Annotated in this window: 50 protein-coding genes, 3 tRNA genes and 2 pseudogenes (2 of these 55 only partly in view); 18 read left to right on the plus strand and 37 right to left on the minus strand. The window is 72.3% G+C overall.

Annotated features, from left to right (window positions below):
- The 8 genes from ACT17Q_RS14820 to ACT17Q_RS14855 form a co-directional block, all read right to left on the minus strand.
- On the minus strand, positions 1 to 721 hold the start of the coding sequence (locus ACT17Q_RS14820) for a lantibiotic dehydratase (protein WP_444663373.1). It extends 1,994 nt beyond the left edge of the window; the window shows 721 of its 2,715 coding nt (coding positions 1-721); the start codon lies at positions 719 to 721; its stop codon lies off the left edge, out of view.
- A gap of 5 nt (positions 722 to 726) precedes the next feature.
- Positions 727 to 2,307 carry a nitroreductase family protein gene (locus ACT17Q_RS14825; protein ID WP_444663375.1) on the minus strand — a complete coding sequence of 527 codons (1,581 nt, stop codon included), beginning with the start codon at positions 2,305 to 2,307 and terminating at the stop codon, positions 727 to 729.
- A gap of 29 nt (positions 2,308 to 2,336) precedes the next feature.
- On the minus strand, positions 2,337 to 4,160 hold the full coding sequence (locus ACT17Q_RS14830; RefSeq protein WP_444663377.1) for a TOMM precursor leader peptide-binding protein: 1,824 nt from the start codon (positions 4,158 to 4,160) through the stop codon (positions 2,337 to 2,339).
- On the minus strand, positions 4,157 to 6,262 hold the full coding sequence (locus ACT17Q_RS14835) for a TOMM precursor leader peptide-binding protein (RefSeq protein WP_444663379.1): 2,106 nt from the start codon (positions 6,260 to 6,262) through the stop codon (positions 4,157 to 4,159). Before ACT17Q_RS14835 ends, ACT17Q_RS14830 begins: the two co-directional genes overlap by 4 nt.
- Positions 6,263 to 6,269: 7 nt before the next feature.
- Positions 6,270 to 8,006: a BTAD domain-containing putative transcriptional regulator gene (locus tag ACT17Q_RS14840; protein WP_444663381.1), complete on the minus strand. Its 1,737-nt coding sequence runs from the start codon at positions 8,004 to 8,006 to the stop codon at positions 6,270 to 6,272.
- A 10-nt stretch (positions 8,007 to 8,016) separates the two neighbouring features.
- Positions 8,017 to 8,226, minus strand: a complete 210-nt coding sequence (locus tag ACT17Q_RS14845) for a hypothetical protein (RefSeq protein ID WP_141322319.1) — start codon at positions 8,224 to 8,226, stop codon at positions 8,017 to 8,019.
- Positions 8,227 to 8,267: 41 nt separating this feature from the next.
- Complete coding sequence (locus tag ACT17Q_RS14850; RefSeq protein ID WP_444663383.1) at positions 8,268 to 8,453, minus strand: hypothetical protein; 186 nt, start codon at positions 8,451 to 8,453, stop codon at positions 8,268 to 8,270.
- A 465-nt stretch (positions 8,454 to 8,918) separates the two neighbouring features.
- Positions 8,919 to 8,991 (minus strand) — tRNA-Arg (locus ACT17Q_RS14855).
- A gap of 175 nt (positions 8,992 to 9,166) precedes the next feature.
- On the opposite strand from ACT17Q_RS14855, the gene ACT17Q_RS14860 reads away from it, so the two are divergent.
- Positions 9,167 to 9,625 carry a GatB/YqeY domain-containing protein gene (locus tag ACT17Q_RS14860; protein WP_094181675.1) on the plus strand — a complete coding sequence of 153 codons (459 nt, stop codon included), beginning with the start codon at positions 9,167 to 9,169 and terminating at the stop codon, positions 9,623 to 9,625.
- Between the two features lie 81 nt (positions 9,626 to 9,706).
- Here the strand turns inward: ACT17Q_RS14860 and ACT17Q_RS14865 are convergent, their stop codons facing one another.
- Genes ACT17Q_RS14865 through ACT17Q_RS14875 form a run of 3 tightly spaced genes read right to left on the minus strand, consistent with a single transcriptional unit; the run spans position 9,707 to position 12,402 of the window.
- Entirely contained in the window at positions 9,707 to 10,756 is a 1,050-nt protein-coding gene (locus tag ACT17Q_RS14865) for an LLM class flavin-dependent oxidoreductase (RefSeq protein WP_444663386.1), read from the minus strand.
- Positions 10,753 to 11,535 (minus strand): class I SAM-dependent methyltransferase, encoded by a 783-nt coding sequence (locus ACT17Q_RS14870; protein ID WP_444663388.1) that lies wholly within the window; start codon positions 11,533 to 11,535, stop codon positions 10,753 to 10,755. The genes ACT17Q_RS14865 and ACT17Q_RS14870 overlap by 4 nt, the downstream gene beginning before the upstream one ends.
- Before the next feature lie 54 nt (positions 11,536 to 11,589).
- A complete protein-coding gene (locus ACT17Q_RS14875) occupies positions 11,590 to 12,402 on the minus strand; it encodes a hypothetical protein (protein WP_444663390.1) in 813 nt (270 codons plus the stop codon).
- 429 nt (positions 12,403 to 12,831) lie between these two features.
- On the opposite strand from ACT17Q_RS14875, the gene ACT17Q_RS14880 reads away from it, so the two are divergent.
- From ACT17Q_RS14880 to ACT17Q_RS14890, 3 genes are all read left to right on the plus strand, one after another.
- Positions 12,832 to 14,021, plus strand: a protein-coding gene (locus tag ACT17Q_RS14880; RefSeq protein ID WP_094180236.1) for an IS3 family transposase whose coding sequence is annotated in 2 segments (ribosomal slippage) — positions 12,832 to 13,110 and positions 13,113 to 14,021 — 1,188 coding nt in all. Because the reading frame shifts where the segments join, the coding sequence is not laid out codon by codon here.
- Between the two features lie 50 nt (positions 14,022 to 14,071).
- Positions 14,072 to 14,770 (plus strand): hypothetical protein, encoded by a 699-nt coding sequence (locus tag ACT17Q_RS14885; RefSeq protein ID WP_444663392.1) that lies wholly within the window; start codon positions 14,072 to 14,074, stop codon positions 14,768 to 14,770.
- Positions 14,758 to 15,108, plus strand: coding sequence for a hypothetical protein (locus tag ACT17Q_RS14890; RefSeq protein WP_444663394.1), 351 nt, complete (start codon positions 14,758 to 14,760; stop codon positions 15,106 to 15,108). Before ACT17Q_RS14885 ends, ACT17Q_RS14890 begins: the two co-directional genes overlap by 13 nt.
- 148 nt (positions 15,109 to 15,256) lie before the next feature.
- Here ACT17Q_RS14890 and ACT17Q_RS14895 read toward each other — a convergent pair whose 3' ends face one another.
- The 6 genes from ACT17Q_RS14895 to ACT17Q_RS14920 all read right to left on the minus strand — a co-directional run bounded on the left by ACT17Q_RS14895 (position 15,257) and on the right by ACT17Q_RS14920 (position 23,761).
- Positions 15,257 to 15,640: a hypothetical protein gene (locus ACT17Q_RS14895; protein ID WP_444663396.1), complete on the minus strand. Its 384-nt coding sequence runs from the start codon at positions 15,638 to 15,640 to the stop codon at positions 15,257 to 15,259.
- Positions 15,641 to 15,787: 147 nt separating this feature from the next.
- Positions 15,788 to 16,996 (minus strand): hypothetical protein, encoded by a 1,209-nt coding sequence (locus tag ACT17Q_RS14900; protein WP_444663398.1) that lies wholly within the window; start codon positions 16,994 to 16,996, stop codon positions 15,788 to 15,790.
- A 130-nt stretch (positions 16,997 to 17,126) separates the two neighbouring features.
- The gene (locus ACT17Q_RS14905) at positions 17,127 to 18,080 is read right to left on the minus strand and encodes a toll/interleukin-1 receptor domain-containing protein (protein ID WP_444663400.1); all 954 of its coding nucleotides are present in this window, start codon (positions 18,078 to 18,080) and stop codon (positions 17,127 to 17,129) included.
- Positions 18,073 to 19,554: an N-6 DNA methylase gene (locus ACT17Q_RS14910; protein WP_444663402.1), complete on the minus strand. Its 1,482-nt coding sequence runs from the start codon at positions 19,552 to 19,554 to the stop codon at positions 18,073 to 18,075. The genes ACT17Q_RS14905 and ACT17Q_RS14910 overlap by 8 nt, the downstream gene beginning before the upstream one ends.
- Positions 19,551 to 20,933 (minus strand): restriction endonuclease subunit S, encoded by a 1,383-nt coding sequence (locus ACT17Q_RS14915; protein WP_444663404.1) that lies wholly within the window; start codon positions 20,931 to 20,933, stop codon positions 19,551 to 19,553. The genes ACT17Q_RS14910 and ACT17Q_RS14915 overlap by 4 nt, the downstream gene beginning before the upstream one ends.
- Positions 20,930 to 23,761, minus strand: a complete 2,832-nt coding sequence (locus ACT17Q_RS14920) for a type I restriction endonuclease subunit R (protein ID WP_444663406.1) — start codon at positions 23,759 to 23,761, stop codon at positions 20,930 to 20,932. The genes ACT17Q_RS14915 and ACT17Q_RS14920 overlap by 4 nt, the downstream gene beginning before the upstream one ends.
- A 423-nt stretch (positions 23,762 to 24,184) precedes the next feature.
- Here ACT17Q_RS14920 and ACT17Q_RS14925 point away from each other — a divergent pair, with 423 nt between their 5' ends.
- From ACT17Q_RS14925 to ACT17Q_RS14940, 4 genes are all read left to right on the plus strand, one after another.
- Positions 24,185 to 24,787, plus strand: coding sequence for a hypothetical protein (locus tag ACT17Q_RS14925; protein WP_444663408.1), 603 nt, complete (start codon positions 24,185 to 24,187; stop codon positions 24,785 to 24,787).
- Between the two features lie 33 nt (positions 24,788 to 24,820).
- Entirely contained in the window at positions 24,821 to 25,054 is a 234-nt protein-coding gene (locus ACT17Q_RS14930) for a DUF2188 domain-containing protein (protein WP_444663410.1), read from the plus strand.
- Positions 25,055 to 25,170: 116 nt separating this feature from the next.
- On the plus strand, positions 25,171 to 26,892 hold the full coding sequence (locus ACT17Q_RS14935; RefSeq protein WP_444663412.1) for a hypothetical protein: 1,722 nt from the start codon (positions 25,171 to 25,173) through the stop codon (positions 26,890 to 26,892).
- A gap of 71 nt (positions 26,893 to 26,963) precedes the next feature.
- The gene (locus ACT17Q_RS14940; protein ID WP_444663414.1) at positions 26,964 to 28,598 is read left to right on the plus strand and encodes a hypothetical protein; all 1,635 of its coding nucleotides are present in this window, start codon (positions 26,964 to 26,966) and stop codon (positions 28,596 to 28,598) included.
- A gap of 252 nt (positions 28,599 to 28,850) precedes the next feature.
- On the opposite strand, the gene ACT17Q_RS14945 is transcribed toward ACT17Q_RS14940, so the two are convergent.
- The 6 genes from ACT17Q_RS14945 to ACT17Q_RS14970 form a co-directional block, all read right to left on the minus strand.
- Positions 28,851 to 28,943 (minus strand) — tRNA-Ser (locus ACT17Q_RS14945).
- A gap of 62 nt (positions 28,944 to 29,005) precedes the next feature.
- Positions 29,006 to 30,298 carry a threonine/serine ThrE exporter family protein gene (locus tag ACT17Q_RS14950; RefSeq protein WP_444663416.1) on the minus strand — a complete coding sequence of 431 codons (1,293 nt, stop codon included), beginning with the start codon at positions 30,296 to 30,298 and terminating at the stop codon, positions 29,006 to 29,008.
- 4 nt (positions 30,299 to 30,302) lie between these two features.
- A complete protein-coding gene (locus tag ACT17Q_RS14955; RefSeq protein ID WP_444663418.1) occupies positions 30,303 to 30,734 on the minus strand; it encodes a YchJ family protein in 432 nt (143 codons plus the stop codon).
- 370 nt (positions 30,735 to 31,104) lie between these two features.
- Positions 31,105 to 32,589, minus strand: coding sequence for an RNB domain-containing ribonuclease (locus tag ACT17Q_RS14960; RefSeq protein WP_444663420.1), 1,485 nt, complete (start codon positions 32,587 to 32,589; stop codon positions 31,105 to 31,107).
- 147 nt (positions 32,590 to 32,736) lie between these two features.
- Positions 32,737 to 33,471, minus strand: a complete 735-nt coding sequence (locus ACT17Q_RS14965; protein ID WP_444663422.1) for an LppM family (lipo)protein — start codon at positions 33,469 to 33,471, stop codon at positions 32,737 to 32,739.
- A 69-nt stretch (positions 33,472 to 33,540) separates the two neighbouring features.
- Positions 33,541 to 34,161, minus strand: a complete 621-nt coding sequence (locus ACT17Q_RS14970; protein WP_094181664.1) for a polysaccharide deacetylase family protein — start codon at positions 34,159 to 34,161, stop codon at positions 33,541 to 33,543.
- Between the two features lie 169 nt (positions 34,162 to 34,330).
- Between ACT17Q_RS14970 and ACT17Q_RS14975 the strand changes: the two genes are divergently transcribed.
- From ACT17Q_RS14975 to ACT17Q_RS14995, 5 genes and pseudogenes are all read left to right on the plus strand, one after another.
- Complete coding sequence (locus ACT17Q_RS14975) at positions 34,331 to 34,804, plus strand: hypothetical protein (RefSeq protein ID WP_094181663.1); 474 nt, start codon at positions 34,331 to 34,333, stop codon at positions 34,802 to 34,804.
- A gap of 54 nt (positions 34,805 to 34,858) precedes the next feature.
- Positions 34,859 to 35,248, plus strand: a pseudogene (locus tag ACT17Q_RS14980) (ATP-binding cassette domain-containing protein); the annotation flags it as partial.
- 21 nt (positions 35,249 to 35,269) lie between these two features.
- Positions 35,270 to 35,554 (plus strand): annotated as a pseudogene (locus tag ACT17Q_RS14985) (AAA family ATPase); the annotation flags it as partial.
- On the plus strand, positions 35,551 to 36,795 hold the full coding sequence (locus tag ACT17Q_RS14990) for a hypothetical protein (RefSeq protein ID WP_094181661.1): 1,245 nt from the start codon (positions 35,551 to 35,553) through the stop codon (positions 36,793 to 36,795). The pseudogene ACT17Q_RS14985 and the gene ACT17Q_RS14990, both read left to right, overlap by 4 nt.
- A 44-nt stretch (positions 36,796 to 36,839) precedes the next feature.
- The gene (locus tag ACT17Q_RS14995) at positions 36,840 to 37,370 is read left to right on the plus strand and encodes a hypothetical protein (RefSeq protein ID WP_444663425.1); all 531 of its coding nucleotides are present in this window, start codon (positions 36,840 to 36,842) and stop codon (positions 37,368 to 37,370) included.
- A 280-nt stretch (positions 37,371 to 37,650) separates the two neighbouring features.
- On the opposite strand, the gene ACT17Q_RS15000 is transcribed toward ACT17Q_RS14995, so the two are convergent.
- Positions 37,651 to 37,741 (minus strand) — tRNA-Ser (locus ACT17Q_RS15000).
- Positions 37,742 to 38,273: 532 nt separating this feature from the next.
- Here ACT17Q_RS15000 and ACT17Q_RS15005 point away from each other — a divergent pair.
- Positions 38,274 to 38,492 (plus strand): hypothetical protein, encoded by a 219-nt coding sequence (locus ACT17Q_RS15005; RefSeq protein ID WP_444663427.1) that lies wholly within the window; start codon positions 38,274 to 38,276, stop codon positions 38,490 to 38,492.
- A 111-nt stretch (positions 38,493 to 38,603) separates the two neighbouring features.
- Here the strand turns inward: ACT17Q_RS15005 and ACT17Q_RS15010 are convergent, their stop codons facing one another.
- The 5 genes from ACT17Q_RS15010 to ACT17Q_RS15030 all read right to left on the minus strand — a co-directional run bounded on the left by ACT17Q_RS15010 (position 38,604) and on the right by ACT17Q_RS15030 (position 45,541).
- A complete protein-coding gene (locus ACT17Q_RS15010) occupies positions 38,604 to 39,062 on the minus strand; it encodes a hypothetical protein (protein ID WP_444663429.1) in 459 nt (152 codons plus the stop codon).
- 119 nt (positions 39,063 to 39,181) lie between these two features.
- Complete coding sequence (locus ACT17Q_RS15015) at positions 39,182 to 39,793, minus strand: GTP-binding protein (protein WP_094181657.1); 612 nt, start codon at positions 39,791 to 39,793, stop codon at positions 39,182 to 39,184.
- A complete protein-coding gene (locus tag ACT17Q_RS15020; RefSeq protein WP_094181656.1) occupies positions 39,774 to 40,151 on the minus strand; it encodes a DUF742 domain-containing protein in 378 nt (125 codons plus the stop codon). Before ACT17Q_RS15020 ends, ACT17Q_RS15015 begins: the two co-directional genes overlap by 20 nt.
- Before the next feature lie 13 nt (positions 40,152 to 40,164).
- Complete coding sequence (locus ACT17Q_RS15025) at positions 40,165 to 40,614, minus strand: roadblock/LC7 domain-containing protein (RefSeq protein ID WP_094181655.1); 450 nt, start codon at positions 40,612 to 40,614, stop codon at positions 40,165 to 40,167.
- A gap of 82 nt (positions 40,615 to 40,696) precedes the next feature.
- Positions 40,697 to 45,541: an ATP-binding protein gene (locus ACT17Q_RS15030; protein WP_444663432.1), complete on the minus strand. Its 4,845-nt coding sequence runs from the start codon at positions 45,539 to 45,541 to the stop codon at positions 40,697 to 40,699.
- A gap of 244 nt (positions 45,542 to 45,785) precedes the next feature.
- On the opposite strand from ACT17Q_RS15030, the gene ACT17Q_RS15035 reads away from it, so the two are divergent.
- Both ACT17Q_RS15035 and ACT17Q_RS15040 read left to right on the plus strand, forming a co-directional pair.
- Positions 45,786 to 46,823 carry a zinc-binding dehydrogenase gene (locus ACT17Q_RS15035; RefSeq protein ID WP_444663434.1) on the plus strand — a complete coding sequence of 346 codons (1,038 nt, stop codon included), beginning with the start codon at positions 45,786 to 45,788 and terminating at the stop codon, positions 46,821 to 46,823.
- A gap of 84 nt (positions 46,824 to 46,907) precedes the next feature.
- Positions 46,908 to 47,471 carry a bacterial proteasome activator family protein gene (locus ACT17Q_RS15040; protein ID WP_444663436.1) on the plus strand — a complete coding sequence of 188 codons (564 nt, stop codon included), beginning with the start codon at positions 46,908 to 46,910 and terminating at the stop codon, positions 47,469 to 47,471.
- A 12-nt stretch (positions 47,472 to 47,483) separates the two neighbouring features.
- Here the strand turns inward: ACT17Q_RS15040 and ACT17Q_RS15045 are convergent, their stop codons facing one another.
- From ACT17Q_RS15045 to serS, 6 genes are all read right to left on the minus strand, one after another.
- Complete coding sequence (locus ACT17Q_RS15045; protein WP_141320907.1) at positions 47,484 to 48,347, minus strand: EamA family transporter; 864 nt, start codon at positions 48,345 to 48,347, stop codon at positions 47,484 to 47,486.
- A gap of 53 nt (positions 48,348 to 48,400) precedes the next feature.
- Positions 48,401 to 49,324 (minus strand): carbohydrate ABC transporter permease, encoded by a 924-nt coding sequence (locus tag ACT17Q_RS15050; protein ID WP_094181650.1) that lies wholly within the window; start codon positions 49,322 to 49,324, stop codon positions 48,401 to 48,403.
- Entirely contained in the window at positions 49,321 to 50,298 is a 978-nt protein-coding gene (locus ACT17Q_RS15055) for a carbohydrate ABC transporter permease (RefSeq protein WP_444663439.1), read from the minus strand. Before ACT17Q_RS15055 ends, ACT17Q_RS15050 begins: the two co-directional genes overlap by 4 nt.
- Positions 50,299 to 50,388: 90 nt before the next feature.
- Entirely contained in the window at positions 50,389 to 51,768 is a 1,380-nt protein-coding gene (locus ACT17Q_RS15060) for an ABC transporter substrate-binding protein (protein ID WP_094181648.1), read from the minus strand.
- A gap of 212 nt (positions 51,769 to 51,980) precedes the next feature.
- Positions 51,981 to 52,778, minus strand: coding sequence for an HAD family hydrolase (locus ACT17Q_RS15065; RefSeq protein WP_094181647.1), 798 nt, complete (start codon positions 52,776 to 52,778; stop codon positions 51,981 to 51,983).
- The gene (gene serS, locus ACT17Q_RS15070; protein WP_094181646.1) at positions 52,775 to 54,055 is read right to left on the minus strand and encodes a serine--tRNA ligase; all 1,281 of its coding nucleotides are present in this window, start codon (positions 54,053 to 54,055) and stop codon (positions 52,775 to 52,777) included. Before serS ends, ACT17Q_RS15065 begins: the two co-directional genes overlap by 4 nt.
- Positions 54,056 to 54,340: 285 nt before the next feature.
- Between serS and ACT17Q_RS15075 the strand changes: the two genes are divergently transcribed.
- Both ACT17Q_RS15075 and ACT17Q_RS15080 read left to right on the plus strand, forming a co-directional pair.
- Positions 54,341 to 55,474 (plus strand): diacylglycerol/lipid kinase family protein, encoded by a 1,134-nt coding sequence (locus ACT17Q_RS15075; protein ID WP_444663441.1) that lies wholly within the window; start codon positions 54,341 to 54,343, stop codon positions 55,472 to 55,474.
- A gap of 93 nt (positions 55,475 to 55,567) precedes the next feature.
- A complete protein-coding gene (locus ACT17Q_RS15080) occupies positions 55,568 to 56,254 on the plus strand; it encodes a GntR family transcriptional regulator (protein ID WP_141320915.1) in 687 nt (228 codons plus the stop codon).
- Positions 56,255 to 56,257: 3 nt separating this feature from the next.
- Here ACT17Q_RS15080 and pheA read toward each other — a convergent pair whose 3' ends face one another.
- A complete protein-coding gene (gene pheA, locus ACT17Q_RS15085) occupies positions 56,258 to 57,223 on the minus strand; it encodes a prephenate dehydratase (RefSeq protein WP_094182431.1) in 966 nt (321 codons plus the stop codon).
- Positions 57,210 to 57,510 carry the 3' portion of a hypothetical protein gene (locus tag ACT17Q_RS15090; RefSeq protein WP_444663444.1) on the minus strand. 4,130 nt of this gene lie beyond the right edge of the window, so 301 of the gene's 4,431 nt are visible here — the last part of the coding sequence; its start codon lies off the right edge, out of view; the stop codon is at positions 57,210 to 57,212. The genes pheA and ACT17Q_RS15090 overlap by 14 nt, the downstream gene beginning before the upstream one ends.

Below are 57,510 nucleotides of genomic sequence, written 5' to 3' on the forward strand. Positions count from 1 at the left end.
CGTTGATGCGCACGTGGCTGCTCGCCGGTCCGGGGACGTCCCGCACGGGCTCGGCCCACTCGCTCAGCTCGGCCGCCGCGACGCCCGTCATCGTCGAGAACGGGCTGGTCTTGCACGCCGTGCGCGCCACGTAGGACAGCAGCGACCGCTCGACCTTGCGCAGCCGCTTCGCCGCCGGCCGCGCCGCACCCGGCGCGGTCATCGAGACGAGCTGCTGGTCCAGCGCCGGTGACGCGAGCTGGATACCGCGCCGCAGCGTGGGGTCGTCGGCCAGCTCGAACAGCCGCACGCGGGCCGCGTCGGTGTCCGCCGCGAGCACTGCCGCCCCGTCGTCGACCCTCCGCCCGAGCGTGCCACGGCGGTCCGCCCACGCGGCCAGTCGCGCCGCCAGCTGCGGGCTCAGGTCCGCGAGCGCCGCCAGGACGCCGTCCAGGTCCTGCGGCAGCACGTCCTTGAACACCTGGCGCCGGACCGCGAGCAGCCGGCGGCGCAGGCCGTCGTCGTCGAGCCCGCCGATCACCTCGTGCAGCAGGTCCGCGAGCTGCGCGGACTCGGCGGACAGGTCGTCCTGCGCGTCCAGCACCTCGTGCGCCCAGCGGGTGGCGGCGAGCGTGCGCAGCCCGTCCGTCACGTCCCACGGCAGGCCCGCGACCCGCAGGCCGACGTGCTCGCGCAGGGTCCAGCGGGTCCCCAGACCCGTCACCTCGGTCGTCGTCGTCACGTCGGTCACCCCAGCTCGTAGCGGTAGTCGCCGCCGCCGGCCCGTTCGTGGCCGAGCAGCATGATCAGCAGGGGCGCCTCGTCCGTGACCGTGGTCCCCAGACGCTCGGCGTAGGAGATGTTGTCGAAGCCGAGCGCCACCCCGGCGCCCAGCCCCAGGGCCGCCGCCGCCGTGTAGAAGTTCTGCGAGACCGCGCCGATGGCCGCGTTCACGACGTTGTAGCCACGGGCCCCGACGGCGTCGAGCACCGCGTGCGTGCGGACCGTCGGGACGATCACCACGGCCGTCTGCTCGAGGTTGTAGTTCGCCAGGAAGTAGCTCTGCTGGAGGAACTCACCCGGCTCGTCAGTGCTGACGAGCCGCAGCGCGTTGGCCTCGGGTGCGTACTCGTACACGCCCGCCGGCACGTCCGTGACGTGGTTGACGAACACGTACAACTTGACCAGGGTGCCGTCGTCCGGACCGTCGATCTCGCTCGGGACCCGCGCCGCGACCGACGCGGCCAGGGCCGCCGCGAGCTCGGCCGCGCTGATGGGCCGGCCCTCGAACCGGCCGAAGCTGGACCGGCGGCGGCGCAGCGCCGTGACGAGCGGCATCGTGAGGCCGGCCGGCTCGGGCAGCTCGATCACCGCGCCGTCCGCGCGAGGCACGGCACCCACGCCCGCGAGCGAGCCGACCGCCGGGCGGTCCGCCGCGGCCGCGGCCGTGGTGCGGTGGATCGTCGTGAGGGTCGGGAACTCGATGACGACCTTCGAGCGCTCACGGTCGGAGCGCACGACGCGGCCCTTGCCGGGCTCCCGCCCGCTGGCGGGTGCCTGAGCACCCTCCCACGCGATCGGCACGACCGCGAACAGGCCCTCGGCGTCCGGCTCGAGGCCCAGCAGGTCGGACAGGTCGCCCTGGTCGAACCACAGCACCGGGTTGATCAGCCGGCCGTGCGCGCCCGCCCACGTCCGCCAGGTCTGCAGGGTCGTGCCGACATCCATCGACACCGCGTGGTAGGAGAAGCTGTTGTACTTGAACGCGTTCTGCCAGTACTTGACGCCCACCACCAGGAACTGGGAGGCGTCGTCCGCCGCCGGCCCGACGATGCGGCGCAGACGCTCCACCACGTCCCCCGCGACGAGGCGCTGCATCCCGTGCTGCGCCGGGCTGTAGTAGTAGACGCCGGGGCTGACCTCCGCCCCGGGACCCGCGACCCAGTACGTGCTGCACGGGTACAGCCCCCCGCCGGACGCCGTACCCCGGTACCAGTTCGCGTACTGGTAGGCCGGGAGCGAGACGAGGTCGGTGTTCGCGGTCGGCGCCAGCCGACGGCCCTGCAGCGCGTACGAGAACTGCAGCATCGCCGACAGCGACGGCAGGTCGAACGGCTCGTCGCCGCCGGCCGCCGCGAACCCGTCGGCCACCGTCGGCGCGTCGTCGTCCGCCGTGATCGCGACGTCGGGCAGCGGGAAGGTGACCGCCCCCGGGTACAGCTTGTGCCGGCGCGGGGCGTCACCCCAGTTCGGGACGAAGTCCTCGGGGGGCATCGGGATCCTGCCGCGATGCATGATCGCTGTCGCGTAGTCGTGCGCGTAACCCATCGGAGGGTCCTTTCCTCAGTGGCTCACGGTCAGGGGAAGGGGTGCGGTGCGGGGTTGATCTCGTCGTCGCGCAGGTCCCGGTCCATCAGGCCGGCCTCGCGCAGCGCGGTGCGCACGCGGCTCGAGTGCGGCGCCCGCTGGCGCAGCCACCCGAAGTCGATGGGCACGAGCCCCGGCACCGTGACGCTCACGGTGTGCAGCCCGAGTGCCTCCTGCTCGGGCGTCGTCTGGTCGACGACCACCACGTCGAAGCCGCGCGCGGCGACCTGCTCGACGCAGTGCGCGAGGTCGGTGCGCAGGTCGTCCGCCAAGGGCGGTGCGGGCCGGTCGGCCCCGAACGTCTCGGCCACGCTGCGCGGCTCGTCGCGTCCGTCGAGGAGGAACGCCGCGTGCCCGCGCATCTGCGGCAGGCCGTACACGTGCGGGTGGTCGTGCAGCCCGTACATCTCCGTGAAGTCCGCCGCCATCGCCTCGTAGCGCTCGCGGTCCCAGCCCACGCGCATCGGCGCCATCAGGCAGTCGGTGCCGATCTCGCACAGCGCCGCCGCGATCGCCGCCTCGGGGTCGAGGCCGGCGCCCGCGCCGAACGCCAGGGTGCCGAGGCCGCCGTCGCGCCGGACCGCGACACCCACCACCACGGGGATGTCGAACGACAGGCGGGCGTCGAAGAACCGCGCCTCGTACCCGTACATGTCGAGGCGGTCGACCATGCACCGGGTGCTCGCGAGGGCACTGGTGCGCGGGTCGATCTCCGGCAGCGACCGCCGGGCGAACCACGCGACCAGGAACGCGTCCCGCTCCACGAGCTCCATGAGCCCGTGGTAGGTCGCCTCGGTCAGGGACGACCCGGACGCGCAGCCGTTCGACGTCTCCTGCACGAACCGCTCCGTGACCGGGCCCGCGTGGTAGTACGCCAGGTTCTCGGGGACCAGGACCGCGCGGTCGTCGCGCAGCGACCAGCCCCACACCCACGGGATCGGCCGCTGCGGGTCGAACCGCCGGATGTGCGGGTTCTTCTCGTAGAACTCGTCCCGGTAGAGCCCCCCGACCCGCGGGTCGACCGCGACGTCGCCGAGCTCCGCCAGGCTCGCGTGCACGGCGGTGCGCCGGCCCCGCGGCCGCAGACCCGCCGCACGCTCGAGCCCTTCCAGGACCGCCACCTGCGTGCTCACGCGGACCGAGTCCGCGTGACCGCCGTACAGCGTCTCGCGCAGGTACTCCCCTGCGCGCAGGCCGAACGTGCCGTACGCCGGCGCCGTCGAGCGCGAGGTCATCTCGAACCACATCGACGTGCCGAGCGCGCCGCTCACCGGGTTGGCGTACGCGTCGGTCTCGAGGCCGTAGTCGTCGAGGTGACGCGAGCGGAAGACGGTCGGGGCGGGCTTCGGCGCGAGCGTCAGCTCGGGCCGCAGCGGCACGTCGTCGCGGACCGTCCCGCAGCGCGGGCACTCGGCGTCCGGGACGAACGGCACCCGGCGCACCTCGAGCGACTCCAGGTCGACGCGGTAGACGCTCGCGTACGGACCCGCACCCGCCGCGGCCTGCTCGGCCGCCGCCAGGACGGCCTCCACCGCGTCCCGCTGGAACGCCAGGAGGAACGGGCTCTCGGCGACCGGCACGGACGGCCCGCCGAGCTCCAGCGCATCCCGCAGCGACTTGTCGCGGGCCGCCTGCCAGCGCCGCGCCAGGCACGTGCCGCACGACGCCCCCGAGTCGCCCGCGCCCGGGAACGGCCCGACCAGCCCGTGCGAGCCGGCGACCAGCACCCGCGTCGCGACGTCCTGCGCGTCGGCGGCGAGCTCGTCGTGCAGCCCCAGGCGGTGCGCCTCGAACCGCGGGGCCACGGTGGTCACCGGCGCACCGCCGTCAGCAGCACCCGCACGGCCACGAAGCCGCCCGCCGCGACGTCCACGCCGCCGACCTGCACGGCGAACGCGTCCTGCCCGGCGGTCTCGAGCGCGGCCCGCACCTCGCGCCACGTGGTGGCGCGGTCCAGGGGCGCGTCGGTCGTGGTCGCCGCGACGAACGTGCCCGCGTCGAGCTCGGGCAGCACCGGGTCGGCACCGTCGACCAGGCCCGCACCGGTGACCTGCACCCTGCCGACGAGGTCGCGCAGCGCGGCCACCGCGGCGTCCCGCCAGGACACGTCGGCGGCGACCGCCCAGACCGGGCGGCCGGGGGCCGTCGTGCGGGCCACCACGACCGGGACCGGCGCGTGCGCCGACAGGTCCAGCACCTCGACGTCCACGTCCAGGTTGCGGGCCGAGCGCAGCAGGAACTCCAGCTCGACGTCCGTGCGGAGGCTGTCGAGCGCGACGCCCTGCACCGCCCCACCGCGGATGGTGGCCTGCAGGGCCGCGTACGCGAGCGCGCCGGCGAGGCCCGCACGCACCGCCGCACCCGCCGTGTCACCCGCGCCGCCGCCCGCGGGCGTCGGCTCGAAGCCGTGCGTCGCGTTGGCCGCACCGAGCGGCTCGGCCGCGGCCAGCGGGACGGCCACCTGGTCGCCGCTCAGGAGCGACGTCGCCGTGACCCACGGGCCCTCCTCGACGAGCTCCGGCCGCACCGCGGTCACCAGGCGCTCGGCCACGCGCTCCATCTCGGCTCCTGCCGGGGCCGTCACGGCGTCCCGCGCGGTGACGCCGACGACCGCCGCGGCCAGCGCACGCTGCCGCGCCCCCGCCACGTGGTGCAGGTCGAACGCGGGGACGGAGCGCCGCGCACCGGTCGCGGACGCGACCTCGACGACACCCACCTTGATCGGGGTCTGCAGCAGCGTGTCGTCCGCGTAGCCCGCGAAGACCCCCACGTGCGGCTGCAGGAGCGGCTGACGCGCGTTGAGCGCGGCCACGACCTCCTCGTCGGACAGGTCCGGGACGACGGCCGGCTCGACCCACGCCGTGACGTCCAGCTCCTGCGGCGCCGCCGAGCAGAACGGGCAGCGCGGGTGCACGAGCAGCGGCTCGGCGATCACGTCGAGCGACTCGATGTTCTGCACGACGACCTTGCCCTCGGTCTCGCCGGGCAGTGCGCCGGTGATCACGCGGAACGCCTCGTAGGCCAGCAGGTTGCCGACCATCGACGCGAGCGGACGACCGAGCGGACGCGCCGGGCGCGGGGCCGGCCCGGGCAGCGTGACGCCCGCCCACAGCGGCGCGGCCGCGGCCGCGTCGTGGGTGCTCGTCAAACGCAGCACCGCGCACACCCAGCACCCCGCGCCGCCACGTCGCATCGTCGGGCCGACGACCGCGCGCTCGCCGTACGTCCACGTCGGGATGAGGAGCGCACCGTCGGGCACGCCCGCGGCGAGCAGCGCGTACGTCTGACGGGCCGCGGTGTCACCACCGGCGACGAGCACCACGTCGGCGTCGGACAGGTCCGCCCAGGTCACCTCTCCGGTCACGGCACCGAGCTCGACGACCTCCGCACCGTCGCCCGCCTCGGCCTTCGCCGCGAGCGCCACGGGGCCGGGCGTCACCAGGACTCGCGCCGCGCCGTTGCGGACCAGGCCCTTCGCGGACGCGACCGCCACGGCGTCGTCGCCGAGCACCGCGACCGTCGTCGCGCGGAACCGGGCGAACCGTGCCGGGGCGTCGTCGACGTAGTGGTCGATGTACGCGATCTGCGCCGCGAAGCGCTCGGCGTCGCCCGCGTCCATCACGTCGGGCCCCGCCTCGGGCGTGTCCCGCGCGAAGCCCCGCTCGTACAGCGTGCGGATCAGCTCGCCGATCATCGCCTTCTGCGCGTCCGGCAGCGAGCCGCACAGGTCGGCGACACGGTTCGTGCCGTCGAGGTAGGGGACCAGCAGGGTGGCCAGGCGGTAGCCCGACGCCGTGGTCAGCCGGAACCCGCTCGACGTGTTGTGGAACAGGACCCCGTCGGGGGTCTTCGTGAAGATGACGTCACGGCGGATCCGGGGCCGTGTGGGGGCGATCTGCTCGTACGACGTGCTCATGGCGGTGTCAGCCCTTCGAGGTGGGTGCGGTGTCACGGACGGCTCGAGCGCTGTCCCGCGCGCACAGACGCACGAGGTCGCTCAGGGTGTAGCTGCGGGGTGGGACGGGTTCGACGAGGCACGCGTCGACGAGCTCGTCGAGGTAGCGCTCCGCGGTGCGCGACGGCACGCCGAGCAGCACGGCGCAGTCGTCGAGGGACAGGACGGCGGGCCCGGCGTCCGCGAGCCGCGACAGCCCGGCCGCGAGCGGGTCCGTGAGGTGGGCCACGGCGTCGCCGAAGCGCCGCAGCACCGACATGGTCGGGTCGCCGGGCAGGGAGAGCCGCCCGAGCGGGTCCTCGGCGAGCCGGTCGTACGCGTCGGCGAGGGTCTGCGTCGGCTGGGTGAGGATGCGGGCCGCGGCGATCCGCAGCGCCAGCGGGACACGCCCGCAGAGCTCGGCGATCCGGCCCAGGTGGTGGCGGTCCGCCGTCGCCGCCCGGTCCGGGCCGAGCGCCGTGGACAGCAGCGTCGACGTCTCATCCTCCGGGAGCGGGCCGAGCCGGTGCAGCCACCCGCCCTCCCGGGCGAGGAACCCGGCGAGGCTCGTGCGGCTCGTCAGGACCACACCGTCGTCGCCCGACACCATCGAGACCGCCTCGTGCGCCTGGTCGACGTCCGCGACGTCGTCCAGCACGACGAGTCGGCGCCCGGCCGCGGACGGCCCGACCAGCAGGTCCTGCAGCGCGTCGCCGCGCCGCACCGCACCGGACCGGTCCCGCATCTCGACGAACGTGGTGCCGCCCGTGTACCGCGCGGCCATCAGCTCGGCGACGTGCCGCGCGAGAGCCGTCTTCCCGATGCCGAACGGCCCGGTGAGGACGATCGGCGAGGCCGGGTACTCGGCGAGCCGCTCGCACATGAAGCGGATCGCGTCCGCCCGGCCGACGAGCGGCCACCTCTCGGCGCGCACGCGGCCGGCCTCGACGCGGTGCCGCTCGGGCCGCACCCCACCCGGCTGGTCGCCGCGCAGGATCGCGAGCTCGAGGCGCTGCAGCGCCGCGCCCGGGTCGATCCCGAGCTCGTCGTCGAGGTGCCGACGGATCCGGTGGAACTCCACCAGCGCCTCGGCCTGCCGGCCCGTACGGTGCAGCGCCTCGATCAGCAGCTCCGCGACGTGCTCGTGCGCGGGGTACCGGCGGGCCGCGTCCCACAGCGCGGGGAGCGCGTCCCGCGCCATGCCCTGGGCGAGCTTGAGTTCCCACACGCGCTCCGCGACGCGCAGCCGCTCGTCGAGGAGGCCCGGCAGGAGGTCACGCTGGACCATCACCGACGGGACGTTCGCGAGCGGCGTGCCCTCCCACAGGTCGAGCGCCAGCTCGAGCTGGCGCAGCTCGAGCTCCGCGCTCCCCTGGGCCGCAGCCGTCGCGACGGCGCCGCGGAACCGCGCCAGGTCGAGGCACTCCGGCGGGACCGTCATCCGGTACCCGCCGGGCACGGTCTCGACGGTTCGGCCGGGGACGTCGTGCGCCTCGAGCGTGCGGCGCAGCCGCATCATGCTCGTGTGCAGCGCCTGCTTGGCGGCCGAGGGCGGCTCGTCGTCCCACAGCGCCCGCTGCAACGTGCTGCGCGAGACGGCCGCGCCGGCGTCGAGCAGCAGCATGGCGAGCAGGACGGCGGGCTTGCCCGGTGCGAGCACGGCTCCTCGTGAGCCGGACCCGACCGCGACCGGGCCGAGCACGCGGAACGCGGCGGACGTCGTCATCGTCGCCTCCTCACGCTCGCGCTGACCGGGGAAGGGTGTCGGCGTCGCGCCGGGACATCGAGAGCCACAGCCCCTTCGCCCAGGCCCGCTCGGTGCGGCCCGGGAGCGCGGAGGGGGCGGGCACGTCGTCGGCAGCGCTCGGGCGCTCGTGCGGCCCCTCGTCGGGCCGCCCCGCGACCTCGCGTGCGTCCTGGGCGTCCGCCCCGTCGTGCTCCGTCATGGCGCTCTCCTCGCTCGGTGCCGTCGCCTGGGTCGGGTCTGTCACCAGTCCCAGTGGCGGCCGGCGGTCGGGACGTTCGGGGCCGGAGGGGCGGTCGGGGTCGCCGTCGGCGTCGTCGTCCCCGTCGGCTCCTGCGTGCCGTCGTCGGCCTGCGCGGCGACGCCGGCGACACCGACGGCACAGGCGGTCAGGAGCAGGGCGGCGACGGTGCGGCGGATGTTCGACATGACGTCTCCTGGTGAGCTCGTGGTCGGCGGTCGTGGTGCGCCCCGTCCGGGGTGCGACATGACCAGGCTCGACGGCTCTCACAGGGGTCCACAACGCCAGGTTGAGGCCATGGCCGGATGGTGCCGCGGGGTGCGTGGGCACTCCCCTGCCACCCGGGCCCCACGGGCGGAACTTCCGCATGATCACGCGGATCTACGCCCTCGACGGGCCGTCGCCGCACCCCCGACGACCGGTCGGCAGGAGGTGGCCAAGGCACGATCCTGACGCCCCGTCACCACCCGCGGACGACCCCCGCGCCGCCCTCTGGACCGTCGACCGCGCGCGTCGCGGACCGAGTGCTGACGTCCTGCGTGCGCGGTCGCGCACGAGCGTCAGCAGTCGGCGCTCGGGGGTGGGCCGGGCCGGGTGGGGTGGGGCCGGGGACGAGGAAGGCCCCGGCGGTGATCGCCGGGGCCTTCACGATGCGCGCCCGAAGGGACTCGAACCCCCAACCTTCTGATCCGTAGTCAGATGCTCTATCCATTGAGCTACGGGCGCACTGACCCTTGCGGGCCGGGGTAGACGATACAGGCCAGCACCCGTCCCGCCCAAACCGGATCGGGGTGACGCTGCGCACGACGAACGCGCGAGGGCGCCGTGCGGGCCTCTCGTGCGGGCCTCTCGTGCGGGTATGCGGTGGCCCGCGCGACGACGAGCGCGAGACCATGGCTCCATGAGCACCCCGACCCTCGACCGACTGACCGCCGACCTGACGACCGCCATGAAGGCCCGTGACACCGAGCGCACGAGCGTGCTGCGCCAGGTGATCGGTGCCGTCCGGGCCGAGGAGAAGGCCGGGCCCGCGGTCAAGGAGCTCACCGAGGACGACGTGCTCGCGGTGCTGAACCGCGAGGTGAAGAAGCGCCGCGAGAGCGCGCAGATCTACACCGACGCGGGCGCCGCGGACCGCGCCGCGACCGAGACGGCCGAGGCCGACGCGATCGAGACGTACCTGCCGGCGCGCCTGTCCGACGACGAGCTCGCGGCGCTGGTCGGGGCGGTCGTCGCGGACCTGGGCGCGAGCAGCATGAAGGACATGGGCGCGGTGATGAAGGAGGCCACGGCCCGCGCGGGCCTGGCCGCCGACGGCAAGAAGCTCTCGGCCCTGGTCCGCTCGGCCCTGTCCGCCTGACCCCCGGCTCCTCCCGCCCGCTCCGGGTGGACGTCGTCCGGTGCGACCGGACGGCGTCCACCCGTCGTCGGGGTCAGGAGGTCAGGAGGTCAGGAGGGCGCGGACTCGCGGGGCGACCTCGGTGCCGTAGAGCTCGACCGCGCGCAGCAGGTGCTCGTGCGGCAGCGGGCCGTGCGCGTACTTCAGGTCGAACCGCTGCACGCCCAGCGTGCGCACCACGTCGGCGATGCGCCGGGCCACCGTCTGCGGCGACCCGACGAACAGCGCGCCCGAGGCGGCCTCGGCCTCGAAGTCGTCGCGGGTCATCGGCGGCCAGCCGCGCTCGGCGCCGATGCGGTCACGGTTCGCCTTGAAGTGCGGGAACAGCAGGTCCCGCGCGGCCTCGTCGGAGTCCGCCACGAACCCGGGCGAGTGCACACCCACGGGCGGCACCACGGCGTCGTCGCCGTGCAGCTGCCGCACGGCACGGCCGTACAGCTCGACGAACGGCCCGAACCGCGCGGGCGCCCCACCGATGATCGCGAGCATGAGCGGCAGCCCGTGCCGCGCCGCGCGCACCACCGACTCCGGCGTCCCGCCGACCCCGACCCACACGGGCAGCGCACCGCGCTCGGTCGTCGGCCAGGCGCGGGCGGCGTCGAGGGGTGCGCGCGTGCGGCCGGTCCAACTGACCGGGCCCTCGGACCGCAGGCGCACCAGCAGGTCGAGCTTCTCCTCGAACAGGTCGTCGTAGTCGGCCAGGTCGTACCCGAACAGCGGGAACGACTCGACGAACGAGCCGCGCCCCACCTGGATCTCCGCGCGCCCGCCCGAGATGCCGTCGAGCGTCGCGAACCGCTCGTACACGCGCACGGGGTCGTCCGACGAGAGCACGGTGACCGCCGAGCCGAGCGTGACCCGCCGCGTGCGGGCGGCGATCGCGGCGAGCACCACGTCGGGCGCGGACACCGCGAAGTCGTCGCGGTGGTGCTCCCCCACCGAGAAGTGGTCGACGCCGGCGTCGTCGGCCGCCACGCCCTGCTCGACCACGTCGCGCAGCACCTGGTGCTGCGGCACAGGCTCGCCGTCGGTCGTCGTCGTGACGTCCCCGAACGTGTCCAGCCCGAACGTCACCCGCTGCTCGTCGCTCACGCCTGGGAGAACGACGCGCGACCCCGGCCGATTCCGCCGTGCCGGACCGGGTGCAGCGCGACCAGCCAGGACAGGTAGTGCTCGGTCACGACGCCGCCGAGGTCGCGGACCGCACGCGCGACGGCCTCGACCTCGTCGGGCGTCCAGTCGCTGAACGTCGTGAACAGGCGGCGCACCTGGTCCTCGTCGAGGTCGACCGACCAGCGGAAGGTGCGCACCGGGTCGGCGCGGAACAGCCCCGAGCGCTTGAGCGCGGCGACGGTCGCCGCGGCGTCCTCCGCGTCCGGGCCAGGGCGCGCGGGTCGGGTGCGCCGCGCGACGACCTCCTCGACGCGGGCCCGGAAGGGCGTGCGGACCGCGCGGTCCCCGAACACGTTGCGCCACACCAGGAACGCCCCGCCCGGCCGCAGCGCCCGGTGCACGGCGGGCAGCACCACGTCGAGGTCGAGCCAGTGCACCGACGTCGCCGCCACCGCGAGGTCGTACGTGTCCTCGCCGTGGTCGACGTCCTCCGCACGGGCGACGACGACGGTCGCGGCCGGGTGCGCGGCACGCAGCCGCTCGGCGAGGCGGGGGCCCGGCTCCACGGCGGTGACGCCGAGCCCGGCCGCGAGCAGCGGACCGGTCGCCAGGCCCGTCCCCGCGCCGAGCTCGAGCACGCGCCGGCCGGGCGTCAGGTACCCCGCGCGGAGCAGCTCGTCCCACAGTGCATCGGGGTACGGCGGGCGCGCGCCCGCGTACACGGCGGCGTGCCGCTCGAAGTGCCCGGGATCGACCACCCGGCGAGGGTACGACGAGGCCCCGACAGCAGGCCCTGAGAGCAGGCCCCGCGGTCAGAACGTGTAGGTGACCGCCCAGGTCAGGTCCTCGCCGGGGGCGAGGCTGCGCTCCAGGAACGGCTCGGGCGAGACCGTGTGGTGGTTGCCCCACACCGCGAACCGGCCGGGCACGTACGTGGTGACCATGGCGACGGCGCCCAGCAGGTCGTGCCGGTGCTCGAGGCGCAGCGGTCCGTCGGCGGCGTGCTCGAGCTCGAGGTACGGGCCGATGTGCCCCTCGGGCAGCCGGCGGCGGCGCAGGGCCGTGCCGTCGACGACCTCGAAGCCGTCGTTCTCCGGTGCGCGCAGCGCCGTGCTCGCGCGGAACAGCGCGTCGTCGGCGGGCTGCGGGAAGAACGGGTGCGGGAACCACACGACGGGCAGCGCACGCTCGTCGGACCCCTGCCGCAGCGTCGTCGTCGACGACAGCACCCGCCCGACGAGCGTGAGGCGACGCTCGAGCGTGCACGCGACACCCTCGAACGCGTGCGACGTGCGGAACGTCAGCATCCCGGGCTCCTGCGTCACGTCCCACGTGCACGGGTCGACGACCGTGCGCGCCGCGAGGTCGCACACCCCCACGCCCAGCACGAGCGCGTGCGGCTCGACACCGTGCACCGGGGCCAGAGCGAACGCGTCCGGGATGCCCTGCCCGTCGAACCAGTTGAAGTCGTCGGGGTACGTGGGCCCGGACATGAGCGGACCCAGGCGCTCGTCGTGCACCTGGAAGACGTACCCGCCCGTGCAGTACCGCACGCCGGTCAGCGCGCGGTCCGCGACCGGGTCGAGCACCTGCACCCGCAGCTCGTCCGTGAGCAGCTCGAACATTCCCCCACCCGCTGATCGACCGACCGCACCGTACCGCGGCCCCGGACATGACGAGAGGCCGGACCCAGCCGGGCCGGCCTCTCGTGGTGCGTCGCTGGTGCACCTGGCGGGGTGTTGACGAAAGTCGGACGCCGCAGGTCAGGAGGCGTGCCCGACGAGGCCTACCGGCGCCATGCACACGCAAACCGGGCAGGCTTGCACACAGTCCAGACCGCGCCGAGCGACGGAGGTAGCGGTAGGACCCGACGAGCTCTTCGGCGTCGCGGTCGAAGTCGTGCAACGGGTTGTTGCACGACCGCGGGCGCCGACCCACTTGCACTTTGAAGCGGGCCCACAGCGCACTGACCGGCGCCTACGCTTCCGGGTCTGCCCCGAGTTTGGTTGACACCTGACCTGTGAGGATCTGGTCCTCGCTGGAAGGATGTCCCCGTGGCGAAGCCGTATCCCAAGGAGTTCCGTGATGACGTCGTGGCCGTGGCCCGCAAGGGGCAGGTGCCGCTGACGCAGATCGCGAAGGACTTCGGTATCTCCGAAGGGTCGTTGTCGAACTGGATGAAGCAGGCCGATGTCGAGGACGGTCGCCGGTCCGGGCCGACGCAGGCCGAGCGCGCCGAGTTGCGTGAGGCGCGCAGGCGGATCCGGGTGTTGGAGCAGGAGAACGAGGTCCTGCGTCGCGCGGCCGCCTACCTGGCGCAGGCGGGTCTGCCGGGAAAATAGTCTTCCCGCTCGTCCGTGAGATGGCCGCGGCCGGCGCCCGAGTGCGGGTGCCGGTCGCGGTGGCGTGCCGGGTCCTGGGCCTGTCGACCCAGGGGTACTACAAGTGGCTCAAGGACCCCGTGTCTCGGCGGGATTGGGACGACGCGCACGTCCTGGACGCGATCTACGAGATCCATGGCGACGACGCGACGCTCGGCTACCGGTTCATCACCGACGAACTGGCCGACGAGCACGCGATCAGCGTCGGGGAGAACCGGGTGCACCGGCTGTGCCGGCTCGCCGGCATCACCGCGAGCCACCACAAGAGACGGTCCAAGGCCGGATCGAGCGGTCCCGCGCCGCACGACGACCTGCTCGCCGTGGTCGACGAGCATGGCGTGGTCCGTCACGAGTTCGTCGCGGACGCCCCGGACAAGGTGTGGCTGTGGGACATCTCGGAACACCCCACCGCCGAGGGCAAGCTCTACATCTGCGCGATCAAGGACGTCTACTCGAACAAGATCGTCGGGTACTCCATCGACTCGCGCATGAAGTCGTCCCTGGCGCGGGCGGCGATGCGCAACGCGATCGCGCTGCGCTCACCGGCCGGCACGGTGTGTCATTCGGACCGAGGCGGCCAGTTCCGTGCGAAGGCGACCCAGCGGCTGCTGGCGAACAACGGCCTGGTCGGGTCGATGGGCCGCTCCTACGGCGCGGGCGACAACGCGAGCATGGAGAGCTTCTTCTCCCTGCTGCAGAAGAACGTCCTGAACACCCGCCGCTGGCACACCCGCGACGACCTGCGCCTGGCGATCGTGACCTGGATCGAGACCAAGTACAACCGCCGACGACGCCAACGCGCCCTCGGCAAGCTCACGCCCGTCGAGTTTGAGATGATCTACACGGCCGCAGACGCGGCCTGACTACCGCAAACCCCGAGTGTCAACCAGACCGGGGGCAGACCCTCCCAATCGTGGTCGTACAACTCACCCCAGGGCAGCGCGAGGTGCTGCGGCACATCGCAGCGGGACTCGGGCCAGAGGCGACGAACACGCAGCGTGCGGCTGCCCGAGTGCTCTCGGCCCGCGACCTGGCCACGGTCAAGGGCCGCGGCGCCACGTGGTCGTCGGCTGTCACCGTCGCCGGACTTCACGTGCTGGAGCACGACGAGTACCCACCCCGTCATCCGCGCCGCGTCGCTGCAGACAAGGTTGCAGCGAAGCGTGCTCGGGAGGTGGCGGCGCAGCAGGCTCAAGAGGCGGCGGCGGCGCAGCAGGCCGCCGCCGCAGTCACGCCGCCAACGGTTCGCGCGGCCACTCCGGCGACGCCCAAGCCGAGTCGACGCCGAGCATCTGCTACGCCCACGCCCGAACCACCGGCAATCGCGTCGCCGGCTGAGGTGCGCCGGCGCGGACGGCGACCCGCTGGCGACGAACTCTTCGACGTCCGCAACCCGGACCCGTACGACGAAAAGGTACTCATCACCGTGAAGGAGGCAGCCTGGATGCTGAGCCTGCCCGAGGGCGCGATCCGGCAGGCCGTCGCCGACCAGGACCTGCAGCGAGTCTTCATCGGGGCGGGGGCCAAGAACTACCGCATCGTCTACGGCTCGCTGCTCGCGTGGGTCAGCGCGATGCCGACTGAAGCGAGCCGGCGCCGGTGGTGGTGGTGACGACCCGCCCAGAACACTGGGAACCCCCTGACCCCCAGAAGTTGCTGATCTCGGCCCGTCGCGTCGCCGAGGAACTCGACGTGACACCGGGCAAGGCCAACGAGCTCTGCTGGGCGCTGGACCGCCGGTTCTACGCGCCGGGCCAGATCCACTACCGGGTGACCAAACGCTCCTTCAACGACCTCAAGCGGCTCGTCGAACTCGGGCTGCGATCGGGTGAGGCCCGAGACATTGTCGGCCACTTCAAGGGCCAGCAGCGACCGGTACCGGACGATCTCGACCTCGACGCAGCCAGGGAACTCCTCTTCACGCTGCGCTGGCGCCGACGACGACGCTGACGTAGGGGCTTGTCAGGCGGCCTCAGTCTGCGGCGGTCGGACCTGACCGCCGCCTCGGCCGAGTCGTACACCGGCTTGCTGTACGACTGCCCGAGTCGGACGGATGTCAACCCGCACTGTCGGCCGGACCTCCACGCCGAAGGTCACCTCAGGGCACGCCGGTGCCAGTCTCGGAGAGCAGCGCGACGAGCGCTGCAACGTCGATCACCGGGAACCCGCGCTCAACCTCGGCCCGACCGGCGCGGCCGGGTCGCACGAGGTACGGCGTTCCGCGCACAATCCCGGCGGCGGCGCTCTGGGCGAGGAAGCTGACGCCTCTGTCAGGCTCGTCTTCGTGGTATTCGGGCCACGAGAACGGCGGCCAGCCGTCAGGGGCCTCGGGTAGCACGAGCCAGGTCCGAGCGCCACTGTCGGAGGCAAGCTCACGCAGGTCATCATCGGACAGGTCGCCCCAGCCGACCTTGTACCCGACCATGCCACGCACGACGTACCAGCGTGCGTTCTTCAGCGCACGCTTCTCGCGTGATCGCATCTGACCGATCCGGAGCCCGGCCGCCAGGGCTGTGTCTGGAACTCGCACCCGCCGAGCGTCGCATCAAGGACTGACAACGCCGTCGCAGCCTGCATGACGAGATCGGCCAACAGGCTGTTGGCCGAATCGAGCGCGCCGCGAGCGTCCCTAGGCAGATTTCTTGCCCGGTTCGATTGCCTTCGCCGTCTCGATGCTCTTCGAGAGCAGATCGATGATCTCGGACAGCTGTTGGTTGGCAATCTGGCCGTGCCGCGACGCATCACGCGAGGTGAACCGTGAGAGCACATTGCGAACGAAGACCGTGTCGCCTACTGCGGTGCGCGCTGCCTCCCGGACCGAGCCGTCGGCGCTCGCGTAGAACGGCTCGATCGTGGTCAGCGCTGTGGCCACCTCCTCAGCGCTATCTGCCTCATGTAGGTGCCGACGGGACTCGGCGGCGAGGTAGGTGCCGACACCGGCGATGGATGCGACGATCGCCGCGCGAAGGATCCCGTCGCCAAGCGTCAGCGTGAAGCCGTCCATCAGCGCGCGCCACGCGATCGCGCCGCCGACGAGCACGGCGCCCGCGAAGGCGACCAGCGCCCCGAGGCGAAGGCGCGTCCCGTTGGTTCGCTCACGCTCAGCGCGCCTGGTCCAGTCGAGGGCCGTGTGACGGCCCGCAGCGTGTTCGACCAGGCGTTGGCCGACCTGCGCCGCGGCGGTCAGCAGGCCGAGGTGCGTGGCCATCTGGTCGTCAAGTTCCTTGTCGCGGCGCTCACGGTCGGTCTCCCAAGCGGTGAGCTTGTTGCTCCACGCGGTCTCGAGCTGTGTCGCTGCGGCCTCAGCGGTGCTGGTGATGACCGCGTTGGACGACTCGACGCTCTGCGCCGCTCGCTTCGCCTGGTCGGTCAGCTTCGCGAGTGTCGTGCGCAGCTGATCGATCTCATCGGTGAGCCGGCCGACCTCCTCGCGGAGCCCAGCAAGCTCCTCCTGCCGCGCGCTCGCTGCGTCGTCGAGGACAGCTACGTACTTGTCGGCCAACTCGCGGGCAGGAGGCCCAGGCAACTGACGGGTGTGCATGGCGAGGCTGTTGACTTCTCCTCGTGGCACGTAGCTGTTGATGAAGCTGTGCTCGTCGGCCGGGATCGCGTTGATCGCGTTCTGGATCGTGTCCAGGAGGTCGTCGTACACGGCGGGGACAGCGTGCCTTCGCGACCGAGCGGCGTATTCCAGGATCGCGATCAGACGCTTCCGCTCGACCTCGGCGTTCGGCGTGCCGTAGACCTTGGTCCTGAGGGACTCGATCTGCAGGTCGATCCGATCCCAGACCTCGTGTGCGCGGTAGCGCTCCGCGCTTGTCGTGCCGTCACCGGCCACCGTGGCCCTCCTCCGTGTGCGCGGCGTCAAGCGCCATCACCCTGACCGTGCGGCTCAACGATGGCAGCAAGGCCTGACACGTCATGGGGGACCACGCCTCGAAGGACGCACGCGAGCGGCGCGGGGGCCATCACGGCGCCTTCGGCGGGGGGAATGAGCGCCGGTGCTGCTGGTAGCACGGCTTGAGAACGCGCGTGGGCAGCACCCCGCCGTGCACCTGGTCGTTCGCGTGGTACGCCTCGGCGAGCAGGTCCCACGTCTCGTCGTCGAGGTCATCGAGGGCCACGATGCGCTTTGCGGCGGCCTCGGCGTCGAAGTAGTTCCCGGCCTCGCGGAGCTCCCCGATCAGACCCTGGACGAGCGGCTTGCGCAGCGCCCCGCTGCGGTCGAGCCACCGCGCGATGTTCACCGCGACGGCCTTCGCGTCGCGGTTCACGAGGGAAGGCCACTGCGTCGAACTGACGAAGCCGACTGGGTCGGCACCCAGCCTGACGAAGTAGCTGGGGACGTCGCGGCCCCGCGCCCAGCCGATCTCCTGCTGGCACCAGGCGCTCTGGTTGACCGGCGCGTGCACCAACGCGACGAACGCCTCGCACGTGCGCAGCGCTGCCTCGATCTGGTCCTGCCAGCTCTTCTCGATCTCCATCGACTCGTGTGCAACGAACCCCACGACGCCGAAGACGGCGAGCTCCGTGCTCACCTCGGCGGCGAACGCCTTCTCGACGGCGCTGTGCGAGATGAACACCCGAACGTAGTCCGCGGGCTTCCAGATCCCCGACGCGTCGGTCGTACGCAGCGCGGACCGTGCCGCCCGCGGATCCGCGCCGGTGATCACACCGTAGATCTCCAGCAAGTCACGGTCGCTTGCACTGCCGACCAGGCGGGCGAACTGGTCGGCCCAAGAGGGCCCGTTCCATCCGTCGTCGGTGTCGATCGAACCGCAGTCGAACTGGCCAAGGACTACATCGAGCGACGTCAGCGTCCACTCGTCGGTGTTGGTTGTGATCTCTCGGACGATCTCGCGAAGGAGACCGACTCGGTCTGCCCGGGAGAGGCCAGCGCCGAAGCCAGTCGCGTCACTCACCCGGGCCCGCCTTCGCGGACTCGACGATCGCGGCGAGCTCTGACACCTGGCCGAGCAAGTCCTGGAGCTCGGCGGCGATGTCGGCGATGAGGGTCTGCGGGTCGGGCAGCTTGCTCGGGTCGTCCAGCGAGTCGTCCGCCAGCCAGGAGATGTCGAGGTTGACCTTGTCGCGCCCGACGAGCTCGTCGTAGGAGAACTTGCGGAACCGGTCGGACTCGACCCGCTGGTGACGGGCGTCAGCCTTATACGCGTCGACGAACGGCTGCAGGTGCTCGCGGGTCATCGGCCGCGTCTTCATCGTGAAGCGCTCGCCGGTGCGGAAGTCGTAGACCCACGTCTCGCGCGTCCACGCGGCCTTCGACGCCGGCTTCTTGTCGAAGAAGACGACGTTCGCCTTGACCCCGCCGGCGTAGAAGATGCCGGTCGGCAGCCGCAGAATCGTGTGCACATCGCACGTCTCGAGCAGCTTGCGGCGGATCTTCTCCCCGGCACCACCCTCGAACAGCACGTTGTCCGGCAGGACGACCGCGGCCCGGCCGTGGGTGTCAAGGATCGTGTGGATGTGCTGGACGAAGTTCAGCTGCTTGTTGCTGGTCTCGACCCAGAAGTCGTCGCGGGAAGTCGTGACGCGCTCGCGCACGGCTTCGCCCTCGTCGTTGATGACGAGGTTGGAGGACTTCACGCCGAACGGCGGGTTGGCCAGCACCATCGACCACCGGCCTCCCGGGTCTGCCTTCAGGCTGTCGCCGGTACGGATCGGGCTGGCGCCGTTCGGGGTGCCGATGCCGTGCAGCAGCATGTTCATCGCAGCGAGGCGGGCGGTGTCGTCGACGAGCTCGAAGCCGGTCACGAGCTCGTCGCGCACGTGCTTGCGCTGGTCCGGGTCGAGCTGGTGGTGGGTGACCACGTACTCCTGCGCAGCAAGCAGGAACCCGCCGGTGCCGCACGCCGGGTCGACGATCGTCTCCTCCGGCTCGGGCTGCATCACGTCGACGATCGCCTGGATCAGGGCGCGCGGCGTGAAGTACTGGCCCGCACCGGCGCCACCGTCGGCGACGCCGCGGTCGAGCAGCCCCTCGTACGCGTCGCCCTTGACGTCCACGTCGAGCTGCGACCAGTTCTCCTGGTCGATCAGCGTGTGGATCAGGTAGGTCAGGCGTGCCGGGTCCTGGATCTTGTTCTGCGACTTGCGGAAGATCTGCCCGAGCATCCCGTCACGGGCACCGAGCTCGCGCAGCAGGTGCGTGTAGTGGTTCTCCAGGTCCTCGCCGGAGCGCGACAGCAGGCTCTGCCAGCCCAGGCCGGCGGGGACCGGGGACGGCCGGTGCCACGGGGCACCGGTCTGTTCGTCGCTCATCTTCAGGAACAGCAGCAACGTCAGCTGCTGCACGTAGTCCAGGGTCGAGACGCCGTCGTCACGCAGCACGTGGCAGAACGCCCAGAGCTTGTTGACCAGATCACGAGGGCTGTTCACGCCGACTTCCTTCCACCATCTGCTGCCGCGGACGCGGCTCGTCCCCGAACCGTGCGTCGACCGGGCTGCTTCGCAGCCGACGCCCGCTCTGCCTTGAGTCGGTCGAACAGCGCACTCGCAGGTTCGTCATCCGGGTCCTGCGGCACGAGCGCGCCCGAGACGGCGGACTCGAGCAGTGCACGCTCCGTCGCCTCGATCAGGGTGGCTACATGAGCCGCCGAATCACGGAGTCGCGCGCGCAAGCGCGCCGTCTCCTCGAACAGCGACACGCACCTCTGCTGCACTTCGAGTGGCGGCACGGGCACATCGAACTCCTTGAGCCGCTTGGCGCCGATGTGCGCGATGCCGACACCACGGCTCTCCGCGGCCCAAAGGCCGGCCAGAGCGGCCTCGCGAAGCAGGAGATGAAGGAAGCCGGGGAGCACGGTCGTCCCGGCACGGACTCGGATCAGTGTGTTCTGGAAGCAAACGTCGCCGGCCAGCTCACTCCGCCAGATGACCGGCTTACCGACCTCCCGTGGACTGCCGGAGGCCTCGTTCAGCAACACGTCGCCGTCCGCGAGTTTGTAGGTCGTGACCTCGTCCTCGGAGAAGTTCATCTCCTTCACATCCGAGACATCTACCCCTGCCCAGGTGGCATTCGCCGCACGCAAGTACCTGACCATGTTTTCGCCGGTGTGAACCTTCGGTGATCGCTGCCGGCCGAGCTGCACCTGAGCGATCTGGCCCAGTTGCTTCCAATCAGCGCCGCTCACGCCAGCGTCACCAAGGGCAGCGCGAACGAGCGCCAACTCCAGCACGTCGATCCGCTTGCGCGTCGCAGCGAGCGCAGAACGGGCGGTCGACAGCACGCTCATCGCCTGGTCGAGCGTCTCGACGATTCGCCGCTGTTCGGCGAGCGGCGGCACTCCGAGCCTGATCGTGCCGAGGTTCTTCCTGGAGATGCGCAGGCGCGTCGATCCACTCGCCAACGCCGCAACCTCGCGGTGCGTAGACGGAGCGTTCATGTGCCAGGCGACCCACGCCGGCAGAACCTCGGACGGGGGGCTCAGCACGGCGACGTCAACGCACGTGAGCGACGTGTAGGGAAGCGACGGCATCACGCACGACCGACCGATCGGGTCCGGCATCCGCGCGATCAGGACATCCCCCTCGCGGAGCGCCTCTCCGCTGACGGCGTCCACCTGATCCGGTCGCATCCAGCGGTCGCTGCGGTCGCGGAAGGTCCCGGTGCCGACGTCGGCGAGCTGCAGGAGGCGGACCTCGCCGGTGGGGTCTTGGTCCTTGGACTCGACCCAGTCTCCATCTCGAAACCCGTTGCCAAGTTCGCCGATCTCGGCAAGGGACGCGTCGGCCCAACCAGCGGGAAGCTCGGTCATGCCACGAGCTCGCGGTTGAGCTCCTCCAGGAGCGTGGGCAGCTGGTCTCCGAACACGGTGTACGCCTTCCCGAGTCCGCCGTGCAGCGCGGGCTCTCCTTCGTCGAGGTCGTCGGCAGTGACCTCCAGGCCCGCGGCGACGATGTCCGCGATCCGGTGGACCCACTCGACTTGTTCATCGCTGAAGGTGCGCCCTGCCTGGTTCTGCGCCAGCAACCACCCAGCGAGCTTCTCCTCGACGACAGAGTGATAGGGCACGAGCTCGTTCTCGCGCTCGAGTGCGAAGCGGATCAGTGACACAAGGTCGGTACGGACGTCGCCGCCGCTGCCCTTGACCTTGGACCGGTCGAGCTGCTCGTACGCCTCCCAGAGCTGCTTCGGTGTCCACTGGTGCGGCGGGCGGGCGATCTCGTTGGCGAGCTTGCGCACGTCCGCGAACGTGACCCGGCGCTTGTAGGGGACCTCGTAGATTGCCTGGATCGCGTCGAGCTCGTCGCGGTTGTCCTCCAGGAACCTGCGGAAGTCCTCGACTGTCTTGCGGGCCCGCGCTGCGGGATCGGTGCTGTGCCCTGCCTCGAGGAGAGCATCCGGGCTGATGTCGTCGATCGCTATCTCGGTGTTGCGGCGCTGCGAAACACGCACGAGCGCGTCACGGAGGTCGGGCTGACTGAGCAGGGGCGTCAGCGCGTCTTCGATCCGCTTGTCGCGGGCCGCGGCGATCTCGGCTTCGTCAGGTTCGCCGTCCTGGCCTCTCGCTGCCCGCTCCGCTGCGGCGGCCTCGGTGGCCAGGTCGGGGTCGACGGCTGCGATCAGGGTCGCGGCAAGGCTCTCCAGCGGCTGGCCCGCGACCTCGGCGATCTCGATCAGGTCGGTCGGCTTGGCGGTACGGCTCAGGCGCATGAGCCGTGACCCGAGGCTGGAGGCCAGGTCGGGCGTAGCTGTGCCCTGCGCGACCTGCAGGAGCAGCTTGTCGAGCCCGACGCTCTTGGCGGTGCGGTCCAGCGGCGCGGTCTCGTTCAGCTCGGACTCGGTGACCCCGACGGCGTCGACGATGACGAAGTGCGTCTTGGTCGTCGCGTCGGGGGTGACCTGCCGGAAGTCGGCGTCGGCGATGACGCGCACGCCGCGGCCCTTCATCTGCTCGAAGAAGTTGCGGGACTTGACCCCACGCAGGAAGAACACGCACTCCAGCGGCTTGACGTCGGTGCCGGTCGCGATCATGTCGACGGTCACGGCGATGCGCGGGTTGTACGACGTGCGGAAGTCCGAGAGCAGGTCCTCGGCCTTGGCGCCGGTGGTGCGGTAGGTGATCTTGACGGCGAACTGGTTGGTCTCGTCGAACTCCTCGCGCAGCATCTGCACGATCCGGTCGGCGTGCGCGTCGTCCTTGGCGAACACGAGCGTCTTGGGGACCTCGGACCGTCCCGGGAAGATGTCGGTGAACAGCCGCTCCTTGAAAGTGCGGATCACCGTGCGCAGCTGGTCCTCGGCCACCACGGCACGGTCGAGCTCGGTCTTGCCGTAGACGAGGTCTTCCTCCAGGACCGCCTGGCGGGTGCGTCCGGTGAGCCGGTCCTTGAACGTCAGGACGGCCTCGCCGTCGGCCTCGACGACCGACCCGTGCTCACCGATCTGGGTGCGGATCCGGTACACGTCGAAGTCGACGTTGACCTTGTCCGCGACTGCCTGCTCGTGGGTGTAGGAGAACACCAGGTTCTGCCCGAAGAAGGCGAACGTCTGCTTGCTCGGGGTCGCGGTCAGGCCGATCAGGTGCGCGTCGAAGTAGTCCAGGACCTGACGCCACACCCCGTATATCGACCGGTGGCACTCGTCGACGATGATCACGTCGAACGTCTCGATCGGGATCGCCGGGTTGTACCCGACCTCGAGCGCCTGGACCGGGCTCGGCGCGTCCTCCAGGGACGTCTCCTCGGCCTCCGGGTCCAGGTCGGGCTCGCCGGACAGCATCGAGTACAGGCGCTGGATGGTGGTGATCACGACCTGCGCGCCGGAGTTGATCGTGTTGGAGGTCAGCAGCTGCACGTTGTACAGCTCGGTGAACAGCCGGCCGGTGTCCGGGGTGCGGAACGCCTCGAACTCGGCTCTGGCCTGGCGGCCGAGGTTGCCGCGGTCCACGAGGAACAGCACGCGGCGCGCGCCACCGAACTTCAACAACCGGTAGACCTCGCTGGCCGCCATGTACGTCTTGCCGGCCCCGGTGGCCATCTGCACCAGCGCGCGAGGACGGTCGAGCTCGAGGGACTTCTCCACACCGGTGATCGCGTCGAACTGCGCCTGCCGCAGACCCTTGGGATCCACCGGCGGCATGGACCGCAACGCGCGGCGCAGCACGCCAGGACCCTCGCCCCGCTGGTACAGCGCCTCCGCCGCGAGCAGGTCCCGCAGGTGCTCGGGCCGGTGGAACGTGTGGACCTCGCGCGAGCGCGCCTTCGGGTCGAGCAACGAGGTGAACCGCGTCTCGACGCCCGTCGACTCGTACGCGAACGGCAACGGCCTGGCGACCGCAGGAACGTCCTGCGGCAGCCCGTCGGCGTACCGGCCGGACTGCGTCTCGACGCCCGTGAGCGTCTGGCCGACCTTCTTGGCCTCCAGGACACCGACCGCCTTGCGGTCGACGTACAGCAGGTAGTCCACCCGGCCAGCGCCAAGGACCAGCGGGAACTCCCGCACAGCGACACCGGTCGCGGCGGCTATGTTCATCGCCTTGTGGTCCTGCACCGCCCACCCAGCGGCGCGCAGCTGCGAGTCGATCTCCACCCGCGCGCGCATCTCCGGGGTGAGGTACTCCGAACCCGACGCGTCGTCCACGACGCTCCCTCCTACTGGCATGCCGCGCACGGTGCCGGACCCCGCTCACAGCGCACGGCCAGGGTAGCGACGACACGCGGCGCCACCGGGCCGTTCACCCTGACGCGTGTTGAGTGGACGACTCGGGTGAGTGTCAAGGTCGACGCGCACGCGGCCGCTTCGGGCCCAGTGAACGCACGACTCGAACTGATGTAGGACAGAGCCAGTAGGATGAACTTCGTCGGTGTAACTCACACCGAGAAATGAAAGCGGGCCGGGTGCGCCAACACCCGACCCGCTCGGACAACCGAACACAGAGCGTGCCCACGGCTGTCGAAGTTCTGGAGAACTCGACAACCATCCTGGCACATGTTCGAGGCGGCGCGAGCCAAGTCGACCCTGTGGCCGTGGACACGCTCGTCACGAGATCTGAAGGAGATCTACATGACGAGCACGATCGCCCTTGGCGGGCTTCTTCGATACCTGATCGCGTCTCCGGCCAGCCGCGGGAGCAGCATCCGGCGCCTTCGTGACGAGGCTGCGAGTGCCTACTCCGTGCAGACGGACTTCTGGCTGGCGATGCGCAACGCGGTCGCGGCTGACCGTCGCACCACCCGCGACGGTGCCTCCTTGAGGGCGGCGGCCGCGAACGCGAGCGAGAAGCGACGCGACTCGTACGCGCTCGCGGCGGCCAAGTGGTCCCAGGTGTCGCCGCGGTGGGCCGACTGCATGCCCGAGCCTGTCGAGAGCGCCGCGCTGTCGATCGGGGGCGTGGAGCTGACGTTCCGGCCGAGCTTCGCCGAGCGGCACCCGGGCGGGGAGACGGAGATCGTCCTGGTCTGGTACCGCAAGGACAAGCCGAACGAGGACGTGATCCGCGCGGCTCTGCTGGCTCTGACGCTGGCCTACCCCGAGTGCACTCCGGTCTTCGTCGACCTCCCGCGGGCCGCCGTGCATACCGACACCGGCACGCGCCTGCGGCGGTACGAGACGTGGCTCACGTCCGAGGTGGCGGGCCTCGCCCACCTCCTGAACCAGGTCGCCTGAGCGACGGCCGCGACCGACGAGGGGAGGTGAGACATGGCTGAGAGCCGACACGTCGTCCCCAACGCGGGCGGCGGCTGGGACGTCCGCAAGCCGGGTGCGTCCCGTGCGTCCGCTCACACCGACACCCAGGCGCAGGCGCAGGACCGCGCGCGCGAGATCCTGGGCAACGCCGGCGGTGGCGAGATGCTGACGCACGGGCGCGGCGGCGAGATCCGAGCGAAGGACACCATCCGTCCGGGTAACGATCCGCGTAACATCCCGGGCTGAGCGCGAGTGCATCCGCCCCCGTCGGGACCTTGCGTCACGCGACGGGGGCGGATGCGCCGCAGCCGAAGGACTTGGCGACGCCTGCGCGAGCACGCGCGCCGTGAACTACCACTGGCATGCACCCGCAGCACACACCGGCGCTCGCCAGGCTCGAGCGGTACACCCCGGCGTGCCTCACAGCGGCGCAGTGGACGGCCGCACGTGTTGCCGTCCTCGACGCCGTCCGGCTGGTCGGTCCCGCCACGCCGGAGGACGCGAAGGGGCTGGTCTCTCGCCTCTGTCTGTACCTGGCGAGCCCGTGCGGATGGGGCGGGACCTCCGCTCCAGACCTGCCCGTGCTTCTACGCGAGCGACGGCTCAACTCCTACCTCGCCGCGCTCACCACGACGCGCGCCGGCAAGACCGTGGAGAACCACCGCGCGGACCTACGACGGATCTCGCGCGCGGTGAACGGAGTCCCGCCGGTCCCGCGTGGCTCGCCGCGCCGGCGCCCCTCGGCGTCCGCCCGCGCCGATCACACGCTCTGCGATCTGCCAATCTCGTTCGCCGCAATCGCCGCTGCCGCCTCGACGCACGCCGGCGGCGGGTCGGTGCGGTCGACCCTCGAACCGTGGATCGCGGCGGCGTCGGCTGTCACCGCCACCCTGACGAGCACGCGTGGATGCGATGCCGCGGGGCTTGCGGCAGCCGTTGACGTAACGCCCAGGAGCATGAGCACCACGCCCGACAAGTCCTCTCCACCGCGGGTCGACCGACCGCAGCGGCCCGTGGCGCGCGCAGCAGCGCTACGGATGGCGCGACACGCGGCAGCCGAAGCGGCCACAGCGGCGGCACCCAAGCGGTTCGTCGTCCCGGATCTTGAGGCGCTCGCGCCTGAGGTGCAGCGGGCGATCGCTGCCTACGAGCCGCAAGCCGTCGACGACCGGGACTGGGCCCGCGTGGCCGATCTCGCCCGCCTCATGGTGACCGCCTACGGGCCGACCACGCCGGCCGTGACCACCAGCATCTTCAGCCATGTCGTCCGGTTCCTGCGATGGCACACCGCCGAGCACCCCGCATCGGAGCTGACCGCCGTCGATCTTCTGGACCTCGCGCTCGTTGACCGTCACCTCGATGCCGATCCCGGGCCAGCGCGGTCGGTCGCCACCCGGCGGTCGGCGCTGCGACGGGCGATCCGCGCGCTGGATCCCGGACCCCAGGCGCCGAGGATCCCGCACCAGGCCGTCTCACCGCCGTACACACCCGCGGAGTGCGTCGCGTTCGTGCGCCTCGCTCGCAACCAGCCCACCGAGGCCCGCCGACGCCAACTCGGCTTCGTCGTCGGGCTCGCGCTCGGCGCCGGTCTCGACGGGCGCGACCTGCGGCACGTGCGCAGGCGCGACGTGTCGACGGCTGTCGCGGGGCCCGGATCGGAGGTTCTGCTGGTGCAGGTCCGAGACGGGTCGCGGCCCCGGACCGTCGTCGTGCGGGATCAGTACCGCGGGCTGGTCCAGGACGCGCTCGGCCTGCACGACTCCGCCAAGCGTGACGCCGACCAGCTCCTCCTCGGTGTCAGCGACACTCGCCGCAACATCACGTCGCCTGCACTTGGGCAGGCCGTGACGGCGCGGGCCGGTCAGAGCGTCGACATCGACGTGAACCGGCTGCGCTCGACCTGGCTGTGCGCGCTGATGAGCGCACCGCTCCCGCTTGCCGCTGTGCTGCGAGCGGCCGGCCTGCGCTCGGCCCGCACACTGACGGACCTCCTCGAGTACTGCCCGGAGCCCGCGCCGGACGACGTGCGCGCGGCGCTGGCGCACCTGCGCGACGCAGAGTCGGCGGAGGCGGTGAGCCCGTGATCCGTCGACGAGAGTTCGACGGCGTGCTCGCCCTCGTCCATCGCAGCACCGTGCACGACGAGCTCGAGTCGGTGCTGCGTCCCGGCGGCGTCGGCCGCCCCCGGGGACTGCGCATCGACGTCTTCCTCGCTGCGCTCGTGCTGACCGCCGGCAACAAGAAGAGCATGTCGCTGACCAAGGTTCACGAACTGCTCACCAAGGACCTCGCGCGCTCCTACCAGACCGAGCTCGGCATCCGTCGAGACGACCGCCCGCTCACGATCCGCCAGGTCCGCTACGTGCTCGCCGCGATCGAGGCAAAGCTCGGGCACACCGGCAAGTGGACCACGGACCGGTCCGATGCGGAGGTTCAGGCCCGCGAAGAGCTCCTGCAGCGCGTGCTCGACGAGCTTCTCGCCGCGAGCATCCCCGAGTCGCTCCCGCACTACGGGCTCTACGCCGTCGACGGATCCGCGATCTCGTCGGCCGCCCGCGGCAAGCGTGCGGCTCCACCATCCGGGCAGACGCCGTCGACGGGAACGAAGAGCGGGCGACGTCGAAAGGCCACTCCGCCCACGTCGCAGAACCAGGAGACGCTCGACGACCATGCGCTCGCCGAACTGACCGACGAGCGCGGGCGGTCGTTCGACCCCGACGCCCGCTGGGGCTACCAAACGCGCACGTTCGACAAGGGCACGAACAAGTGCTTCGGCTACCAGATGGTCTCCTTCACACGGATTCAGCCCGTCGGCCAGGCGACCGAGCCCCGCCTCACCGAGCGGATCGTGGTCCTGCCCGCCTCTCGGAAGGTCTGCCCACCGAGCATCGCGACGATCGACCGTCTCGCCGCCGACGGGAAGCCCGTCAAGGAGATCGTCGTCGACCGCGGGTTCTCCTACGGCGACGCCGACGAGTGGGCGCGACCGCTACGAGCACGCGGAATCGAGCAGGTACTGGACCTGCACGAGAAGGACCAAGGTGTCCGCGACCTCGACGGCGTCAAGATCATCGCCGGCACGCCCCACTGCCCGAGCATGCCCGATGACCTCGTGAAGATCCTCCGGCCTGCCAAGCTCGACCCCGGGCGCCTGCGCGCCGGCGCCGACAAGTTCGAGCAGGCCGAGCACACCCGTCGCATCGACGAGCTCGTCGAGTTCCGCAGGCGCATCGCCGAACGTCAGCAGTACGCGTTCCGACGCGTCGCGGGACCCTCACCCGAAGGCAAAGAGCGGTACGAGTGCCCCGCCCAGGCAGGCAAGGTGATCTGCGCCAGCTGCCCCGTGTCCCAGTTCCTTCCGAAGGACCGGCCCACCATCTCCGACCCTCCCGCGCTCGAGTCCGCACCCACCGCCTGCAAGCAGCGGACCATCACGATCACGGGCGACGTCACCCCGAAGGTCCGGCAGCGTCACTACTGGGGAAGCGACGACTGGATCCGCTCCATGGGCCGGCGCAGCTCGGTCGAGGGCACCTTCGGCAACCTCAAGTCCGCGAAGACCGAGAACGTCCGACGCGGCTGGATCAACGTCGTCGGCATCGTCAAGACCAGCCTCATGCTCGCCCTGGCACAGGTCGCCGCGAACATGCGCCTCGTCGCCAGCTGGACCAGGCGCACCGGCGAGATCCTTGAGCCCACGCTCGGGCTGAATGACGACGACTTCGGCTTCGAAGAACTCGGCCCGGACGGCACCATCGTCGGCAATGCCGGCCCTCCGACGCACACCTGACCGGCGCACCTTCGACAGCCACCCGAACAGCCCGCGGCACCAGCCGGCGGGCGCTTCGTGCTGCCCACCGACGGTCAGTGGCGGCCGTCCCGCACCCAACACGACGCCCTCAGAGGCGGCAGCGACCACGGCGGGAGGACAACTTCGCTCGGGAGGGCCGGGCCAGCAACAACGAACCCCTCCGCAGTCGCCTCATGGGCGACTGCGGAGGGGTTTCGTCACTAGCGAGTGCCGACTTTCGTCAACACCCCCTGGCGGAGACGGTGGGATTTGAACCCACGGAAGGGTTGACCCCTTCACGGCCTTAGCAGGGCCGCGCACTAGACCTGGCTATGCGACGTCTCCAAGTGCGCACAGGCTACCTGTGGTGGTCGTCGTGCGGCAAAAGCCGTCCGACGACGCACGTGTCACCGGTCGAACGCCCAGGTCCGGTCGGTGAGCATGCGCGCCACGGCCAGGCCGATCGAGAGGGACGCGACGACGAGCGCGGCCTGCACGCCGTACGCGAGCGCGGTGAGCGTGTCGCCGTCGGACAGGTGGAAGATCGCACGGTACGCGAGCACGCCCGGGACCATGATGACGACCGCGGGGACCGCGACGGTCACGCGTGGGACGTCCCGCTTCGGGGCGAGGTACGCCGCGAGCAGGCCGACGACGAGTGCCGCGAGCGCGGCCGCGGCCTGGGTCACCACACCCGCGTCGAGCAGGAGCAGCCGGCCGACGTTCGCGAGCATCCCGACGGTCGCCGCGAGCAGCGCCATGCGCCACGGGCTGTTGAACATCAGCGCGAACCCGATCACGCCCAGGAAGCTCGCGACGAACCGCAGCCCCCACAGCACGGCGGGCGCCAGGTCGGGCGCCGGCGGCACGTCCGGCTCCAGGCCGACGACGGACGAGACCGCCCACACCGCGAGCGCCGCGGACATCAGGACCATGAGCGCGTAGGTCAGGCGTGACAGGCCCGCGGAGAAGTCGAGGCGCGCGAGGTCCAGCGCGCCTGCGACCAGCGGGAACCCCGGGATGAGGAACAGGACCGCGGAGACGTAGCCGGCCTCGTGGCGCGTGGTCAGCGCACCGAGCTCGTGCAGGCCGGACACCAGGCCGAGGTACGTGAAGCAGGCCAGCGTCGCGGCGAGCATCGTCACGCCGAACGGGTTGTAGCCGCGGTGCAGCATCGCCCGGCGCAGCAGCTGCCCGAGCCCGGCGGCGATGAACACGCCCCCTACCTCGACGGGGCCACCGTTGTTGAGGAACGCGAACGCGGCACACGCGATCGCGGACCACAGGGCGTTGAGCAGCGCGGGGTAGAGCGCGGGCCGCGACTGGATGCGGCGCACCTCGTCGAGCACCTCGTCGACCGGGATCGGCACGCCCGTCTCGTCGTACCGGCGCTCGAACCGCGACACCATGCGCTCGATCAGCGCGAGCCGGTCCGCGTTGACGCCGACCGAGCGGACCTCCGCGACCTCGGTGCGGAACGAGCGCCCGCGGTGCGAGGTCGCCGTGATCTCGGTGAGCGTCACGTGCGCCTCGTGGCGCTCGACGCCCATCGCGCGGGCGATGCGGGCCATCGACGCCTTGACGCGGTACGAGCCGGTGCCGCCGGACAGGCTGAGCCGGCCGACCTGCAGCGCCGCGCCGGAACGGCGGATCAGGTCGAGCTCGTCGTCGTCCGGGAGAGCCGTGGAAGGTGTCGTCACGGGGTCAATCCTGGCGTGCGTCGCCGTCGAGGTACTGCCAGCCCTCGGGACCGCGCGCGAACCGGCTGAGCTCGCGCATCGAGCCCCGTCCGGCCGGGCCGCGGTGGAACGCCTCGAACTCGACCGTGCCGTCGGTGTCGAACACGCCGCCGCCGCTTGTCGCGAGCACGTCCAGGCGGTACCACCGGACGTCGGGCTCCAGGTCGAGCACGGCGGGCCGGGTCGACGCGTGCCAGGTGCGCAGCAGGTGCGCGGCGTCCCCGACGGCGAACGCGCTGAACCGTGAGCGCATGAGCTGCTCGGCCGTGCCGGCGGTCCGGTCCTGGCGGTGCAGCGGGCCGCAGCACTCGTCGTAGGTCAGCCCGCTGGTGCACGGGCAACGCGTCTCGGTCACGGCTCCAGTGTGCCCGCCGGGGCGTGGCCCACCGTCGCCCATGGTCCCAGACCCCGAACGGAGGATCCGTCCGCTCTGGGCGAATATGCGTTGACCTGCGCGGTCGACCCGAGGTCTGCTGGCTTCCGTCCGACGACGACGCAGGACACGTCGGGCGTCGCGCCCCGGCGCGAACCGCGCGTATCGGGACGTGTCGGACCCTCTCGTCAGCGTCTGGCCCTCGGGCGGACGTCAGCCGGACGCCCTCCTCGACGGCCCCACGCACCGCTGTCTGGTGCACCTGTCCTGGACCCCTTCCTCGAGCCCGACACCCCGTCCATCCCCGAGCCGTGGTGCTCTGCGAGCCACGCGCGCTACCGCGGCACCGTCTCCGCGTGCACGTGCAGCGCCTGCGGGTCACGGGGTCCGGGCATCAGGCCTCCTCGAACGTCACCGACCGGTTCTCGACGTCCGCCTCGACGAGCCGCACCCGCACACGCGTGCCCGCCTCGAGCCCCGCACCCGCGACGCGTGCGTGCACCACGGGGTCGGCGAGCTGCAGCACGCCCTTGGCACCGCCACCCGAGACATCGACGACCATCCCCTCGAACACCTCGCCCTCCCGGCCCGCGAGCAGCGCGGCCTCCACCAGGTCCAGGCACCCGCGCTCGTACGCGGACGCGCGGCGGTCCCCCGCCGACATGAGGTCCGGCAGCACGGGCAGCGCCTCGCGCACCCACGCGTCGGGCTCGGTGCCGGCCGCGACCGCGAGGCACACCTGCGTGGCGAACCGGTCGACGAGCCGGCGCAGCGGCGCGGTCACGTGCGCGTACGGCGCGGCGATCGCCCCGTGGCCCGGCTCGGCCGGGCGCTCGCCGTCGAACGCCGCGTACGCGGCACCGCGCAGCAGCGTGGTCGCGTCGGTCAGCACCGCGGCCTGCCGCGGGTCGGCGGCGTCGAGGCCCGCGAGGACCTCACCGGCGGGCGCGCCCTGCGGCCAGGCCACACCGAGCGCGAGCGCCGTGCGGCGCAGCCGCGCGACGTCCTCCGGCCGCGACGAGGGCAGCGTGCGCAGCACCCCGATCCCGGCGTCCAGCATGAGCTCCGCCGCGCACATCCCCGTGAGCAGGGAGATCTGCGCGTTCCACTCCTCCACGGGGAGCGTGCGGCGGCTCACGAGGCGCCACGTCCCGTGCTCGTCGAGCTCGACCTCCTGCTCGGGCATCGGCAGCGTGATGCCGCCGCGCGCGCGCTCGGCGGCCTGGCGCAGCTCACCGACCTCGCGCAGCAGCGCGAGCGGGCCGTCGTCCGCCGCGAGCCCGGCGCCCGCGTCGATCGCCTGCTGCGCCTCGTCGTAGGTGAGACGGGCCGACGAGCGCACGGTCGCCCGCCGCACGACGACGCCGCGCGGCGCACCCTCGCCGTCGAGCTCGATCTCCCACAGCGCGACCGGGGCCTCCTGGCCGGGCAGCAGGCTCGCGGCGCCCTCGCTGAGCTCCGGCGGGTGCAGCGGCGTGCGACCGTCGGGCGCGTACAGCGTCGTGACGCGGCCCCGGGCCTCGTCGTCGATCGGGCCGCGCGGCTCGAGCCACGCGGCCACGTCGGCGATCGCGTACCGGACCAGGTAGCCGCCGCCCCGCCGCTCGACGTGCAGCGCCTGGTCCAGGTCCATCGACCCGGGCGGGTCGATCGTCAGGAACGGGAGGTCGCGCGCGTCCAGGCGCTCGGCCGCCTGCGGGCCGGTGGTCGCGCGCAGCCGCGCCTCCTGCAGCACCGCGGACGGGAACGCGGCGGGGACGTCGAGCTCGGCGCGGAGCGCGGCGAGGCCACGGCGGACCGCGACGTCCACGTCACGGTCCCGGTCGCCCGCGGCAGGCGGGAGCGGGCGAGGGACCAGACGCACGTGACGACGAGGCACGGGCCGAGCCTAGGGCGAGCAACCGGCGACGCGCGCGGGCGTCGAGCAGCGTCCTCGCGTCGGCGATCTCCGCGCGCGCCACGATGGAGATCAGAGCCGCTGGCCCACCGGGGGATCCGTCGCTTCACGGCCGCCGGCGTGCGGGCGTCAGGCCTGCTGCTGGTCGGCCGGCGGAGCCGGAGGCACCCCACCCGGGGCCGGTGCCGGCGGGACCGTCGCCGCGTCGACGCCGTCCCGGCGCGCGGCGCGTCGGCGCAGCAGCACCACCGTGACCACGACGACGATCGCGACCACCACGAGGCCGACGAGCACCCACACGAGCGTGAGCACCGGGAACCCGTCGCTCGTGCCGTCCGACGCGACCGCGTCGAGCTGCACGACGTCACCGGCCTGCGCCTCCCACGTCACCGTGCTGCCGTCGATCGTCCCGTTGGACGACTCCACCTCGCCGGGGAACGTGAACGCAACCCGGACCTCGCCGCCGCTCAGCCCCGTCTCGCCACCCGCCGACAGGTCGAGCTCCCCGTCGACGACGAACTTGCCGTCCTCGTGCGTGACCTTCATGTCGTCGTCGCCGAACTCCGCCAGCGGGGTGTCGGCGAAGTGGTACGTGCGGCCGACGTACGTGCCGTCCTCGTACGCCTCCGACGACGTCGCCTCACCGTCGAACGGGTCCTCCGAGCCGAACGCCTCGTCGAACGTCATGCCCGTGCTCTCGAGCAGCGAGCTGCTCACCGCGAGCACCACGGTCCCGTCGACCGTGTCGTCGGCGTGGAACGTGAGGTCCATGTCGAGCTTGAGGCAGCCGGACAGGGTCAGCAGGAGTGCCGCCATCGCGGACACGAGGGCGAGCGCGCGCGCAGGGCGTCGGGTCGTGGACATGGCACGATCCTCCCGCACCGCGGGCAGCGGCCGTGACGGACCCGCGCGTCGGTCCGGGACGCCGCCCGTTCAGCCCACCGTCCGGCCGTGCGAGAACACCCGTCCGGGCGCCACCCGCTCCCCCAGCAGCTCCGGGACCGTCACGAACCGGTACCCGTCGGCCACGAGCCCGTCGATCACGGCGGGCACCGCGTCGACCGTCGAGTCCTGCCAGTCGTGCATCAGCACCACCGACCCCGGCCGCACCTCCGCGAGCACCCGCTCGACCGTCCGTCCCGCGGGCGCCCCCGCCTCCCAGTCCGCCGGGTCCACGTCCCACAGCACCACGGCCTCGCCGTGCCGCGCGACCGCCGCGACCACGTCGTCGTCCAGGTCACCGAACGGCGGCCGGAACAGCGTCGTGACGACGCCCGTCGCGTCCCGCACCGCGTCGGCAGCGCGCGCGAGCTCGTCGTCGACCTCCGCCGCCGGCAGCTCCGGCAGGTGCGGGTGGCTCCACGTGTGGTTCGCCAGCGCGTGCCCCGCCGCGTGGACCGCGCGCACCGCGTCCGGGTCCGCCGCGACGTGCTCGCCCTGCAGGAAGAACGTCGCCCGCACACCCCGCGCCGCGAGCACGTCCAGCAGCCGCCGCGTGTTCGCGCTCGGCCCGTCGTCGAAGGTCAGCGCCACCACGCGCTCGTCGTCCCGCACGCGAGCAACCTACCCCCACCACCCCACACGACCCGCGCGCGCGGTACCGGTCGGGCTGACCGGACCTTTCCGTTCTGGGATCGTCAGCGCCGCCAGGAGCGAACTGGACAGAGCGCCCAACCGCAGGTCCTGGCACACTGGGGCGCACAGCGCACACGAGGGGGCACGCATGAAGACGAGCACTCGGTCGTTGACCGTCGCTGCAGTCATCGTCCTTGGATTCGCGTTCGGGGGTGCAGCGAACGCTGCAACCCAGACGTGGGGGCCGAGAACGAAGACGTGGGACGGGGCCGTGCGGGTCGAAGCCAGTGGAAGCTTCTGGAACAACGCTGGAACCGCCAACAGCAAGGTCACGACCAAGGACCGCAAGGCCGACGGCAACGACGTTCACGGTGCGACGAACTTCTACATCAAGAAGATCGACAAGACGAACGGAACAACCTTCTGGACGTTCTTCGCCGTCAAGAGCGGGGACGACGTGTCCAACACGACGATCACGGACAGGTTCATCAAAACGTACCCCGCGTGGGCCAGCGATTACGACACCGACCAGATGCGTATCGGGGCGTTCTCGTGCGCGCAGATGGGGTGGCCGGTGCCCGACCAGTGCACCAGCGAAGCGATCCTGACCACGTCCTACTGAGCCGAAGCTTCCCTCTTGACTGGTACGCGCGTCGCAGACCTCACCGTTCAGCTCGGTCGGACCATCGCCCTCACGAACGTCACCGTCGCGTTCAGCAGCGGTGTGACCGCCGTCGTGGGCGCGAACGGGTCCGGGAAGTCCACGCTGCTGAGATGCATGGCAGGGCTGGTACGCCCGCACGCAGGGTCGGTCCATGTTGCGGGGCACTCGCTCGCGACCCCTGACGGGCGACGAGCCGCCCGAGCCGCCTTGGGGTACCTGAGTCAACGGACCGACTTCCCCGGGTCGTACACGGTCCGGGAAGCGTTGCGGTACGGCGCATGGTTGCATCGGGTGCCTCGTGCGGAACGTGAGTCGACGGTTCGGGACGCGGTCGAGCGGTTCGCTCTGACGGACCATCAGGTCGCTGAGCTGCGCACCCTGTCAGGCGGGACTCGGCAACGCGTCTACATCGCGTTGGCGTCGATCCACCGGCCCAGTGTTCTGATGCTCGACGAGCCGTCCGTCGGGTTGGACCTTGCTCAGAGGCACGCGCTTCGTGAGGTGATCCACCGGGCGTCGCAGGACAGCACGGTGGTCGTCACAACGCACGACATCGACGACCTCGTGAGCATGGCTGACAGGCTCGTCGTTCTTGCCGAAGGGGTCGTGGTGTTCAACGGCACCGTGACCGAGCTCGACGCGACCGGTGACCGCAGCAACGTGGAACGTCAGGTGCGCACACTGATGACAGGCGCACAGGTCGCATGACGGCGCTGGTCGAGCAGGCTGCTGGCGCCGGTCGTGTGAGCGCGTCGCGCAGGTCCCTGCGAACCGAGCACTGGGCTGCGATCGCCACCGTTGGGCTGCTGGCTGCGCACATCGGGTTGCGGGACGGGCAGTGGACGCACGAGTGGACCCTGAGCATCTGGCAGTACTCGTTCGCGACGATCATGCTGGCGCCCGCGTGTGCGGGATTCGGCGCCTGGAAGGCTGTCGCCGCCGCCAAGGCCTACGCGGACGGTGCGGCGGCGGCTGGACGGCAGACGGCCGTTGTGTGGCGCTCCACGCTCGTGGTGTCCGGGTGGGTTCTGGCGGCGTTCCTCGCCGGGTTCCTCGTGGTGCAGACCGTCATGCTGTTCGCAGGGCCTCCCGGAGCGCCTGCACCGAGCGACTACCTTCCGGTGCTGTCGTGCGTGGCGATGCTCGTCGCGTTCACGAGCTTTGGCTGCTGGGTCGGGTGGCGTGTGCGGTCGTACATCGCGCCGCCGTTGCTTGCGCTCGTGTGCTTCGCCGGGTGCGTGGCGTTGTACACGACGTCGTTGTCGTTCCTGTCTGACACCGGCGGGGCAACTGGAAGTCTCGTGGGTCTGCGACCGAACCCGGCGCGAGTTCTGCTGCAGCTGGTGGTGTTCGGGTTGTTGACCGTGGTGTTCACGGTCTCGGCCGGGAAGGACGCGTATCGGACGGCTCGCGCCCGGTTCGGCATGGGCGCCTTGGCAGTTGTGGCGGTCGGGGCAGTGTTGGTGGGCGCGCTTGCTGGGCCGGAGCGTCTGTTGCCCGACCCGAACGACCCGGTTCGGTGCGCTCAGGCTGACGGTGGCCCTCGGGTGTGTGTCGGCCCGGGGTACGCCGACGAGGCTGGTGAGATCTCGGCGGCGCTCGCTGCGCCCGTCGCGAAGCTGCGCAGCGCGGGTGTGGACGTCGACCTCGGGCGGTTCGACCAGCGGCCCTCAGCCCCAGGCGCACATGTGGTGAACCCGGGGATGCTGACTCGGGGGGCGTTGGCTGCACCCCAGTACGTCGCGAACACGGTGATGAGCTCGACGTGCGCGCTCGAGCCGGATGCTGCGACCGCGTTCGGTGTGCTGGCGTGGTGGCTCGCTCCGGATGGTCGTGAGCGTGACAGCCTCGTGGCGCCCGGAGAGGTGTCGTCCGCGTTGCGGTCGGCGGACCCCGCGGTCTTCGGCCCGGAGGTGCGAAGGCTCGTGAGCGTTCTGCGCGAATGCTGATGCGACTTCGAGACGCCCTGCTCGTGTGGCGCCGGCGTGGAATGGTGTTCGTGCTTGCTCACGCTGCGACGCTTGCGGGTGTTCTGCTGGTCATTCCGCGCGGGCAGCAGGAGGTCCCCGGTCGGCTCGGCATCTACACGTTCGTGTGGCCGCTGGTTCCCGCTGTCGCTGCGGTGTTCCTTCCGTTGGTGTCGATGCGAACGTCGAGCAGTCAAGATCGTGTGGCTCCCGCTTACGCGACGAGGAGAGGGCTCGATCTTGCGGTGTTCTCGACGTTCGCGGTTGCGGCTGTGGTGTGGCGGAACGATCTGGACGTCAGCGTCCTCGTGCGGAACGTCGCGCTGTTCATCGGGCTGACAGCCGTGTGCACCCGTGTGCTCGGGCCCACGGCAGCCTGGGTTGTTCCCGCTGGCGTCGTGATGATCATGTGGCTGCTCGGTACGGGCAACAGTGGGCAGCCGTACGGTTGGGCTGTCGCGCTCCATCCTGCGGGGTCGGCGCCAGCGCTCGTGGTGGCTGCGGTGGCCGCCGCTGTGGGAGTGCTCGGGTATCTGACCGAACCAGCGCGGGACTAGTTGTACTCAGCCAGGACGTTGGTGACAGTCCGAGGCCGTTGACGTGAGGAGAACCTCCGGCTGGGGTGTGGCTTGTCGAAGGCCCACGTCCCGCCGGAGGTTCTCGTGTCTCACGGTAATGCGCGTCTGACTGTCCACGGCCGGGCCTGCTGGTCCGGCGGGTGATCGAGGACCATCGCCCGGTCGCGCACGTCGTCGGCTCCATGCGCCACTACGTACCCCCGAAGCGCAACAAGCCGGACGCCTGAGGGACCGGCTCGTTGCCGATGTCCTGCATGAGCGGAGGGCAAGGGATTCGAACCCTTGAGGACGAGAGGTCCCGCCCTAACGGTTTTCAAGACCGTCGCTTTCGGCCGCTCAGCCAGCCCTCCTCGCCGGTCGCGACCGGCGGCCACGAGTCTCCCACAGAGGCGGTCGTGACCTGCGGGCTCGGTCGCCATGAACCGCGCACGGGTCCCCTCGCACCCGGGGTTCGTCCGCGGGACGTATCTCCCGCTCCCGTGCGGACCACCTGAGGTGCACGCGGCCTCCTCCAGCGCCGCACGACAAGTCAGGGGATTGCGATGAAGAAGTCCACCTCGGCCGCGGTAGGGATCAGCACGGTCATGCTGCTCGGCCTCGGCGCAGCCGTCCTCGCGCCGTCCTACGGAGCGTCCGGCGACGACGACGCCGCGGCCACCAAGCCGCAGAGCGCCACGATCAACGCGACCACCAGCCCCAAGGTCTGTGACGGCGGCGTCCAGAAGCGCCTGCAGGCCCGCACCCAGGTCGAGCCGTTCACCTTCGCCGGCACCGCGGGCGCCGACCGCAACGTGCCCGGCGCGGGTGTCGTCGTCTACGGCCCCGCGACGGGCTACGACACGCTGCTCATCACGTTCAGCGCGGAGACCTACTACACTCGAGGTGCACGACAACAACGTGCCCATCCAGCCCTACGCCAACAACGGCAGCCCGTACGCCTTCACGTCCGAGGCCAAGTACACGGGCAACAGCGTGCAGTTCTGCACCAAGGTCAAGAAGGGCACCCACCGCATCCAGGTGAAGGTGAACACCACCGGCGACGCCACGACCGACAGCGGCTGGATCGACGACTGGACCCTGAGCGTGCTGCGGTTCGAGTGACCGCACCACCACGCGTCGCCGGTGCATGCGGCAGTGCACCGGCGACGTGCGTGTCCGACGCCCGTGTACGACGAGGGCGTCCGACGAGGGCGTCCGACGAGCGGCGCGGTGTCAGCGCACCAGGAAGGGCGTCTCGTCGCGCTCCCACCAGCGGTCCGGCAGACCCGGTGACACCACGTCCAACCGGTACAGCGCGGCGACCCGCGCCAGGCGCGCGTCGTACGTCGCGACCGCCCCGACTTCCGGGTGCGTCAACGCCGCTCCCGCGTGCACCGCGACGAACGGCGGCAGCACCCCCGCGACGTCCGTCGCGCGACCGACCGCCTGGTCGGACAGCCGCACGACCTCGATCTCCAGCAGCGCGCGCTGCGCCACGTCACGCGCGTCGTGGTCGAGCATCCGCGCGGTGCCGCGCAGCTCGCTGACCCCCACCTGCGTCGTCAGCAGGCGCGGACCGTTGCGCCGCGCCCACGTCAGCCAGTCGGCGCGGTGCGGCGCACCGGGCAGGTACCGCGACAGCGCCGACCCGTCCGCGTACACGCGCGCACGCTCGTCGTCGGGACTGGGCACGGTCTCATGATCCCCTCCCGGCGCCACCGGTGGCACACGGGACCCGCGCGATCCCACGAATGCCGACGGCCGGCCACCCCCGCGAGGGTGACCGGCCGCCGACGGGTCCACAGCGCTGGTCAGCGCTGGCGCAGCCGCTCCATCGCGAGCTGCACCAGGGCGATCAGGGCCTGCTTCGTGGCCGCACGCGAACGCGCGTCCGTGTACATGACCGGGACGTGCGCCGGGATGGCGAGCGCCTCGCGGACGTCCTCGAGCGCGTGCTTCGCGACACCGTCGAAGCAGTTGACACCCACGACGAACGGGATGCCACGGCTCTCGAAGTAGTCGACCGCGGGGAAGCACTGGTCGAGGCGGTCGGTGTCCACCAGCACGACGGCGCCGATCGCGCCGCGCACCAGGTCGTCCCACATGAACAGGAAGCGGTCCTGCCCCGGGGTGCCGAACAGGTACAGCCACAGCTGGCCCGGCAGCGCGATGCGGCCGAAGTCCATGGCGACCGTGGTGGTGGTCTTGCGGTCCGACACACCACCGGCGTCGTCGACGCCGATCGAGTGCTCGGTCATCGCGGCCTCGGTGTTGAGGGGCTCGATGTCCGAGATGGAACCGATGAAGGTCGTCTTGCCGACGGCGAACCCGCCCGCGACGACGATCTTGACGGTGGTGGGCGCTACGGCGCCAGCGGTTCCGGCCGGAGCGGCCACCGCGGCGTCAGAGGGCGGAAATGCCATTGAGAACACTCTCCAGCACGCTCAGGGACAGGGCGGGGGACTCACCGGTGTTGACCTCGACCGGCTGAGAGGTGTGCACACGCACGAGCTGGTGGTCGGACATGTCCGACACCAGGATCCTGATGACACCGATGGGCAGGTGGAGCAGCGCCGACAGCTCCGCGACCGAGATGTACGTGCTCGCGGCGTGCTGGAGGATCGCACGCCTCTCGGGGGGCAGACCCTGACTCGACACTGCGTCCGGCAGCGCCTCGACCAATGCCTCGAGCGGCAGGTCGGAGCGCGCCGAGCGCACGCGCCCGCCGGTGACGGCGTAGGGCCGTACCGTCCGGGCGACGTACTCGATGTGCTCACTCATGAAGACATGCTCCTCAGACGGCGGGGGCTCGGGTAGCGCCGTCGACGGGGAGCTGGCCGCGCATCTCGGAGATGAGCTGCGGGGTCAGCGTCGCCTCGGTGCGGGACACGAGCATGGCCATCTCGTATCCGATGAGGCCGACGTCGCAGCTCGAGTCGGCGACCACGGCGAGCACGGAGCCGTTCGAGACGGTCATGAGGAAGAGGAACAGAGAGTCCATCTCGATGATCGCCTGACGCACCTCCCCCGCACGCAGCTGCCGCGACGCGCCGCGGGTCAGGCTCGACATGCCGGAGACGATGGCCGCCAGCTGGTCGCCGCTGGTGCGGTCCAGCTGTTCCGACATCGCCATGAGAAGACCGTCGGCCGACACCACGAGCGTGTGGCGAGTGCCGGGCACGGTCCGGACGAAATTGTCCAGGAGCCAGCCGAAGTTGGCTGCCTCGGTGCTGAGCGCGGTCACACTTCCTCCTTGCTGGTGCAGTCGACGACTGCGGGATCGAACGTCCCCACGACGGGGGCGATGGTGGGAACGACGGCCGGGGTCACGACGTGCTCCTCGGCGACTCGCCGGAGCCGGCGGCCTGGCGGCCGCGCGACGTCCCGGACTGGAAGCTCGACAGCCGGCTGCGCAGCTCGTTCGCGTCGCGCTGGACCGGGGCGGTCGACTCGGAGGGCTCGGGAGCCGTGGCCGGGACGGCCGTCGGCACACGCTTGGTGAGCTGCTCGCCCGAGCGGGCGACGCTCGGACGGTACGCGGAGAGCTGGCTCAGCTCGGACAGCGCCTGCTCCTGGATGTCGGAGCGCAGCGCGAGCATCGCGGCCACGTTGTCGTCGAGCGTCCCGATGCGCGGGGCGACCGACGGCGGCACGACCGGGTGCGGCACGTCCACCGCGGGCGCTGCCGACGCGGCGGGCCGGCTGGTGGCGGCCCACTCCGGCGGAGCCCACGAGCCCGACGACGCGGGCACGGCGGCTGGCACCGCGGCGGCCGAGGCCGGCGGCTCGGGCGCGGACCAGGCCGCGGGCTCGACCCGGGCCGGGACCTCGGGCTGGACCGACGCGGGCGCCGACCAGTCGACGGACGGAGCGGCGACCGGGGACGGCACGGCGGCCGGCGCGACCTCGGTCGGGCCCGTGTCGCCCTTGCGGCGGCCGAACAGGCCCCAGCGCTTGCGCGAGCCCTTCTCCTCCGCGGGCTGGTGCTCGGCCTCGCCGACGCCCTGGACGCCGAACCCGGCGGGAACACCCCACGCCGGCGCGGCGGGCTGCTCCGCGGCGGGCTGCGGGACGGCCGGGGCGACCGGCTCCACGGGCGCGGGCTGCTGCGCGTACGGCTGCTCCGCCGGGGCGGGAGCGTACGCCGGTGCGGCCTCGGCCGCGGCGTCCGACTCCGCGAGCGACGGCCAGGCGGGTGCACCCCACGCGGGCGTCGTCTCGGCCCAGACCTGCTCGCCCTCGGGGGCGGCCTGCGTCTCGGCGGGCTCGTCCGCGACCAGCGACGGCACCTCGAACGACGAGGCCTCGACCGCCGGCTCGGGCTCGAGCGCCGGCACGGCCTGCGCCGCGGGCTCCTCGACGACCGGGACGGCGCCGGTGACGGACTCCCACGACGGCGCCTGCCAGGCAGGCTGCCACGCGGGCTCCTCGGCGACCGGCTCGACGGCATCGGCCTCGGCGTGCGTCTGCTCCGCCTCGTACGACTCGGGCTCGGCCTGCGCGACGACGGGCTCGTACGCCTGCTCGGCGGCGGGCTCGTACGCCTGCACGGCGACCGGCGCGTACGGCTGCTCCGCCTCGGGGGCCGCCTCGGCGACGACGGGCTGCGCGCCCGTGTGCCAGGCGCGGGCCTCGTCGAGCGTGCGCTCGAAGTCGAACTGCTCGGCAGCGGCCGCACGGCGGCGCGCGCCGGACCAGCCGGCGTAGCCGCTGTACGACGTGAAGGACACGCGCGGTGCCGGTGCCGGCTCCTCAGGCGCGGACTGCGCCGCCGGGGTGTCGGACCAGGACTCGGCCTGCGGCTGCGCGTACGCGGCGGGAGCGGACTCCTGCTCGCCCCGCGACGCGAGCGTGTGCGACGCGCCGTCGTACGAGGCGGGCTGGTACGCGGCCGGCTCGTACGAGGGCTCCTCGTGCGACGGCTGCTCGTACGAGGGCTGCTCGTAGGACGGCTGCTCGTAGGCCGGCTGCTCGTAGGACGGCTCGAACGACGGCGCGTCGGTGGCGGCCTCGTAGCTCGTCGGCTCGTACGCCGCAGGCTCCGAGACCTGCTCGGCGACCTGCTCGTCGGCCTCGACGGGCTGCTCGTAGGAGAGCGGCTCGTTCGCGGCGGGCTCGAACGACGGGGGCTCGTACGCGGCGGGCTCGAACGACGCGGGCTCGAACGACGCGGGCTCGAACGACGCCGGCTCGAAGGACGCCGGGGCGGCGACCTCGGGCTCGTCGGCGGCCTCGGCGGGCGCCGCGTCGAACGACGCGGGCTCGTACGCGGCCGGCTCGTCAGCGGTCGGCTCGAACGACGCGGGCTCGTACGCGGCGGGCTCGTACGCGGCAGGCTCGGGCGAGCTCGGCTCCGCCGGGCTCTCGAAGGACGACTCGTACGGCGCCGACTCGTGCGACGCCGACTCGAACGACGCCGGCTCGTACGCGACCGGCTCGAACGACGGCGCAGGCTCGAACGACGGTGCCGGCTCGAACGACGCGGGCGCGTACGCCGCGGCCTCGGGCTCGGACGGCCGGCCCTCGTCGGACGCGAACGTCGGGGCCCACGGCTGCTCGACGTCCGCGGGCGCGGCCGCCTCGGCGTGCGCGGGCTCGGGCTCGTCGTCGGGGACCAGGCCGGGCACCTCGGTGACGGGCTGCGCGGCGTCGGGCGTCCACGGCTCGTCGTCGTCCTCGGCGAGCGCGGGGACCTCGGGCGCGGCGGGCTGCTGCAGGCCGTGCGCGCCGAGCGACATCCACGGCGCGCGGACCTGGTCGCTCACGCCGCCGTCGCCACCCTCGACGACCGCGTTGCGCGTGCGGAACCCGGAGAACAGGCCGGCACGGGCTGCGGGCGACGGGATGCTCGGCGTCTCCTCGCGCGGCGCGACGGGCTCGGCGGCCGGCGCGGGTGCCGCGGCCGGGGCCGGGGCGGCGGACCGCGCGGCACGGCTGGGCAGGCCCGAGCCGGACGTGGCCTGCTGGACCGCGGGCGCCCAGTCGGGGGCCGCGGCGGACAGGTCGGGCGACAGGGTCGGGACGGCGGTCTCGGGCAGGACGATCGCGTTCTCGTCGAACGTCTTGCGCGGACGTGCGGGCAGCTCGCCGCCGCCGCGGGTCGGGAGGCCGGAGCCGCCGAGCTGCGGGACGGGGATGGGCGCGGAGTCGGCCGTCGGCTCGCTGCCGTCGCCGCGGCGACGACGCGGCAGGCCGAGCGAGGTCTCGCCGTCGGTGAGCGCGGCGAGGTCGACGGGGGCGACCTCGGGCGCCGCGGCGGCGTCGTGCTCGAGCGTCGCCGCGACGGAGCCGGGCGCACCGTAGGAGGACATCTCGGTCGTCGCGAACAGCGATGCGGGCAGCAGCACGGTCGTGTCGGTACCCGTGCCGCCCTCGGCCTTCGACAGGCGGACCGCGGCACCGAGCTTCTGGGCGATGCGGCCCACCACGAACAGGCCCAGGCGCTGGGCGCCGAGCGCGTCACCGGCGCCGGACGAGATGATCTTGGCGTTCGCGGCCTCGATCTCCTCCTCGGTCATGCCGAGGCCGTGGTCGCGGATGCGGACGGCGACGAACTGCCCGGACACGCCGGTGGTGACCGTGACGGGCGTCTCCGGCTCGGAGAAGACGGTCGCGTTCTCGAGGAGCTCGGCGAGCATGTGCGCGGCGGGCAGCGCGTTGAAGCCGAGCATGTGCGGGTCGACCTGCAGGTCGAGCTCGATGCGGTCGTACTGCTCGATCTCGGAGGACGCGGTGCGGATCACGTCGGACAGCGGCATGGCGTCGCGCAGGCGACGGCCCGAGTCGATGCCCGCGAGCACGAGGAGGGACTCCGCGTTACGACGCATCCGGGTCGCGAGGTGGTCGAGGCGGAACAGGTTCGCGAGGGTGTTCGGGTCTTCCTCACTGCGCTCCAGCGAGTCGATGAACGACAGCTGGCGGTTGAGGAGGACCTGGTCGCGGCGGGCGACGTTGACGAACATCTCGGCGATGGAGCCACGCAGGGCGGCCTGCTCCTGCGCGACGCGCACGGTGGTCGCGTTCATCGAGTTGAACGCCTGGGCCAGCCGGCCGACCTCGTCGCGCGAGTTCACGGGGATCGGGTCGAGCTGCACGTCCGGCTGCTCGCCGGGGGTGGCCACCTGCTCGACGATCCGCGGGAGGCGCTCGCGGACGTCGGACGCGGCCGAGGTCAGTCGCCGCAGCGGGGTGACGATCGAGCGGGACACGATGAGGGCGAGCAGGAAGGACAGGACGGCGGCGAGCAGGGTCGCGGCGATGGTGACGTAGAACCGCTGCAGTGCGGCGTCCACGTCGGCGCTCGCGAGCGAGCGCGCGTGGTCGATGGTCGTGCCGGCGAGCTCGACGAGCTGCGTCGTCTGCGTCTCGATCTCGCCCGCGTACGCGGCGGGGTCGACCTGGGCGACGGCGTCCTGGTCACCCGAGGCGAGCAGCGCACGCTGGGCGATGAACGCCGACGAGGGCTGGCCGGTGGGCAGCGTCAGGTCGACGCCGGACATGCGGTTGAGCGCGACGGCGGCCTGGGTACGGCTGGACTCGACCTGGTCGACCTTCTCCTGGTAGACGGCGCCGAGGGCGGGGCTGATGACACCGCCGAGGAGCGACGAACCCTGGATCAGCTCGCCGACGAGGTCGGTCGACGTCTGCGACAGCTGCCGGTACGCGGTGACCGACGCGGCGACGTCACGGTTGGGGAAGACCTCACCGAGCTGGGCGACCAGCTCGAGCTGGCCGTTCTCGATGGTCTGGAAGTTCGCCCGGACCACGGAGGACACACCACCGCGCTCGACCGCGAGTCGCGCGGCGGGCAGCGTGGTCTCGTAGTCCGCCTGGACGGACCGGAACTGCTGGACGAGCGCGTCGGGGAAGCGGTCGAGCGGCAGGTCCTTGGTCTTCTCCCGCACCTCGGCGAGCGCCTGGTCGGTCGCGGCCTGCGCCGCGGCGATCGTCTCGGCGTCGCCGGACGTCATCGACACGATGTACTCGTTGTCGATGGCCTGGCCGAGGGGCTGGTACGCGCGGAGCGTGTTGGTGACGCTCTGCGTGGCGCGCGCTTCGTCGAGGTCGTCGAACGCGCTCGCGGTGATGTAAACGCCGAGCAGGACGAGCACGAGCATGGGGACGGCAAGTACGGCCAGCACCTTGGCTCTGATGCCAAGTCGTCGCAGCATCTCGTTCCCTTCCTAGCCCGACGCGGGGGATCCGTCGGCGTGGGCACGACGCCGGATGACCCGTGCCCGATTATCGGCCGTTGGACGATCGACCATTAGCCCGCGGCAGAGTTTGCCATGGACCTCACCCGGAGGGATACGACGAACCCGGACGAGGTGCCACCGGCCGGGGACGCAATGTGGTATCGAACGGACGCCCCGCGTCCGGGCCCGACGTGTCGGCGACCCCCGTTAGGGTGCCCGGGTGCGCGCCGTCGTCATCACCGAGCCCGGCGGACCCGAGGTCCTGCGGGTCCGTGACGTGCCCGAGCCGGCCCCCGGTCCCGACGAGGTGACGCGGCTGCTCGTCGACGTCGAGGCCGCCGGGGTGAACCGGGCCGACCTCCTGCAGCGCCAGGGCGCGTACCCACCGCCCGCGGGCGCACCGCCGTGGCCGGGGCTGGAGGCCGCCGGCGTGGTGCGCGCGGTCCTCGCGGCCCGCGCGGGCGCGGCCCCGGGTCCCGACGAGCCCACGCCCGCCGTGGGCGACCGCGTCGCGGTGCTGCTCGCCGGCGGGGGGTACGCGGAGCGCGTCGTCGTGCCCGCGGCGCTCGCGCTCCCGGTGCCGCGGGACCTGACGTCGGTGGCCGCGGCGGCGCTGCCGGAGGCGCTCGCGACCGTGTGGTCGAACCTGCGCGAGGCCCACGCGGCCCCGGGCGAGACGCTGCTGGTGCGCGGTGGCTCGGGTGGGGTCGGGTCGGTCGCGGTGCGGCTCGGCCGGCTCCTGGGGCTGCGGGTGCTCGCGACCGCGGGCGGCCCGGCGCGCGTCGCGCGCGTCGCGGAGCTGGGGGCGGACGTCGCGCTCGACCACCGCGCCGACGACCTGGCGGACCAGGTGCTCGCGGCGACCGACGGCCGCGGCGTGGACGTCGTGCTCGACGTCGTCGGCGCCGCGGCGCTCGAGGACAACGTGCGGGTGCTGGCCCGCGGCGGCCGGCTCGTCGTGATCGGGTTGCAGAAGGGTCGGCGCGGGACGCTGGACCTGGGTGCGCTCATGGAGCGGCGGGCCCGGGTGATCGGGACGACGCTGCGCTCGCGCGACGCGCGCGACAAGGCGCGGATCATGGCCGAGGTCCGCGAGCACGTGTGGCCGTTCGTCGTCGACGGGCGCCTGCGTCCCGTGGTCCACGCGACGCTCGGTCTCGACGAGGCCGGGCGCGCGCACGAGCTGCTCGCGAGCGGCGAGGTGTTCGGCAAGCTCGTCCTGACCGTCGACGGGCCCGGGCCGACCGGTGGCGCGTGAGGTGACGCGTGAGGTGACGCGTGAGGTGGCGCGTGAGGGCGGCCGCGCCTGGCCCGCGGCCGGTCCTTCGGTGAGAATGCTCCGGTGACCGACCAGCCCCGCCCCGCTGCCCGCGACCCGCGCGTGGTCGTCGTCCCGCTGCCCGAGGCGGGCGGGGACGAGACCGTACCCGACAGCCCGGACGAGGCGCCGGACGAGGGCGACGACGAGGACGTGCGCGGCATGGTCGCGCAGCCCGCGAAGGTCATGCGGATCGGCACGATGGTCAAGCAGCTGCTCGACGAGGTCCGCAGCGCCCCGCTCGACGACGCGGCGCGGGCGCGCCTCGCGGAGGTGCACGAGCGCTCGTTGCACGAGCTCGAGGAGGGCCTGTCCCCCGAGCTGATCGAGGAGCTGCACCGCATCACGCTGCCGTTCTCGCAGGACGAGACGCCGTCGGACGCGGAGCTGCGCATCGCGCAGGCGCAGCTCGTCGGGTGGCTCGAGGGCCTGTTCCACGGGATCCAGACGGCGCTGGTCGCGCAGCAGATGGCGACGCAGGCGCAGCTGCAGCAGATGCGCCGGGCCCTGCCGCCGGGTGCGGTCCCCGCGCCGGGCGCGCGTGGCGCGATGGGCCCCGACGAGCACGGCACGGGCCAGTACCTGTAGTCGTCGTGCCGTCTACGCGGGAGGCGGTGCCTCCTCGGCGGCGTCGCTCTCGCGCGCGGTGAGGGCGATCGCGCCGGACACGAGCACGAGGCCGAGCAGCTCGAGGCCGTGGGGCACCTGCCCGAGCATGACGGCGCCGACGACGGCCGCGGTCGCGGGGAGCAGCGCGAGCAGCACCGCGAACGTCGCGGCGCTCACGCGCCGCAGGACGACCTGCTCGATGCCGTACGGAACGACCGAGGAGAACACGGCGACGACGAGCACGAGCGCGGCGAGGCGCAGGTCGGTCAGTACGGGTCCCGCACCGGGTGCGAGCAGGGGTGCGAGCGCCAGCCCGCCGGCGGCCATCGCGACGCCGAGCCCCGTGAGCCCTCCGGTGGGCGCGGCGGCGACCCGCCGCCCGAGCAGGATGTACAGGGCCCAGCAGGTGGCGGCGACGCCGATCGCGACGAGCCCACGCACGGCGTCGTCGCCGAGGTGCAGGCTGACGCCGGCGAGCAGGACGACTCCCGCGGCGGCGACGACCATCGCGGTGCGTTCGCGCCAGCCGCGTCCGGTCACGGCGGCGACGGCGACAGGCCCGGCGAACTCGAGCGCGACCGCGGTCCCGAGCGGCAGGGTGTCGATCGCGACGTAGAACGCGGCGTTCATGACGGCGAGGACGACGCCGAACAGCGCGGCGGTACGCAGCGCGGGCCACGTCCACAGCGACCGGGTGCGCCACGGTCGCGTCCAGGCGAGCAGCACGAGCGCGGCGACGCCGACGCGCAGCCACGCGACGGACGCGGGCGGCATGCGGCCGAACAGCTCGACCGCGACCGCTGCCCCGACGTACTGCGCGATGGCCGAGGCCACGAACAGCAACGGGGCGGGCACGCCGTCAGGCTAGCCCGCCCCGTCGCCGGGGTTGTCGTACGCGCGGGGCGCCCTCAGCCCTTCACGGACCCGGCCAGCAGGCCGCGCACGAAGTACCGCTGCAGGGACAGGAACACGATCGCGGGGATGATGATCGACACGAACGCCCCGGCCGAGAGCAGGAACCACTGCGACCCGCGCGTCCCGGTGAGGTTGAGCAGGGCGACGGTCATGGGTGCGAGGTCGCGCGACGACCCCGTGAACGTGAGCGCGACGAGCAGGTCGTTCCACACCCACAGGAACTGGTAGATGCCGAGGGCCGCGATCGCGGGCTTGAGCATCGGCAGCATGAGGCGGAAGAAGATCGTCACGTGCCCGGCCCCGTCCACGCGTGCGGCCTCGATGAGCTCGCCCGGGATCTCCTGCATGAAGTTGTGCAGCAGGAAGACCGCGAGCGGCAGACCGAACATGGTGTGCGACAGCCACACGGCCCAGAACGTGCCGGAGACGCCGATGTCCACGTACAGGCTCAGCAGGGGGATGAGCGTGACCTGGATCGGCACGACCTGCAGCGCGAACACCGCGATGAACAGGACGTTGCGCCCGCGGAAGCTCATCCACGCGAACGCGTACGCCGCGAGCGTCGCGAGGAACACCGGCAGCACGACCGCGGGGATCGTGATGACGATCGAGTTCATGATCGACGGCGCGAGGGACTGCGCGCTGTCGGTGGACAGCACCGTCCGGTAGTTCTCGAGCGTGTAGCTCGGGTCGAAGAACGAGGTCCACCACCCGGACTTGTTGATGTCGGCCGCGGGTCGGAACGACGTGACGAGCAGACCGAACGTCGGGATGGTCCACAGCACGGCGAGCACGACCGCGAACAGCGACGCCCACGGGCGCGACAGACGCCGGCGCGCGGCCGCCGCGGTGGACTCCCTCGGCCGGCCTCCGGTCGGCGGGCCGACGGTCGCGGTGTCGGTCTGGACGGCGCTCATCGGTGGTCCGCCTTCCGCAGCTGGCGCACGTTGTAGGCGATGATCGGGACGACGAGGACGAACAGCAGGACCGCCAGCGCGGCGCCGAGCCCCTGGTTCCCGGCGCTGAAGCTCTGCGTGTAGAACTCGTTCGCGACCACGCTGGTGCCGAACCGCCCGGCGGTCATGGTCCGGACGATGTCGAAGACCTTGAGACACCCGATGGCGATGGTGGTCAGGACGACGATCAGCGTGGGCCGGATGCTCGGCACGGTCACGAACCGGAACATCTCGAACGAGGACACGCCGTCGAGCCGCGCGGCCTCGGTGATCTCGGTGGGGATCGCCTTGATCGCGGCGGACAGGATCGTCATGGCGAAGCCCGCCTGGATCCAGATCATCACGACGATGAGGAACAGGTTGTTCCACGGGCTGTCGAGCAGGAAGTTCTGCGGTGAGCCGCCCAACCACACGATGACCTGGTTGATGAGGCCGATCTGGTTCGGGTTGTTCTCGACCGACGGGTCGTAGAACCGGTACTCGTACATGAACCGCCAGATGATCGACGCGCCGACGAACGAGATCGCCATCGGCAGGAAGATCAGCGCCTTGGCGGCGGCCTCGCCGCGCGCGCCGTCGACGAGGATCGCGTAGATCAGCCCGACGACGGTCGCGACGAACGGGGTGACGAGCACCCACAGCACGGTGTTGCGCAGCACGACGAGCTGTTCACCCGACGTGAAGATGTCGGTGTAGTTCCCGAGCCCGATGAAGCTCGTGCCCGCGGCGTCGTAGAACGAGCGCCACAGCGTGCGCAGCGCCGGGTACACGAGCCCGACGGCGATGAGCAGGACGGTCGGCCCGACGAACCACCAGGCGACGTGCCGGGCGCCGCGACGTTCGAGCAGGTGGACGACGAGCAGGATGAGGCCGATGACGGCGGCGAACGCGACGAGCGCGAGCACCATCGTCACCAGCTTGTCGGTGACTTCCATGGCACCTCCCGGGGCAGCGGACGAGGGGGACGCGTACGCGTGCGCGTCGGTGCCCCGGGGGCGGTCCACCCCCGGGGCACCGACGTCACGTCAGGAGGCCGGCCAGGCCGCCTCGATCTTGTCCAGCGTGTCCTTGGTCGACTGCCCGGTGATCCAGCTGGTCGCCTCCTTCCAGAACGCGTTCGACCCGACGGCGGCGGGCATCATGTCCGAGCCGTCGAAGCGGAACACCGCGTTCTCGTCGAGGAGGATGTCGGCCGAGAGCTTGTCGATCGGGTTGGTGAGGATCGACGGGTCGAGGCCCTTGTTCGCGGTGATCCAGCCACCGTTGGTCAGGTCGACGCTCGCCTGCGCCTTGAGGTTCGCCCAGGTGTCGGAGCTCCAGAACTCCTGGAGCGCCTGGACCTCGGGACGGTCCGAGAACGCGGTGACGAACTCACCGGCGCCGAGCACCGGCTTGTCCTCGGCGGTCTTGCCCGGCAGGTAGAACGCGAAGATCTGGCCGTTCTCCGAGATGTCGGTGCCCTGGGGGAAGTTCGCGGCGTAGAAGCTCGCCATGCGGTGCAGCGAGCACTGGCCCTCGAGGATCGGCAGGCCGCCGTCCTGGAACGCGGTCGTCGCGATCGAGGAGACGTCGCCGAAGCCGCCGTTCACGTAGTCGGGGTTCTTGAGGTACTCGCCGACCGCGTCGAGCGCCTTCGTCGGGACCTCGGAGTTGAACGCGATCTCGTGGCTGACCCACTGGTCGTAGACGTCGGCGCCACCCTCGCGCAGGACGAAGTCCTCCATCCAGTCCGTCACGGGCCAGCCGGTCGCGGCGTCGGACGCGATGCCCGCGCACCACGGCTTGTGGCCGGAGTCGGCGGCGATCGTGTCGGACAGCGTCTTGAGCTCGTCGAGCGTGGTGGGGACCTCCCAGCCGTTGGCCTCGAACTCCTGCGGGGAGTACCAGACGAGCGACTTCACGCTCGCACCCGACGGCGCGGCGTAGAACGTGCCGTCGACGGTGCCGAGGGCCTTCCAGTCCTCGCCCCAGAACTCGTCGACGTTCGCGGCGACGCCCTCGGGCGCCTCGACGACCGTGCCCGTCGCGACGAGCTGGGCGAGCAGACCGGGCTGCGGGATGATCGCGATGTCCGGCGGGTTGCCCGCCTGCGCGCGGACCAGGATCTGCTGCTCGAACTGCTTGTCGGCCTGGTAGTCGACCTTCGCGCCCGTGCAGTCCTCGAACGGCTTGAACGAGTCGACGTAGGGCTGGTCCTCGGGCGTGACGATGCCCGCGTAGATCGTGATCGTCTTGCCGCTCAGGTCGCCGTACTGCTCGAAGTCGGCGCAGTCGGCCGTGGGCGCCCCCGTGCCGTCCGTGCCGCCGTCACCTCCGTCGTCCGACGAGCATGCCGTCAGGACGAGGGCGAGGGCCGCGGCTGACGCCGCGATCGTGGTGTACCGACGCTTGCGCATCCCGTTCATGAGACCTCCGTGTCGTCATGGCGCACGACGCGGCCGCTCGCGACCGCGTGTGCCATCCCTCGATGCAAGTCGTTGCTGAAACGACCCGCAACCCAAAAGACGCACAAACCGGTCACGATCGAGTCACGATCCGTTGCGGGCACGAGTCACCGACCGGTCACGCGCCCCCGGGCCCGGTTCCGGGCCAGACGCGCAGGTCAGCCGCGCAGACGTCAGACGAGCAGCGAGCGCAGGACCGGCAGCGCGCCGTCGTCCTCGATGGCGCCGGTCACCTCGTCGGCCGCCGCCAGCACCGCGGGACGCGCGTGCCCCATCGCGACGCCCCGCGCCGCCCACTGCAGCATCGTGACGTCGTTGCCGCCGTCGCCGATCGCGAGCGTCGCGAACGGCTCGACGCCGAGCCGCCGCCGCACCGACTCGAGCGCGCTCGCCTTCGACACGCCCCCGGGCGTCAGGTCCAGCCAGGCGCTCCAGCCGACCGCGTACTCCACCTCGTGCAGGCCCACGCGCTCGACGATCTCGTGGAACTCCTCGGGGCTCGCGCCGACCGCGCGGATCACGACGCGCGTCGCGGGGGTCGCGACGAGCTCGTCGAACGTCACGACCTCCATCTCGCCGCTCAGCTCGCCCTCGGGGAACGGCCCCGAGACCCGGAAGCCGACGCCCAGGTTCTCGACCGCGTACAGCGCGTCCGGCAGCTCCATGGCGATCGCGCGCACCGCCGGGCCGGGGTCGAACGTCACGGTGTCGACGATCGCGAACCCGCCGGGCTCGTCGCCGTCCAGCCGTGCCGTGACCGCGCCGTTGGAGCACACGAGCCAGCCCTCCGAGAGGCCGAGCTCGCGCGCCACGGGGGCGGCCGAGTGCACACCGCGCCCCGTCGCGAGCACCACGTGCAGGCCGGCCCCCGCGAGCTCGCCGACCGCGTCACGCACCTGCGGCGAGATCACGCCGTCGTAGGACATGAGCGTGCCGTCGACGTCGAGGGCGACCAGCCGGGTGCGTGTCATCGTGGCTCCAGGACCTCGAGGCCGCCCAGGTACGGCCGCAGACCGGCCGGCACGTGCACCGAGCCGTCGGCCTGCTGGTGGTTCTCCAGGATCGCGACGATCCAGCGCGTCGTGGCGAGCGTGCCGTTGAGCGTCGCCACGGGCCGGACCTGGCCGTCCGCGGTGCGCTCGCGCACGCCCAGGCGGCGCGCCTGGAACGTGGTGCAGTTCGACGTCGAGGTGAGCTCGAGGTAGCGCTGCTGGCTCGGGAGCCACGCCTCGCAGTCGAACTTGCGGGCCGCGCTCGACCCGAGGTCGCCCGCGGCCGTGTCGATCACGCGGAACGGCAGCTCCGCGAGCTCGAGCATCTCCTTCTCCCAGCCCAGGATGCGGCGGTGCTCGGCCTGCGCGTCCTCGACCGTGGTGTACGAGAACGCCTCGACCTTGTGGAACTGGTGCACGCGGATGATCCCGCGCGTGTCCTTGCCGTACGAGCCGGCCTCGCGCCGGTAGCACGCGCTCCAGCCGGCGTACCGCCGCGGTCCGTCCGACAGGTCCAGGATCTCGCCCGAGTGGTAGCCCGCGAGCGCGACCTCGCTCGTCCCGACGAGGTACAGGTCGTCGGCCTCGAGGCGGTACACCTCGTCGGCGTGCGCACCGAGGAACCCGGTGCCCGCCATGATCTCGGGCTTCACCAGGGTCGGGGTGATGACCGGCGTGAAGCCCAGGCCGACGGCCTTGTCGACCGCGGCGTTGAGCAGCGCGAGCTCGAGGCGCGCGCCGATCCCGGTGAGGTAGTAGAACCGCGCACCCGAGACCTTGGCGCCCCGCTCGGTGTCGATCGCGCGCAGCCCCTCGCCGAGCTCCAGGTGGTCCTTCACGACGAAGTCCGCGCCGTACTCGGCGCCGAAGTCGCGCGGCGTGCCCACGTGCTCGAGCACGACGAAGTCGTCCTCGCCGCCGGCGGGGACGCCCTCCTCGACGACGTTGCCGATCCGCCGCGTGAGCTCGTCGGCGCGCGCCTGCGCCGCGTCCGCCTCGGCCTGCAGTTCCTTGACGCGGTCCGCGACCTTCTTGGCGTGCGCGAGCAGCGCCTGCTTCTGCTCCCCCTGCGCCTGCGCGACCTTCTTGCCGTGCGCCTTCTGCTCGGCGCGCAGCGACTCGAACTCCGTGAGCGCGGACCGGCGGCGCGCGTCCGCGTCCAGGACCTCGTCGACGAGGCCGGGGTCGTCCCCGCGGACGCGCTGGCTGGCACGCACGGTCTCGGGGTCGTCACGCAGGAGCTTGAGATCGATCACCCTCGAAGGCTACCGACCCTCGTCCCTCCCGCTGAACCGCACCCCCCTGTCGCCGACCCCGTCATCGCTCCGGGTATGAGCCGGCCGACCCGGAGCAACCACGGCCTCGGCAGCACGTCTCCCCACCACCCCGCGGTTGCTCCGGGTATGAGACGGCTGAGCCGGAGCGATGACGGGGTCGGCGGCGCTCGGGCGCGCGGCCCCGTCGGGGGGCGGGAGGGTGAGACGCAGCTGGCCGCGGGTATTCCGCGCGCCCGGGGGGCCGCGGCTCGGTAGTTTGCGGGGGTGAGATGGGAGGCGTGGACCGCGCTCGCCGCCGGAGTGCTCGCGGTCGCCGCCCTCGTCGTCGCCGCGGTCGTCGCGCTGCGGCAGCGGGACCTGCTGCGCCGCCTCGACGCGGAGGAGACGGCGACGAGCCCGCGGGCCCGGGCGCTCACCCGGCAGGTCCGCGCCCGCGGACAGCAGCTCGCGTTCGTCGCCAACCCCACGAAGCCCGACGTGCCCGCGCTGCGCGAGGCCATCGAGAGCGCCGCGGCGGAGCAGGGCCTGCCCACACCGCTGTGGCTGGAGACCACCGTCGAGGACCCCGGGACGGGGCAGGCCCGCGAGGCGCTCGAGCGCGGCGCGGACGTCGTGGTCGCGGTCGGCGGGGACGGGACGGTGCGCGGGGTCGCGGCCGCGCTCGTCGGGACGGGGGTGCCCATGGGGCTCCTGCCGCTCGGCACCGGGAACCTGCTGGCCCGCAACCTCGACATCCCGATCGGCAGCCCGCTGTCCGCGCTCGAGGCCGTGGTCACCGGGCGCGACCGCACCATCGACGTCGGCTGGCTGCGCGTGGAGGCCACCGCGCGGGACCCCGACGACGACCCGGTGCGGGCGGCGGACGGCGACGAGCACCTGTTCCTCGTGATCGCCGGGCTCGGGTTCGACGCGGCGATGGTCGCGGACGCCGACGACGACCTCAAGGCGCGCGTCGGGTGGATCGCCTACTTCCTCGCGGGCATCAAGCACCTGCACGGACGCCGCACGCGCGTGCACGTGCGCATCGACGACCGGCCCGCGACGACCGCGCGGCTGCGCAGCCTCCTGGTCGGCAACTGCGGCCGCCTGCCGGGCGGCATCACGCTGCTGCCCGAGGCGGTGCTCGACGACGGGTGGCTCGACATCGCGGCGATCGACACGCGCGGCGGCGTGGCGGGCTGGGCGCAGCTGTTCGGCGAGGTGGTGCTGCAGGGCGTGGGGGTCCGGGGCATGCCGCGCGGTATCGGGCGCATCGACCACACGCGGGCGCGCGTGGTGCGCGTGGCCGTGTCCGGCGCGGAGTACGCGCAGGTCGACGGCGAGGTCGTCGGGCGCGTGTCGGAGGTCTCGGCGCGCGTCGACCCCGGGGCGCTCGTCGTGCGCGTGGTCGCGCACTGACGCACGCCCCCGGCCGGGACGAGGGTCCTGCCCGACGCGCGTGGACGTGCATACGGTGGACATGCCCACACCCTCGCGACGACCGGAGCCACCGTGCCCATCCCCACGCAGACCGCGGCCGTCGAGTCCGGCCGACTGCTGCTCGCCGACATCGTGTACGAGCGGCTCATGGGGGTCGTCGTGAGCGGTGAGCTCGCGCCCGGTGAGGTGGTGCGCGAGGAGGAGATCGGCGCGTGGCTGTCCGTGTCCCGCACACCCGTGCGCGACGCGATGCGCCGGCTCGGCGACCAGGACCTGCTGACGTACCAGCCGAACCGCGGCTCGCGCGTCGCGCCCCTCGACCCGGACCACCTGCGGGACGTCCTCGACGTGGTCGCGACCCTGTCCGCGCAGGCGGCGGGCCGGGCAGCGGACCGGCTGGCGGCCGCGGACCTGGCGCTCGTCGAGGCGCACGTCGAGCAGGCGCTGGTCGCGCACGAGCAGGGCGAGGGCATCGAGCGGGCGGTCGAGCTGGACGCCGCGCTCGACGTGCTGCTCGACCGCGCGGGCAACCGCGTGCTGTCCCGCACGGTCCACTCGATGCGCCCGCACCTCGACCGGCTGCTCGGCCTGCTGCCCGGCTACCCGGGCACGGACGTGCTGCGCGAGCGGACCGACGCGTTCGTCGCCGCCCTGCGCACGCGCGAGCCGCAGGTCGTGCGCGAGTCCGTGCGCGGGCTCGTCACCGACCTCGGGCAGGGGCTGACGAGCGAGGCCGTGCGCCGCGGGCTGGCGGTCTGAGCGTCAGGTCGTCGCGCCGCCGCGCACCCGCGCGAGCCACTCGCGCGCCGAGCGGAAGTCCGCGTCGCTCGTCCCGATGTGCACCGTGGGCCGCACGGCGTCCGCGCGCGGGTACGAACCGAGGAACCGCACGTACGGGCAGCGCCGGTGCAGACCCATGAGCGCCTCACCCACACGCTCGTCGGTGACGTGCCCCTCGGCGTCGATCGAGAACGAGTAGCGGCCGAGCGAGTCGCCGATCGGCCGCGACTCGATGCGCGAGAGGTTCACGCCGCGCGTCGCGAACTGCTCGAGCATCGCCAGCAGCGCACCCGCCTCGTTGTCGGGCAGGTGGACGACGAGCGTCGTCTTGTCCGCGCCCGAGGGCGGCGGCACGTCACCGGGCGGGCCGATGAGCACGAACCTCGTGGCGGCGTCGGCGTTGTCGGCGATGTCCTGCGCGAGCGGCTGCAGCCCGTACGTGGCGACCGCGCGCGGCGGCACGAGAGCCGCGTCGAACCCGAGGTCCGGCGCGTCGGGCGTGCGCAGCGCGTCCGAGATGAGCGCGGCGGGCGCGGTGTTCGACGTCGCGGGCACGTGCACCACGTGGGGCAGGAAACGGGCGAGCCAGCGGCGGCACTGCACCCATGCGTGCGGGTGGGCGGAGATCCGGCGCACGTCGGACAGCTCGACACCGGGCGCCGCGACGAGCGTGAACTGCACCGGCACGAGCATCTCGCGCAGGATCACCAGCGGGTCACCGGCCGCGAGCCGGTCGAGCGTCGCGGTGACCCCGCCCTCGACGGTCGACTCGATCGCGACGACCGCGCGGTCGGCCCGGCCCTCGCGCACGGCGTCGATCGCGGACGCCACGTCGTGCTGCGGCAGGTACACGCCCTCGTCGGGCGGGACGACCTGGCGCAGCGCGTCCTCGGTGAACGTCCCGTCGGGGCCGAGGTAGGCGTAGCGCAGGAGCTCAGGCTGGGACATCGTCGCCGTCCGGTCGTCGGGTCGGGTCGTCGCTCGCAGGGTAGTCGTCGCGTACCGCACGCAGGCCGAGCGTCCCGAGCAACGGCACCGCGGCGACGAGCATGACCGTCACGATGCGCACCCCGTAGTCGTTGACGAGCCCGCCCGCGACGCCCGCGACGAGCAGGCCGACGACGACCGGCCGCACGGGCGGCCACCGGCGCTCGAGCAGGTCCCACGCGGGGACGCGCACGCGGCTGCGCGGCCACAGGACGACGACCGCGAGCACGACCACCAGGAGCGTGAGC

This window comes from Cellulomonas sp. CW35, from assembly GCF_052378485.1.
GTDB classification, from domain to species: Bacteria; Actinomycetota; Actinomycetes; order Actinomycetales; family Cellulomonadaceae; genus Cellulomonas; species Cellulomonas uda.

Bases quoted from the DNA above. Each gene is read 5' to 3' on its own strand.
- ACT17Q_RS14825 (WP_444663375.1), bottom strand. From the start codon at position 2,307: ATGGGTTACGCGCACGACTACGCGACAGCGATCATGCATCGCGGCAGG.
- ACT17Q_RS15050 (WP_094181650.1), bottom strand. From the start codon at position 49,324: ATGAGCGCCGTCCAGACCGACACCGCGACCGTCGGCCCGCCGACCGGA.
- ACT17Q_RS14965 (WP_444663422.1), bottom strand. From the start codon at position 33,471: ATGTCCACGACCCGACGCCCTGCGCGCGCGCTCGCCCTCGTGTCCGCG.
- ACT17Q_RS15060 (WP_094181648.1), bottom strand. From the start codon at position 51,768: ATGAACGGGATGCGCAAGCGTCGGTACACCACGATCGCGGCGTCAGCC.
- pheA (WP_094182431.1), bottom strand. From the start codon at position 57,223: ATGTCCCAGCCTGAGCTCCTGCGCTACGCCTACCTCGGCCCCGACGGG.
- ACT17Q_RS14875 (WP_444663390.1), bottom strand. From the start codon at position 12,402: ATGTTCGAGCTGCTCACGGACGAGCTGCGGGTGCAGGTGCTCGACCCG.
- ACT17Q_RS14850 (WP_444663383.1), bottom strand. From the start codon at position 8,453: ATGTCGAACATCCGCCGCACCGTCGCCGCCCTGCTCCTGACCGCCTGT.
- ACT17Q_RS14975 (WP_094181663.1), top strand. From the start codon at position 34,331: ATGAAGACGAGCACTCGGTCGTTGACCGTCGCTGCAGTCATCGTCCTT.
- ACT17Q_RS14930 (WP_444663410.1), top strand. From the start codon at position 24,821: ATGGCTGAGAGCCGACACGTCGTCCCCAACGCGGGCGGCGGCTGGGAC.
- ACT17Q_RS14915 (WP_444663404.1), bottom strand. From the start codon at position 20,933: ATGACCGAGCTTCCCGCTGGTTGGGCCGACGCGTCCCTTGCCGAGATC.
- ACT17Q_RS14835 (WP_444663379.1), bottom strand. From the start codon at position 6,262: ATGAGCACGTCGTACGAGCAGATCGCCCCCACACGGCCCCGGATCCGC.
- ACT17Q_RS14955 (WP_444663418.1), bottom strand. From the start codon at position 30,734: ATGGGCGACGGTGGGCCACGCCCCGGCGGGCACACTGGAGCCGTGACC.
- ACT17Q_RS14935 (WP_444663412.1), top strand. From the start codon at position 25,171: ATGCACCCGCAGCACACACCGGCGCTCGCCAGGCTCGAGCGGTACACC.
- ACT17Q_RS15015 (WP_094181657.1), bottom strand. From the start codon at position 39,793: ATGGCATTTCCGCCCTCTGACGCCGCGGTGGCCGCTCCGGCCGGAACC.
- ACT17Q_RS14990 (WP_094181661.1), top strand. From the start codon at position 35,551: ATGACGGCGCTGGTCGAGCAGGCTGCTGGCGCCGGTCGTGTGAGCGCG.
- ACT17Q_RS15030 (WP_444663432.1), bottom strand. From the start codon at position 45,541: ATGCTGCGACGACTTGGCATCAGAGCCAAGGTGCTGGCCGTACTTGCC.
- ACT17Q_RS14840 (WP_444663381.1), bottom strand. From the start codon at position 8,006: ATGACGACGTCCGCCGCGTTCCGCGTGCTCGGCCCGGTCGCGGTCGGG.
- ACT17Q_RS15055 (WP_444663439.1), bottom strand. From the start codon at position 50,298: ATGGAAGTCACCGACAAGCTGGTGACGATGGTGCTCGCGCTCGTCGCG.
- ACT17Q_RS15065 (WP_094181647.1), bottom strand. From the start codon at position 52,778: ATGACACGCACCCGGCTGGTCGCCCTCGACGTCGACGGCACGCTCATG.
- ACT17Q_RS15020 (WP_094181656.1), bottom strand. From the start codon at position 40,151: ATGAGTGAGCACATCGAGTACGTCGCCCGGACGGTACGGCCCTACGCC.
- ACT17Q_RS14860 (WP_094181675.1), top strand. From the start codon at position 9,167: ATGAGCACCCCGACCCTCGACCGACTGACCGCCGACCTGACGACCGCC.
- ACT17Q_RS14845 (WP_141322319.1), bottom strand. From the start codon at position 8,226: ATGACGGAGCACGACGGGGCGGACGCCCAGGACGCACGCGAGGTCGCG.
- ACT17Q_RS14895 (WP_444663396.1), bottom strand. From the start codon at position 15,640: ATGCGATCACGCGAGAAGCGTGCGCTGAAGAACGCACGCTGGTACGTC.
- ACT17Q_RS14925 (WP_444663408.1), top strand. From the start codon at position 24,185: ATGACGAGCACGATCGCCCTTGGCGGGCTTCTTCGATACCTGATCGCG.